54 protein-coding genes (1 of these 54 cut by a window edge) are annotated in these 55,200 nt (G+C 59.8%); 26 read left to right on the forward strand and 28 right to left on the reverse strand.

The window, feature by feature from the left end:
- Positions 1-308: 308 nt before the first annotated feature.
- On the reverse strand, positions 309-893 hold the full coding sequence (gene trmH / locus NW814_RS01835; protein ID WP_414404988.1) for a tRNA (guanosine(18)-2'-O)-methyltransferase TrmH: 585 nt from the start codon (positions 891-893) through the stop codon (positions 309-311).
- A gap of 110 nt (positions 894-1,003) precedes the next feature.
- On the opposite strand from trmH, the gene NW814_RS01840 reads away from it, so the two are divergent.
- Positions 1,004-2,011: an o-succinylbenzoate synthase gene (locus NW814_RS01840; protein ID WP_414404989.1), complete on the forward strand. Its 1,008-nt coding sequence runs from the start codon at positions 1,004-1,006 to the stop codon at positions 2,009-2,011.
- On the opposite strand, the gene prfB is transcribed toward NW814_RS01840, so the two are convergent.
- From prfB to NW814_RS01855, 3 genes are all read right to left on the reverse strand, one after another.
- Positions 2,008-3,136 (reverse strand): peptide chain release factor 2 gene (prfB, locus tag NW814_RS01845; protein WP_414404990.1). Its coding sequence is split into 2 segments (ribosomal slippage): positions 2,008-3,063 and positions 3,065-3,136, totalling 1,128 coding nucleotides; the frame shifts between segments, so codons are not numbered across the junction. The genes NW814_RS01840 and prfB overlap by 4 nt on opposite strands.
- 97 nt (positions 3,137-3,233) lie before the next feature.
- Positions 3,234-4,355, reverse strand: a complete 1,122-nt coding sequence (locus tag NW814_RS01850; RefSeq protein ID WP_414404991.1) for a methyl-accepting chemotaxis protein — start codon at positions 4,353-4,355, stop codon at positions 3,234-3,236.
- A 257-nt stretch (positions 4,356-4,612) separates the two neighbouring features.
- The gene (locus NW814_RS01855) at positions 4,613-5,839 is read right to left on the reverse strand and encodes an HD domain-containing phosphohydrolase (protein WP_414404992.1); all 1,227 of its coding nucleotides are present in this window, start codon (positions 5,837-5,839) and stop codon (positions 4,613-4,615) included.
- A gap of 156 nt (positions 5,840-5,995) precedes the next feature.
- Here NW814_RS01855 and pth point away from each other — a divergent pair, with 156 nt between their 5' ends.
- Positions 5,996-6,685, forward strand: a complete 690-nt coding sequence (gene pth / locus NW814_RS01860) for an aminoacyl-tRNA hydrolase (protein WP_414404993.1) — start codon at positions 5,996-5,998, stop codon at positions 6,683-6,685.
- Positions 6,686-6,960: 275 nt separating this feature from the next.
- Here the strand turns inward: pth and NW814_RS01865 are convergent, their stop codons facing one another.
- Positions 6,961-7,923 (reverse strand): hypothetical protein, encoded by a 963-nt coding sequence (locus NW814_RS01865; protein ID WP_414404994.1) that lies wholly within the window; start codon positions 7,921-7,923, stop codon positions 6,961-6,963.
- A gap of 403 nt (positions 7,924-8,326) precedes the next feature.
- On the opposite strand from NW814_RS01865, the gene NW814_RS01870 reads away from it, so the two are divergent.
- Positions 8,327-9,508, forward strand: coding sequence for an RNA-guided endonuclease InsQ/TnpB family protein (locus NW814_RS01870; protein ID WP_414404995.1), 1,182 nt, complete (start codon positions 8,327-8,329; stop codon positions 9,506-9,508).
- Here NW814_RS01870 and NW814_RS01875 read toward each other — a convergent pair.
- The 7 genes from NW814_RS01875 to NW814_RS01905 form a co-directional block, all read right to left on the reverse strand.
- Positions 9,479-10,150: a hypothetical protein gene (locus NW814_RS01875; protein WP_414404996.1), complete on the reverse strand. Its 672-nt coding sequence runs from the start codon at positions 10,148-10,150 to the stop codon at positions 9,479-9,481. The genes NW814_RS01870 and NW814_RS01875 overlap by 30 nt on opposite strands.
- A gap of 3 nt (positions 10,151-10,153) precedes the next feature.
- Positions 10,154-11,023 carry a (2Fe-2S) ferredoxin domain-containing protein gene (locus tag NW814_RS01880; RefSeq protein ID WP_414396189.1) on the reverse strand — a complete coding sequence of 290 codons (870 nt, stop codon included), beginning with the start codon at positions 11,021-11,023 and terminating at the stop codon, positions 10,154-10,156.
- 9 nt (positions 11,024-11,032) lie between these two features.
- Positions 11,033-11,419 (reverse strand): DUF1636 domain-containing protein, encoded by a 387-nt coding sequence (locus NW814_RS01885; RefSeq protein ID WP_099812174.1) that lies wholly within the window; start codon positions 11,417-11,419, stop codon positions 11,033-11,035.
- Between the two features lie 69 nt (positions 11,420-11,488).
- Positions 11,489-13,435 carry a TonB-dependent receptor plug domain-containing protein gene (locus NW814_RS01890; protein WP_414404997.1) on the reverse strand — a complete coding sequence of 649 codons (1,947 nt, stop codon included), beginning with the start codon at positions 13,433-13,435 and terminating at the stop codon, positions 11,489-11,491.
- Positions 13,436-13,601: 166 nt separating this feature from the next.
- Positions 13,602-14,192, reverse strand: a complete 591-nt coding sequence (locus NW814_RS01895) for a formylmethanofuran dehydrogenase subunit E family protein (RefSeq protein ID WP_414404998.1) — start codon at positions 14,190-14,192, stop codon at positions 13,602-13,604.
- A gap of 70 nt (positions 14,193-14,262) precedes the next feature.
- A complete protein-coding gene (gene leuS / locus NW814_RS01900; protein WP_414404999.1) occupies positions 14,263-16,860 on the reverse strand; it encodes a leucine--tRNA ligase in 2,598 nt (865 codons plus the stop codon).
- Positions 16,861-16,952: 92 nt separating this feature from the next.
- Positions 16,953-17,843, reverse strand: a complete 891-nt coding sequence (locus NW814_RS01905; protein WP_414396182.1) for a ferredoxin--NADP(+) reductase — start codon at positions 17,841-17,843, stop codon at positions 16,953-16,955.
- A gap of 270 nt (positions 17,844-18,113) precedes the next feature.
- On the opposite strand from NW814_RS01905, the gene NW814_RS01910 reads away from it, so the two are divergent.
- The 6 genes from NW814_RS01910 to NW814_RS01935 all read left to right on the forward strand — a co-directional run bounded on the left by NW814_RS01910 (position 18,114) and on the right by NW814_RS01935 (position 22,819).
- A complete protein-coding gene (locus NW814_RS01910) occupies positions 18,114-19,121 on the forward strand; it encodes a phosphoribulokinase (RefSeq protein WP_414396180.1) in 1,008 nt (335 codons plus the stop codon).
- Positions 19,122-19,161: 40 nt separating this feature from the next.
- On the forward strand, positions 19,162-19,893 hold the full coding sequence (gene pgl / locus NW814_RS01915) for a 6-phosphogluconolactonase (RefSeq protein ID WP_414405000.1): 732 nt from the start codon (positions 19,162-19,164) through the stop codon (positions 19,891-19,893).
- A 91-nt stretch (positions 19,894-19,984) separates the two neighbouring features.
- Positions 19,985-20,176 carry a hypothetical protein gene (locus NW814_RS01920; protein WP_414405001.1) on the forward strand — a complete coding sequence of 64 codons (192 nt, stop codon included), beginning with the start codon at positions 19,985-19,987 and terminating at the stop codon, positions 20,174-20,176.
- Between the two features lie 171 nt (positions 20,177-20,347).
- Positions 20,348-21,502 carry a homocysteine biosynthesis protein gene (locus NW814_RS01925; RefSeq protein ID WP_414405002.1) on the forward strand — a complete coding sequence of 385 codons (1,155 nt, stop codon included), beginning with the start codon at positions 20,348-20,350 and terminating at the stop codon, positions 21,500-21,502.
- Between the two features lie 79 nt (positions 21,503-21,581).
- Positions 21,582-22,115, forward strand: a complete 534-nt coding sequence (locus NW814_RS01930) for a thermonuclease family protein (RefSeq protein ID WP_414405003.1) — start codon at positions 21,582-21,584, stop codon at positions 22,113-22,115.
- A gap of 50 nt (positions 22,116-22,165) precedes the next feature.
- Positions 22,166-22,819, forward strand: a complete 654-nt coding sequence (locus NW814_RS01935) for a cofactor assembly of complex C subunit B (RefSeq protein WP_414405004.1) — start codon at positions 22,166-22,168, stop codon at positions 22,817-22,819.
- Between the two features lie 31 nt (positions 22,820-22,850).
- Here NW814_RS01935 and bchI read toward each other — a convergent pair whose 3' ends face one another.
- Positions 22,851-23,909, reverse strand: coding sequence for a magnesium chelatase ATPase subunit I (gene bchI / locus NW814_RS01940; RefSeq protein WP_414405005.1), 1,059 nt, complete (start codon positions 23,907-23,909; stop codon positions 22,851-22,853).
- A 272-nt stretch (positions 23,910-24,181) separates the two neighbouring features.
- Between bchI and NW814_RS01945 the strand changes: the two genes are divergently transcribed.
- Both NW814_RS01945 and NW814_RS01950 read left to right on the forward strand, forming a co-directional pair.
- Positions 24,182-24,574: a DUF4168 domain-containing protein gene (locus NW814_RS01945; RefSeq protein ID WP_414405006.1), complete on the forward strand. Its 393-nt coding sequence runs from the start codon at positions 24,182-24,184 to the stop codon at positions 24,572-24,574.
- A gap of 112 nt (positions 24,575-24,686) precedes the next feature.
- The gene (locus tag NW814_RS01950) at positions 24,687-25,226 is read left to right on the forward strand and encodes a DUF3611 family protein (RefSeq protein ID WP_414405007.1); all 540 of its coding nucleotides are present in this window, start codon (positions 24,687-24,689) and stop codon (positions 25,224-25,226) included.
- 111 nt (positions 25,227-25,337) lie between these two features.
- Here NW814_RS01950 and NW814_RS01955 read toward each other — a convergent pair whose 3' ends face one another.
- Both NW814_RS01955 and psaK read right to left on the reverse strand, forming a co-directional pair.
- On the reverse strand, positions 25,338-25,475 hold the full coding sequence (locus NW814_RS01955) for a photosystem II reaction center protein K (protein WP_414396163.1): 138 nt from the start codon (positions 25,473-25,475) through the stop codon (positions 25,338-25,340).
- A 572-nt stretch (positions 25,476-26,047) separates the two neighbouring features.
- The gene (gene psaK, locus NW814_RS01960; protein WP_414396161.1) at positions 26,048-26,293 is read right to left on the reverse strand and encodes a photosystem I reaction center subunit PsaK; all 246 of its coding nucleotides are present in this window, start codon (positions 26,291-26,293) and stop codon (positions 26,048-26,050) included.
- A gap of 315 nt (positions 26,294-26,608) precedes the next feature.
- Between psaK and NW814_RS01965 the strand changes: the two genes are divergently transcribed.
- On the forward strand, positions 26,609-27,586 hold the full coding sequence (locus tag NW814_RS01965) for a fatty acid desaturase (RefSeq protein ID WP_414405008.1): 978 nt from the start codon (positions 26,609-26,611) through the stop codon (positions 27,584-27,586).
- Between the two features lie 159 nt (positions 27,587-27,745).
- Here the strand turns inward: NW814_RS01965 and NW814_RS01970 are convergent, their stop codons facing one another.
- Positions 27,746-28,438: a J domain-containing protein gene (locus NW814_RS01970; RefSeq protein ID WP_414405009.1), complete on the reverse strand. Its 693-nt coding sequence runs from the start codon at positions 28,436-28,438 to the stop codon at positions 27,746-27,748.
- Positions 28,439-28,510: 72 nt separating this feature from the next.
- Here NW814_RS01970 and NW814_RS01975 point away from each other — a divergent pair, with 72 nt between their 5' ends.
- A complete protein-coding gene (locus NW814_RS01975; RefSeq protein ID WP_414405010.1) occupies positions 28,511-28,813 on the forward strand; it encodes a DUF3082 domain-containing protein in 303 nt (100 codons plus the stop codon).
- On the opposite strand, the gene NW814_RS01980 is transcribed toward NW814_RS01975, so the two are convergent.
- Both NW814_RS01980 and NW814_RS01985 read right to left on the reverse strand, forming a co-directional pair.
- On the reverse strand, positions 28,709-30,790 hold the full coding sequence (locus NW814_RS01980; RefSeq protein ID WP_414405011.1) for a transglycosylase SLT domain-containing protein: 2,082 nt from the start codon (positions 30,788-30,790) through the stop codon (positions 28,709-28,711). The genes NW814_RS01975 and NW814_RS01980 overlap by 105 nt on opposite strands.
- Positions 30,791-30,983: 193 nt before the next feature.
- Entirely contained in the window at positions 30,984-32,915 is a 1,932-nt protein-coding gene (locus tag NW814_RS01985; protein WP_414405012.1) for a S9 family peptidase, read from the reverse strand.
- A gap of 137 nt (positions 32,916-33,052) precedes the next feature.
- Here NW814_RS01985 and mnmH point away from each other — a divergent pair, with 137 nt between their 5' ends.
- The 5 genes from mnmH to NW814_RS02010 all read left to right on the forward strand — a co-directional run bounded on the left by mnmH (position 33,053) and on the right by NW814_RS02010 (position 38,125).
- Positions 33,053-34,168, forward strand: coding sequence for a tRNA 2-selenouridine(34) synthase MnmH (gene mnmH, locus NW814_RS01990; protein ID WP_414405013.1), 1,116 nt, complete (start codon positions 33,053-33,055; stop codon positions 34,166-34,168).
- Positions 34,169-34,271: 103 nt separating this feature from the next.
- Positions 34,272-35,549 carry an MFS transporter gene (locus tag NW814_RS01995; protein WP_414405014.1) on the forward strand — a complete coding sequence of 426 codons (1,278 nt, stop codon included), beginning with the start codon at positions 34,272-34,274 and terminating at the stop codon, positions 35,547-35,549.
- A 29-nt stretch (positions 35,550-35,578) separates the two neighbouring features.
- Entirely contained in the window at positions 35,579-36,415 is an 837-nt protein-coding gene (locus NW814_RS02000) for a SpoIID/LytB domain-containing protein (protein ID WP_414405015.1), read from the forward strand.
- An 89-nt stretch (positions 36,416-36,504) separates the two neighbouring features.
- The gene (gene chlG / locus NW814_RS02005) at positions 36,505-37,548 is read left to right on the forward strand and encodes a chlorophyll synthase ChlG (protein ID WP_414405016.1); all 1,044 of its coding nucleotides are present in this window, start codon (positions 36,505-36,507) and stop codon (positions 37,546-37,548) included.
- A 136-nt stretch (positions 37,549-37,684) separates the two neighbouring features.
- On the forward strand, positions 37,685-38,125 hold the full coding sequence (locus tag NW814_RS02010; protein WP_414396141.1) for a hypothetical protein: 441 nt from the start codon (positions 37,685-37,687) through the stop codon (positions 38,123-38,125).
- On the opposite strand, the gene NW814_RS02015 is transcribed toward NW814_RS02010, so the two are convergent.
- From NW814_RS02015 to NW814_RS02030, 4 genes are read right to left on the reverse strand one after another with little or no spacing between them, the layout of a single operon-like run.
- Positions 38,118-39,497: an MFS transporter gene (locus tag NW814_RS02015; protein WP_414405017.1), complete on the reverse strand. Its 1,380-nt coding sequence runs from the start codon at positions 39,495-39,497 to the stop codon at positions 38,118-38,120. The genes NW814_RS02010 and NW814_RS02015 overlap by 8 nt on opposite strands.
- A gap of 49 nt (positions 39,498-39,546) precedes the next feature.
- A complete protein-coding gene (locus NW814_RS02020) occupies positions 39,547-40,308 on the reverse strand; it encodes a Uma2 family endonuclease (RefSeq protein ID WP_414405018.1) in 762 nt (253 codons plus the stop codon).
- A gap of 39 nt (positions 40,309-40,347) precedes the next feature.
- Entirely contained in the window at positions 40,348-41,751 is a 1,404-nt protein-coding gene (locus NW814_RS02025; RefSeq protein WP_414405019.1) for an aspartate ammonia-lyase, read from the reverse strand.
- Positions 41,752-41,760: 9 nt separating this feature from the next.
- A complete protein-coding gene (locus tag NW814_RS02030; protein WP_414396133.1) occupies positions 41,761-42,000 on the reverse strand; it encodes a hypothetical protein in 240 nt (79 codons plus the stop codon).
- A gap of 274 nt (positions 42,001-42,274) precedes the next feature.
- Between NW814_RS02030 and infC the strand changes: the two genes are divergently transcribed.
- The 4 genes from infC (at position 42,275) to raf1 (ending at position 46,483) form a co-directional block, all read left to right on the forward strand.
- Positions 42,275-42,844 carry a translation initiation factor IF-3 gene (gene infC / locus NW814_RS02035; protein ID WP_414405020.1) on the forward strand — a complete coding sequence of 190 codons (570 nt, stop codon included), beginning with the start codon at positions 42,275-42,277 and terminating at the stop codon, positions 42,842-42,844.
- A 15-nt stretch (positions 42,845-42,859) separates the two neighbouring features.
- Positions 42,860-43,324, forward strand: coding sequence for a thioredoxin-dependent thiol peroxidase (bcp, locus tag NW814_RS02040; protein ID WP_414405021.1), 465 nt, complete (start codon positions 42,860-42,862; stop codon positions 43,322-43,324).
- Between the two features lie 75 nt (positions 43,325-43,399).
- Positions 43,400-45,277 carry a serine/threonine-protein kinase gene (locus NW814_RS02045; protein ID WP_414405022.1) on the forward strand — a complete coding sequence of 626 codons (1,878 nt, stop codon included), beginning with the start codon at positions 43,400-43,402 and terminating at the stop codon, positions 45,275-45,277.
- Positions 45,278-45,403: 126 nt separating this feature from the next.
- Positions 45,404-46,483: a RuBisCO accumulation factor 1 gene (gene raf1 / locus NW814_RS02050; RefSeq protein ID WP_414405023.1), complete on the forward strand. Its 1,080-nt coding sequence runs from the start codon at positions 45,404-45,406 to the stop codon at positions 46,481-46,483.
- Between the two features lie 38 nt (positions 46,484-46,521).
- Here raf1 and sppA read toward each other — a convergent pair whose 3' ends face one another.
- The 5 genes from sppA to NW814_RS02075 form a co-directional block, all read right to left on the reverse strand.
- Complete coding sequence (gene sppA / locus NW814_RS02055) at positions 46,522-47,328, reverse strand: signal peptide peptidase SppA (RefSeq protein WP_414405024.1); 807 nt, start codon at positions 47,326-47,328, stop codon at positions 46,522-46,524.
- A 75-nt stretch (positions 47,329-47,403) separates the two neighbouring features.
- On the reverse strand, positions 47,404-48,108 hold the full coding sequence (fabG, locus tag NW814_RS02060) for a 3-oxoacyl-ACP reductase FabG (RefSeq protein WP_414396123.1): 705 nt from the start codon (positions 48,106-48,108) through the stop codon (positions 47,404-47,406).
- A 31-nt stretch (positions 48,109-48,139) separates the two neighbouring features.
- Positions 48,140-48,985, reverse strand: coding sequence for a 16S rRNA (adenine(1518)-N(6)/adenine(1519)-N(6))-dimethyltransferase RsmA (gene rsmA, locus NW814_RS02065; RefSeq protein WP_414405025.1), 846 nt, complete (start codon positions 48,983-48,985; stop codon positions 48,140-48,142).
- A gap of 22 nt (positions 48,986-49,007) precedes the next feature.
- Positions 49,008-50,699, reverse strand: coding sequence for a sensor histidine kinase (locus tag NW814_RS02070; protein ID WP_414405026.1), 1,692 nt, complete (start codon positions 50,697-50,699; stop codon positions 49,008-49,010).
- A 30-nt stretch (positions 50,700-50,729) separates the two neighbouring features.
- Positions 50,730-51,836 carry a PIN/TRAM domain-containing protein gene (locus NW814_RS02075; RefSeq protein WP_414405027.1) on the reverse strand — a complete coding sequence of 369 codons (1,107 nt, stop codon included), beginning with the start codon at positions 51,834-51,836 and terminating at the stop codon, positions 50,730-50,732.
- A 205-nt stretch (positions 51,837-52,041) separates the two neighbouring features.
- Here NW814_RS02075 and NW814_RS02080 point away from each other — a divergent pair, with 205 nt between their 5' ends.
- The 3 genes from NW814_RS02080 (at position 52,042) to nth (ending at position 54,137) form a co-directional block, all read left to right on the forward strand.
- Complete coding sequence (locus NW814_RS02080; RefSeq protein WP_414396728.1) at positions 52,042-52,284, forward strand: NifU family protein; 243 nt, start codon at positions 52,042-52,044, stop codon at positions 52,282-52,284.
- Positions 52,285-52,361: 77 nt separating this feature from the next.
- A complete protein-coding gene (rseP, locus tag NW814_RS02085) occupies positions 52,362-53,462 on the forward strand; it encodes an RIP metalloprotease RseP (protein WP_414405028.1) in 1,101 nt (366 codons plus the stop codon).
- A 6-nt stretch (positions 53,463-53,468) separates the two neighbouring features.
- Positions 53,469-54,137 (forward strand): endonuclease III, encoded by a 669-nt coding sequence (gene nth, locus NW814_RS02090; protein WP_414405029.1) that lies wholly within the window; start codon positions 53,469-53,471, stop codon positions 54,135-54,137.
- A 77-nt stretch (positions 54,138-54,214) separates the two neighbouring features.
- Here nth and sixA read toward each other — a convergent pair whose 3' ends face one another.
- Entirely contained in the window at positions 54,215-54,760 is a 546-nt protein-coding gene (sixA, locus tag NW814_RS02095; RefSeq protein ID WP_414396736.1) for a phosphohistidine phosphatase SixA, read from the reverse strand.
- A 125-nt stretch (positions 54,761-54,885) separates the two neighbouring features.
- On the opposite strand from sixA, the gene trxA reads away from it, so the two are divergent.
- A protein-coding gene (trxA, locus tag NW814_RS02100; protein ID WP_414396739.1) for a thioredoxin crosses the window boundary here: on the forward strand, positions 54,886-55,200 show its 5' portion. The gene runs 27 nt beyond the window's last position; 315 of the gene's 342 nt are visible here — the first part of the coding sequence; its start codon is at positions 54,886-54,888; its stop codon lies beyond the right edge, outside the window.

The raw sequence follows: 55,200 nt of genomic DNA on the forward strand, positions 1-55,200 counted from the left end.
TTGTAGGAGCCGCCGTAGTGGCCTACATCTTCTCCCAAAACAAACACGTTGGGATCCCGGGCCATTTCTTCGTCAAGGGCGGCACGCAAGGCGCTGTAGAGGAAAGTCTCCGGCATAGGGGGCAACTGCTGCTCACTAGTCTCTACATTAAACCACCCCTTTGCCGCTGGTTGCCTGTCTGCGGGAGAACTCCGTCTATGCACCCAAACGGCAGCAACCCTTTTGCAAGCGCCCTTTGCGACTAGCTGGGGGCAAAGTAGCCTTGCCTTCCTTGTCCTGCTGGGCTTTGCGGAGGGATCCTTGGAAATTTACTTCATAAGCCAGTCCTCCAAAATCTGCTGGTAAAGTTCGGGATCCAGGCGGGGTGCGTCGTAAAGCCCTGCTTCGAGCCTTTGTCTTTGAGCCTCAAAGAGAATCACGGCTGCTGCCACCGAGACATTTAGGCTCTGCACCATGCCCAGCATGGGGATGTGGATGAGCGCGTCAGCCAGGGCCAAGGCCTGCTCAGAAACCCCCCACTTCTCCGCTCCCAAGACGATGGCGGTGGGCTTGGTGTAGTCCACCTGCCGGTAGCTGCGGGCCCCCTCCTTCAGGGCAGTGGCATAGATTTGGAAGCCTTCTTCCCGGAGGTGCTGGAAGGCCTCTTCCGTGGTGGGGTGAACCTTGAGGTAGACCCACTTGTGGCTGCCGCTGCTGGTCTCGTTGAAAGTGGGTACACCCTCCGTGGGGTTCACGGCGTGAACTCTGAGCACCCCCACAGCATCGCAGGTGCGCAGGATGGCGGAAAGATTGTGGGGTTTGTGGACGTTCTCTAGAAGCACCGTGAGATCCGGCTGCCTCCGCCTTAAAACCTCCTCCAAGCGCCTTCGCCTCTCTGGAGTGCGCTCCTTCATGGGTGCCTCCCGGAGAAACCTTCGCTTTAGCCGCTAAATCGGACTAGCACCTACCCCAGCTCTGCTGCCTGTAAGATGGCTCTCGGTTAGGATCCCCAGAGATTGGAAAATTGCTGGCCCGCCTTGAAGTTTGCTGCTATCGGCAACCTTTCCGGCAGCCCCTGCGCACCCGCTACGGTCTCTGGTCTACCCGCGAAGGGATCCTAATCCGCCTGACAGACCTGGAGACAGGGCAGCAGGGCTACGGGGAGGTAGCCCCCATTCCTTGGCTGGGCAGTGAGACCCTCGAGGAGGCCCTGGCCTTTTGTCGGCAGTTGCCGGCTGAGCTCTCGGAGGCGCAGATCAAGGAGATCCCGGCAGCGCTGCCTGCTACCCGCTTTGGGCTGGAATGCGCCTGGCTGGCCTGTCGGGATCCTGGCTGGCTAGATAGGGATCTCTCCGGTCTTTCCTTTTGTGGGCTTTTGGGGAAGGATACCCCCTCCGGCTCCTACCCAGTTTACAAGGGCAAGGTGGGAATGGATCCCTTCGCAGCGGAGCGGAAGAAGCTAGAAAGCTGGCTGGAGCGGTTGCCTGCGGGATCCCGGCTGCGGCTAGATGCCAACGGCGGCTTGACTCTAGCAGAGGCGCGGCAGTGGCTGGCTCTCTGCGACCGGATCAATCGGGAGTGGCCGGGCAAGATCGAGTTCTTCGAGCAGCCTTTGCCGCCAGAGCAGTACGCTGACTTAGTCCAACTTAGCCGCGAGTTTCAAACCCCCATTGCCCTGGATGAGTCGGTGGTCGGCCTGGAGCAGTTGCAAGCTGTCCACCGCTCGGGCTGGCAAGGGATCCTGGTGGTCAAACCCTCTTTGATGGGATCGGGTCTTGCCCTTAGAGACTACCTCAGCCAACACCCGGGGTTGGATCTCGCGTTCTCCTCAGCCCTAGAAACCCCTATCGGCGCTTGGCATGGGCTAGCTTGGGCGGGATCCCTGCAAGCAAAAACCGCCTGCCCCAGGGCCGTGGGATGGGGGGTGGGGGAGCTTTTCCAGGAGGGGGATCCCCTGGACCTGCTCAAGCTCTCGCCCCACGAGCGGGCCGCTTGGATGCAAGCGGTGTGGGAGCGCCACAGCCAGCCCTAGACTGCGGCGGCTTGCTTGGCGTGTTCCTGCCGTAGGTAGGCCTGGATGAAGTGCATCAGCTCCTCCGGCTCGCCGTTCATAAACGCCTCGACGTTGGTGGTTTCGGCGTTGGTGCGGTGGTCTTTGATTAACTTGTAGGGATCGAAGGTGTAGGTGCGAATCCGACCCCCAAAGCCCTGGGTCACGATCTCGCCGCGGATCTCAGCCAACTTTTGCCGGCGCTTTTCCTCCTCGATTTCGAGGAGCTTTGCCTTGAGGATCTGGATGGCCCGCTCCTTGTTTTGCAGTTGGGAACGCTCCTCGCTGCAGCGCACGGCAATGCCGGTGGGCTTGTGGATAACCCGCACCGCCGTTTCCACCTTGTTGACGTTTTGGCCTCCTGCCCCTCCCGAACGGCAGGTCTCGAACTCCAGATCCTCCATCCGCAGCTCAAACTCGTTCTCTTCCTCGAGGATGGGCATGACCTCAACGCCGGCAAAGCTAGTCTGGCGCTTGCCGTTGGCGTTGAAGGGGCTGATGCGCTCCATGCGGTGGTTGCCCTTCTCCGCGGAAAGATACCCGTAGGCATAGGGCCCCTCAATCAACAGCGTGGCTGACTTGATGCCCGCCTCTGCCCCTTCCGAGTAGTCCGAAAGGGTAACCTTGTAGCCCTGGTTCTCTGCCCAGCGGGTGTACATCCTCAGCAGCATCGCCGCCCAGTCCTGGGCATCGGTTCCTCCGGCTCCAGCAGTGATGGTGAGGACGGCGCCGTTTTTGTCGTAGGGCCCTGAAAGCAGTTGCTGCAGCTCCCATTGGCTCAACTCTCGCTCCACCGCGGCTAGAGATCCCGCTGTCTCGGCCAAGAGCTCCGAATCGGCTTCTTCTTGCAGGAGCTCCAGGGCAGTGGCGACCTCTTCCAGGCGGGCTTTCCAGCGGTGGACCTGCTCCCAGGAGGCCTTGAGGCTGTTGAGCTGCTTTAGGTGGCTCCTAGCTGCCTCCACATCGTTCCAAAATTGCGGCTGGGAGGCTTCCTGCTCCAGAATGGCGATCTGCTGTTCCAGGTAAGGCAGGTCAAAGGTAGTCCTGAGCAGTGCTCAGGCGCGCGGTGAGCGCTTCTAGGCTGCGTTTCAGCTCGGCCAGTTCCATAGGTTTACGAACACTGTCTCATACTTTTGGACCCCGTCCAGAATCTCATCTTAACTTCCCGACCTCCAGAAGGAGGTAGCTATCTATCGTATTCAGACTAAATCCGAGCTTGCTCCAACAAAGCTTGCAACTCCTCCAGGGCCACCTGGGCCGACTGGGCTTGCTGGTAGAGGGATTGCACCACCTCGGCGCTGGCCTGGGCCGATTGCAGGGTGGCTTGGCTTTGGCGTTGGATGCGATCTGCCAGGCCGCGGATGCGGTTGCTGGCCTCGGTAGTGCGCCCCGCCAACTTGCGGATCTCCTGGGCAATGGCGCCAAAACCCCCGCCCCCACCGCTGCGGTTGGCCTCTACAGCCGCGTTGAAGGAGAGCAGACGAATGTAGCCCGCCACCTCTACGATCACGTCGACGATGGTGTTGATTTCTTCGAGCTCGCGGGATAGCTCCTGATTGCTGTCGGCAATTTCCTGAAATAGGCGGCGCACCGCCTCTACCCCAGCAAAGGTGGCGGCAAAGGTGGATTCGCTCTTCTCCGAGAGCACCGAGCTGATCTGGATGAGGCGAGCGTTGAGGCGGGCCAGTTCTTCCGAGCGCTGCTGGGCCCGGCGCCGCTCTTGCTCCAAAGCAATGTTCTGTCTGAGGATCTCGGCTTTCTGCCGCTCCAGATCGCGGGCATACTGGAGGCTGCGGTTTTTCTCCTGCTCCAGCTCGGCCAGGATCCGTTTCATCTCCTCCTGCTGTTCTTCGAGCTTCCGCTGGGTGGCTAGATGTACCTGGGACTGAGCCACCAACAACACCGGCACATCCAAAAGGCGATAGTCTTGGGGGCCGACTTCTACCACCACCGGGTCGTAGATAGTCTCCTGGGGCCGCCGGAAAGCCTGGCTGGCCGCCTCAATGACATCGCAGTCGCCGGGCAAAAGGAGAAAACCCTGGCCCTGGAACTCTGCTAGGGAGCTGATGGGCCGCTTCGAAAACACCTCCAGGCCATAGGGTTTGCTCAGCATCCACTCCAAAATGGCACGCCGAGTCAGCATCCCCCGCAGCTGCGACTGCTCGTCCAACACGACTACCCCTGAAAGGGTGGGGTCGTCTTCCAGGCGGCGCACCACGTTCTCGCAGGGGGTGGACTCACCTACCTGAAAGTCCACTAGCGCCAGATCGCGCAGCTTGGTGTGGATCGACAGGGGGGGAGTGGGCGGATTCGTCAGGGTAGTCATCCTAGGGATCCTCAGCACAGGCTCGGTAGAGACAAGTGGTCAATAGTGTGCTATGTATAGAGGAAAACAGGGACCTACCTCTCCTCGGCTTTTCAAAGGCCCAGCAAAAGGAGGGTCTAGTTACCTTTAGTTTGACTTGGGATCTGGTTTCCTGACTACAGCTCTGTCCGGGGTTATACGGAAGGAGACTCTTTTTTGTGGTTTTTACGGACGGGCAAGGGAGCTGTCCCAACCCCAGGGGCTGAAGCGATCTGAGCTTAGCGAGGCTCTTGGTAGCGGTGGTAGATCTCTAGAATTTCACTGCGGCCACGGTTAAAAGCTGCCACCACTTGGGGATCGAAGTGGCTACCGCTTTGGCTTTCCACGAAGCGAAAGATATCTGACAGATCCCAAGCTTCTTTGTAGGGGCGGCGGCTAGCTAAAGCGTCGAACACGTCGGCTAAGGCCACAATCCGCCCTTCTAGCGGGATCTCTTCTCCCCTAAGGCCCCGCGGGTAGCCGCTGCCATCAAACTTCTCGTGGTGGGTGAGGGCAATGATGGCGCTTTTTTTCATCAGCTCCGAGTCCGATTTACTGAGGATCTCGTAGCCAATCTCGGGGTGGCGGTTCATAATCAGGCGCTCTTCGGGGGTGAGGGGGCCTGGCTTCCGCAAGATGGCATCCGGGATCCCGATTTTGCCCACATCGTGCAGGGGGCTGGCATAGAAGATCAGCTCTTGTTCATGGCTGGAGAGGCCCAACTGTTTGGCAATGCTGCGGGAGTAGTGGCTCATCCGCTTGAGGTGAAAAGAGGTGTCCTGATCCCGGTATTCGGCAGCCTGGGCTAGACAGAAAATCGTTTCCAGGTGAGCGGCTTTCAGCTCTTCCCGCAAGCGCACATTTTGATAGGCAACCGCCGCCTGGGAAGCCAGGGCTTCTGCCACCCGGACTTCCAGCTCAGAAAACGGCTGACTCCAGTCAGCCACCTGGTTGGGCGCTAGGTTGGCAGGGCGATCCGGCCTGAGACGGTTCAAGAGTTGCAGGGCGCCAAGGATATTTCCTGAGGGATCCCGCATCGGCACCGTGAGCAAAGAGCGGGTGCGGTAGCCGGTCTGCTGATCGACTTGGGAGTTAAAGGCATAGGGCAAGCCCGCTGGCAAGCGATAGACGTCCGGCAGATTCAAGCTCTCCCCCGTGAGCACCACATAGCCCACAATGCTGGAAGGAGCAAGGGGCAGGCGCAGATCCTGCAGCTCCTCGTTGCGGTTGACCACGAAAAAGCGCAACTCTTCTCCCTCCCGGATGAACAGGCTAGCGCCATCACAGCAGGTCAGCTCGCGGGCTTGGGCGACAATCAGTTCCAGCAGGCGCCTTAAATCCGTTTCCGAAGAAAGGGCGATCCCCACTTGGATCAGCCGCTGACTCAGGCGCAAGGCAGCAGCAGCCTCAAATTCGGCTTCGCCAAGAGCAAGAGAGAGATCGAAGGCGGAAGGCCCATGGGACATAACCTGATCCTCCAGTGGGTTACGAGTGTTCCCAAGGAAGCGGGATTGGAGCGCTAGCAGGGATCCTGCCCCTGCTCCAAGTTGGGAGGCTGGGGGTCGCCAATCCAAAGTAACTCTGCTACCCTACCTTGTTTACCTATGGCAGCGAGAGACGCTGTGACCCAGGTCAAGACCCAGCAGCTAGATGAGGTTGCCCTCCAGCTCATCGTTGGCCTAGGCAATCCTGGCCCGCAGTATGCCAACACCCGCCACAACTGCGGCTTTATGGTGGTGGATCGGTTGGCAGAGCGCTGGGGGATCCCATTAGCTCTGGAAAAGCAGTTCCAAGGCAGCTACGGAGAAGGTTTTGCCCTAGGGGGCAAGCGGCGCCTGCTCAAGCCGGCGACTTATATGAATCGCTCTGGCGAGGCAGTGCGGGCAGTCCTGGATTGGTACAAGTTGGATCCCAGGTCGGTGCTGGTGGTCTACGATGATGCAGACTTGCCTCTGGGTCGCCTGCGACTGCGGGGATCTGGCTCCGCCGGCGGGCATAACGGCATGAAGTCTGTCATTCAGCACCTGGGCAGCGAAGCCTTCCCTCGCTTGCGCCTGGGCGTGGGCAGGCCCAAGGGCAACCAAGACATGGTTGGGCATGTTTTGGGAAGGTTTGAACCTACTGAGCAGGCAGTGCTGGAGCGGGTTCTAAGGGCAGCAGTGGAGGCAGTGGAGTGTTGCTTGCAAGAAGGATTGAGGGCGGCGATGAACCGCTTCAACCCTCTGGATCTCTCTGAGCCGCTATCCGAGCGAGATCGGCAAGATCCGGCAGCTTCTCTCGACCCAGCCAAGACTGGGCCTGGGGAAGGCTGAGGCCGGGATCTTGGGCGCTATCCGAGTGAGCAAAGCCGCCTCATCGAGGACTACGTTCGGCCAGCCGCGGCAATTTCTCAGAACCGTCTGACTGCGTCAGGAGGTCGGCTTCCCCAGAGCCACTGGCAGGAGAGGGCAAGGAACCCTCTAGGATGCTCCCCGCAGGGGCACCCCCAGGTCCAAAAAAGTCAGCAACTCCCCTCCCTCAAGTGGAGCGAAGCCGTTCTCCTCCTCAGCCGAACTTTTTACCCTCTCTAGTTGCAAGCTAAGCGGGGCTACGGCTGTTGCAAGAGGTCTTGCCGCACCGCCTCCACATACTGCAGCAGTTTTGGGGATCCCGTGCCCGCAGACCGCCACAGACTCAAGGCGCTGTCCAGATCCGCAGCAGCGCCAGCCTTGTCTTCTCCCTGGTAGGCGCGCGCCATGCCCCGGTGGTAGTACCCTTCAGCCCGCTGCGGCTGCAGCTCAATCGCCCGGTTGAAATCGGCAACGGCCAGTTGGAAATTGCAGATGCTCGCCCACATCAGGCCGCGATGAAGGTAGGCATCGAAGAGATCGGCGATGTTCTGATTTTGTTTGGCTAGTTCAATGGCCAGGTTAGCTACATCAAATGCCGATTCCAAATGCCCTTGCTCGGCCCAAATGCGGGAGCGCAACAAGTGGAGTTGGGGGTTGCGATAGGCAATGCGATCCAAGGGAGACAAGGTTGCCAAAGCCTGCTCCAGCTCTCCAAAATGCTCGCGCTGAATCCTGGCCTTGAGCAAATAAGCCTCAGGCAAATAGGGATCCAAAGCAATGGCAATGTCCAGATCCCGCAGAGCCCTGAGCACTAGATGGTCGGCAGCTGGCTGCTCTGGCTCGCCCACCTGCGAATACTCCCAGAGGTACTGGGCCCGCTGGAGATAGAGCCGCGCATTTCCTGGCTCCTGCTCGATGAATTGCCCTAGCTGCAGGAGCAGTTGATGAGCCTGGGAGCGCTGCTCAAGCTCTCGTGCCCGGGCTTGCCATTGAGCTTGCCGCCGAAGCAAAGGTTCAGGACCTGGCTTGTCTTCAAATCGCGGCAACTGAGCTTCCTGCAAGAGGGGCACAGAGAGACCTTCCGTGGTCTGCCCCTTGCGCAGCGAGGCCAGCCAGCCACATTCGCCGTTCAAACACAGCCAAGACAGCAAGCCCACCAGGGCCGATCCGGAAAGCAAAAGACTGGGCCTAAGCATGGATCCCACCCCACGAAACAGCATGGAAAGAGAAGTTGCCTCTAGGCTAGTTCGCCATCGCAGCGGTGTCCAGATTTCTTGGCTACACAGTCGTGCTCCAAAGCCCGAAGGTCTTAGAGGATTTTGCCGCTAGCCAGCTCCACTAAGAGGCGGTTCTTCGCCCGGCCCTCGTCGGCAGCCTGCTCCGACAGCCATAGGGCGGCGTCCTTCGAGAGCTTGAGAACGATAGGGCTGCACGGAAAAACACTCTCAATTGGTCTGAGGCGCCAGCGGCATTGAGAGAAGTCTCACAGCTTCCTGAGGTTGAGCTTGGAACATTTGGGTTAGTGCGGAAAACCTAAGTGACCAATAAAACTGGGTTTCAAGCCCCGACCTTGGGAGCGGCTTTTTGTATAATGCTTTAGATAGCAGAAAGACAATTTTTTGCATGTACTTTGTCCGCAAGCTCAAGCTGGGAGTCTCGGAACAACTACAACTTTTGAGCAGGGCGGCAGGCGAGCTGTACTCCCAGACACTCGTCAGTTTTTGGCGCGTCGTCCGCAAGAAAGGGCTGTGGTTGAAGCCTGCCACGCTCATGCGTTGGTTTCCCAGTGATCCTGAAAACAGACTTCACGCCCACAGTGCGGATGCTGTTGTCCAAAGTTTCTTTGCCTCCCTAAAGTCGTGGCGAGAACGCCGCAAAACTGATCCCAATGCTCGTCCACCTCGACGCCGACGGTACTATTACAAAATCCAATGGAAAGCTTCAGCCATCAAAGTCGTAAATGGAAAGTTGCGGTTGTCCAACGGAAAAGGCAACGAGCCTTTGGTCATTCCTTGGGCTTGGGATACGCCTGTCTGGGTAGAAATTGGCTGGGACGGCAGGCAATACGAGCTAAGGGCTTGCTACAAATTGAGTGATGCGCGCCCCAAAGAAGAGAGGAAAGAAAGCGGTGTTGCCGGTGTGGATCTGGGTGAGATTCACCTTGCCGTTGCCCATGATGGGGAGAACACCTACATCGCCAATGGCAGGCTGCTGCGTTCCAAGCGCCGCTACCAGAACAAGCTGAAATCTACTCTGTCAAGGCTGCTTGCCAGAAAGAGGCGTGGCTCAAGGCGTTACAGGAGAGTTTTAGCTTCTGGGCGAAAGCAGCTGGCGAGGTTAAATCACCAAATTCGAGATATTTTGCACAAGCAAACTACAAGGCTTGTCTCGACGCTGTATGCAAGGGGCGTCCAGACCGTTGTAATTGGGGACATTCGGAATATCAGGGTGTCTGCTGATTACGGCACAAGGTTGAACCAAAAGCTCCACCAGATGTTGCATGGCCAAACTCGGCACCACATCACCTACAAGGCTGAACGACTGGGAATGAAAGTTGTGCTGCTGGATGAGCGGTACAGCTCTCAAACCTGTCCTGCTTGCAACAAGAGGAACAAGCCGAGAGGCCGTGTGTATAGGTGTGGGTGTGGGTTTGAGTTTCATCGCGACGGGGTGGGAGCACTCAACCTTCGCAGAACGTATCTGGGCTCTGGCCTAGTAGTTGGGGTTATGGCATCCCCCACAGGGTTGAGGTTTCAGCCTCATGCTCTGTGTAGCTCAGCCGGTAGGAGCCATCCTGCTGTCTGAGAAAGAATCCCTGCCTTTTATAGCAGGGAGAATGTCAAGTGCCCTGTCCCACACCAAAAGAGTATGAATCCCAAGCCAAAAGCTCGTCCACAGCCAGTTATCCACCCAGATCTTGCCGAGAATAGGTAGGGTCAAACCCTCTGTCCCTCCCAAAACTAGGCCGGCTGCCAAGATCAGCCCTTCAAAAGCAAGAAAACCCAGGATGAGCATGGCTGGAATCCAGAGATAATTCCACAGCCATCGTCCAGCTCGGGGAGGGTGGGGCTGGAAGAAGAGAGGGCGGTAGCTGGCTAGCAGGGCCACCCCCACCGTGCCGATCCCCAAGACCACCCCCCAGGCAAAAGAGTCAAGCGTGCGGGGATAGTTGTGCCAGACATAGCCAAAGATTTGGTTGGCTAGCCAAATCATCGAGGCGCTAACCATTGCCCTTTGGCGAGTTAACGTAGTGCCCGCAATGATGCCAACGGTTACAAAAGGAAGTGTACAGGTATAGGCAATGTTGCTGAGGCAGCCAATGGTGGTAAATAGGCTGGGCCAAAATCGGCCACAGGCCAAGTCTTGGGCAGCTCGTAGCCAAATGGCAACCGGGATCCAGGGGCGAGGTTTGGGGATGGACTGCACAAGGGATTGCAGACTGACCATAGGCTAATCTCCGGGAAAAAGGTGAGCTTTCAGGGGGCAGTTCTTTAGCAGATGCTCCTGGACAATTTGCCGCGCTACTGGAGGTGTAACCCGCTTGTACCAAGTGCGGTCGCCAGAGTAGAAAACCACAGGGCCTTCCTGACAGACTTCTAGACATCCGGAAGTAATGACCCGAATATCTAAATTCGCTTCCTGCAGGGCAGATTGCAGGGCTTCCACAACCGGTTGATAGTTGCGGGAAGGATAACAGCGGCTGGAGCGGCAAACCGCCAAGTAGGGCCGCTTGAGAGGGTTATCCTCGTAAGGGATCCGCTCTTTTCCCTCGACATAAATGGCTCGCAGGCGTTCATAGAGGGAGAGCTTTTGGTAGTTGGCTTTGCTTTCGGGCAGGTAGTCTTCTCCTGGCCCCAAAAAGGGACTGGGCAAGAAGATCTGCAGCAGAGATTCCTCTGCCCCGTTCCAAAATTGAATTCCCCATTGTCGAGGCTGGCGCTGCGGATTGAGGCGGCGATAGAGGGCGGCGCGGCTCACCAATCTTTTGCGGCGCAGTTCTAGGGGGGTTCGGCCATAGGGGCCGCCTCGGTGCTCCTCTAGACACAGATGCAAATGCCAAGTTTCGGTAGCCACGGTCAAGTAGCCGTCGTAGAGCACACAGAGAGCAGGGGGACTGGTAAAGGCCGCTTCCAGCACTCCTCCCTCGGCCACACAGCCCACTTGGATCTCAGCCCAGTGCTCCTGGAAGAGCTCATAGAGCAGCGGCCCAAGACAGTCGATGTGAGCCGGGATCCCTTCGTAGAGAGTTATCCAGCCAGTGGGGGAAATCTCCTGCCAACTTTGGTTTAAGGGCGTAATCCAGGGACTGAAAGCGGCCATAGGCTGCTCCTATTGGACTGGTGGAATGCGGGCAATCACCCCCTTTTTAAGAGGGCGCTCTGCCCAGGGCAGGACGCCATCGGGCTTTGTCAAATACAGCTCCGCTGTCTGCAAGATTGGCTCCACGTCTTGGGGATCGAGATCTCCAAACACGTAGGTCATCTTTCCAGGGGCTGCCAGGGCAATCACGCAGGCATGGCTGCAGCCGCTCATACAGGCAACCGGCTTAAGCTGCAATTGAGGATTGAGCACCTGCGATTGCAAGGCGGCTAGAAGCATTTCTCCTTTGCTAGTCCCTTCTTTTTGGCCGTTGACCCAGCGAGATCCGCAGGTGGTACAAACCCAAAGGTAATGTTTGGCCTCAGCTTGAGTCGAGATTCTGGTTGAGATCGTCATACAGTTGCTTCCAAACTAGAAGCACCCCACAAATGGTTAGCCAGAATTCAAAAACAACCTGAGATGTTGCTAAAGTTGCCCCCGCAAGTTCACCCTCAACGTGCGACCAACGCCGGGATAGCCGGGGAAAACTTCATACTGCTTATCCAGCAGGTTGTCGATCCCCATCTCTAGGCTTAGGTCCTCAGTCAACGGGATCCCTCCTCGCCAAGCTGCGGTGGTGTAGCCTGGTAGGGATTCCGTGTTGGTGTTGTTGGTAAAAAAGCTCCCAATGTGATGGACTAAAATTGAGCTGTACCAGCCTTGCTCGTGACGGTAGGTCAGGCCTAAGTTCAGGCTATCGGCTCCCACAAAGGCTAGCTGCTTGCCAACTGTAGCTGGGTCAAGGGCGGCGCGAATGATGGGATCATTGAGGGTGTAGTTGGCAAAAAGCATCCAGTTTTCCCCCAGCCGCACATCTAAGGCTGCCTCCAGGCCGGTATATTCAACCAGCCCAATATTTTCATAGGTTCCTCGGCGCGGCCCAAGGCTGACAAAGGTGATGCCATCGCGGATGCGGTTGTGGGCCAAAGTCAAGCGCAGCAGGCCAAAATCTCCCAAGGCTTGATCTAAGCCAATGTCAAAGCTTTCCCCTCGCTCTGGGCGGAGATTGGGGTTGCCATCCACTTCAAAAAAGCCGCGCAGCCGGAAGAACAATTCCGAGATCAAGGGAGTGCGAAAGCTGCCGGCATAGCTGGCCCTCAAGGTGGTGCCTTCCGCCAAAGCCCAGCGGATCCCCAGAGCAGGCGAGGTAGCCGAGCCGCTGGCCAAACTGCTGAAGTCCTGGCGGATGCCTAAGTCGAGGTGGAAACGGGGATCTGGGCCGTAATCCAGGCGGGCAAACAGGGCTCCCTGGTTAACCGTATCGTCGTAGTTGGTATTGGTAGAACCCCTGGCAAGCGAAAAAGTTGTATTGCGGGCTGAGATAGAGCGATAATCTGCCCCCAGGACTCCTTCTAGGTTTTCGCCGGCTTTCCAAGCATACTGGAGCTGGGATCCCCAGCTATCGCGCAGGATGAGGTCGCGGGAGCCCTGGCTTTGCGGGGCGCTGAAGCGGTAGTTGAGATCGTCCAAAAAGAGCCGAGCTTGCAGGGAGCCTGTCTCCTGAGTCCACAGCCACCTGAGATCCAGCAGCAGGTCGTTGGTGGTTTGCTCGGCATCGGGAGAAGGAAAGTCTACGCTGCCGGGCACGCGGAAGGTTTTGTTGAGGTAGAGGGCGTTTGCCGTTAGGACTTGGTCTTCGGCCAATTGCCAGGTGAGCTTGGCCTGCAAGTTGTGGTACTCCACCGCCGAGTTTTCCCGCCTGCCCGACTTGCCCAGCCGTCGGATGGTAAAGGGAAAGTCGTTGTTGCTCTGCAGGCGACGGTAGCTGAGCACCCAGCCCAGCTCCTGCCCTTGGCCGCGGCTTTGGATCCCTTGCTCATTGAGGCCATAGCTGCCGACCGCCGCTTCCACCACCGTCTCCGTTTCTGGCTGGGGCTCCACCGTGACGATGTTGATGACGCCGCCAACAGCGTCTGAGCCGTACAGGGTAGAGCCGCCGCCGGGGGAGACTTCAATTCGCTCGACGACATCGGTGGTGATTTGGGAGAGGTCAAACCCCCCGAAAAAACCCAGATCGTTGAGGGGGCGGCCATCCAACAGCACCAGCACCTGGGCCGTTCGCGCCCCTCGCATGAACTGAGAGCTGAGGGCTCCCAACTGGGTGCCGGCTGTGCCATCGCTGAGGATGCCGGGCAGATAGCGCAGGGCTTCCTGCACGGTTCTTGCCCCTTGCTCGCGCATCTGCTGGCGGGTGATGACATAGACGGGGCGGGAAGACTCTCGCAAGAGGTCGGGACGGCGAAACGGGGTGGTGACGGGTTGATTCAAAATCTCGGCGCTGAGGCCGGTATCCAAGACTGCTTGCGCCCAGACTGGGATCCCCAAAACCCAGCTTCCCAGCCCAAGGCTGAGGCCTAGAACTGTCTTTTTCATGTCAGCTCTTTGTTCCATGCGACCCGAAAGGGCTCTAAGCCCTGAGCTGAAGCCGCAGGCGGGCATCCTGCCATCACAGTTGCGGCACAGCGCCGGATTTGAAAGCCGTGCTAGGCATCATATCTCTCCCGCCCCGGAGTTCCCATCCTGCTGGGGGGGATCGGCGCTAGGGTCTAATCGTGAGACGGAAAAGAGCCTCGTCGGCCATTTGAAGAACTTCTTGCCCCGCTGCCATAAGCCGTTCTGGGGGCAGCTCTCGGTACTTAGCAATAAACCCAGGCAAGACTTGAAACTCCACCCGCTTGCCAGTTTCTCGATGGATGACAACACTGCGCATTTTGTCCAGGGAGTCCACCTCCACCAGCTTTAAGTTCAGCTTGCCCAAGCTGGCTCCAGTGGCGGCGTGCAACCCATCCACGATGCAGGCAAAGGGAATCTGGAGCGGCGACTCGTGAATGACTTCCACCACAAAGCGACTTGGGGAGGTGGGGGGGAGGGGACTTGCCAAGCCCAGCTCCTTGAGAGCCCGCATCCCCATGCGATAACCCACCACCGCCCAGGGGCCAGCACCCCCGTGGATTTCGGTAACTCGCTGGGTGGCAGCCTCAAGGGCAGCCGGAGGATTGGCAGAGCTGCTGCTGGGGTGGGCCAGGGCAGGGATCCCGACCGCTAGCTGAATGGCCATCCACAGCAGAGGAAGCTGCTGCGGCTTGAGAACCCATCGCTTGCGCATAGGCAGACAAGAACTAAACCCCAAGGCAGTATCCTAAGCCCTGCTCCTGGGTCTTGCCTATGCAGGGGGGGAGGTTACCTGAGCAAACGGAGAGCTAGACAACCACGTTGACCAGCTTCTTCGGCACCACGACGACCTTCTTCGGCGTCGCCCCTTGGAGATACTTCTGGGCCGCTTCCGACTGCAGAGCTAGCCGCTCCTGCTCCTCCGGCGTGACATCGGCAGGGGCTTCAAAGGAGCCGCGCAGCTTGCCGTTGACCTGCACCACAATCGTGACCGTATCGGCCACCAGCGCCGCCGGGTCGTAGCTGGGCCAAGACTGGCGATGCACCGAGTCGGTACCGCCTAGGGCCTGCCACAGCTCTTCGGCAATGTGGGGGGCAAAGGGCGCCAGGAGCAAGACCAGGGTGCGGATCCCTTCTGCATAAACTGGCGAGTCCGGGATCCCCGCCTCGGCTAGGGCATTGCTCAGCTTCATCAGCTCGGCAATGGCAGTGTTGAACTGGTACTCCTCCAGATCCTCACTGACTTCCTTGATGGCCGTGTGGACGGCGCGGCGCAGATCCCTTTCCGCCTTGGTCAGGGATCCCGCCTCGACCTTGGCCTGCAAGGACGCCGTCCCGCCACCGCGACTGACAAAGTCGTACACCTGTCGCCAGACGCGGTTGAGAAAGCGAAACTGCCCTTCCACGTCGGCATCGTCCCATTCCAAGTCCTTTTCCGGCGGCGCCTTGAAGAGGATGAACATGCGGGCCGTGTCTGCCCCGTAGTTGGCCAGCACCTCTTCCGGATCCACGCCGTTGCCCTTGGATTTGGACATCGTAGCGTAGATAACTTGCAGAGGCTCGCCGGTTTCGGGATCCCGCGGATCGTTGGGATCCTTAACCAGCGCTGTAGGGATCCAGCGATCCTTGCCGGACTTGTTGGGGTTGTAGTAGGTGCGCGCCTGCACCATCCCCTGGGTGAGCAGACGGGAGAAGGGCTCATCGAAATTCAGCAACCCCAGATCCCGCAGCACTTTGGTGAAAAAGCGGGCGTAGAGCAGGTGCAAGATAGCGTGCTCGATGCCACCCACGTACTGATCCACCGGCAGCCAGGCGTTGACCAGATCCTTGCGGAAGATCTCGCGGTCGTTGCGGGGATCGCTAAAGCGCAGGAAATACCAGGACGAGCAGATGAAGGTGTCCATGGTGTCCGTTTCCCGGCGGGCCTCTGCGCCACAGGTGGGGCATTTCACCTTCACCCACTCCTCCAGTTGGGCTAATGGGGATCCGCCTCGCCCCGTCAGCTCTACATCTTCTGGCAAGAGCACTGGCAGATCTTCTTCCGGCACCGGCACAATGCCGCAATGGGGGCAGTGGATGACCGGGATGGGGCAGCCCCAGTAGCGCTGCCGCGAGATGAGCCAGTCGCGCAGGCGGTAGTTGACCTGCCGTTCCCCTAGCCCCTGCTCCTCCAGCCAGGCGATGGCCCTTTCCACACTTTGCCCTGGGCCCTTGCCCACCGGGATTCCGTTCAAGGGGCCGGAGTTTATCAACACCCCCTCCCCTGTCCAGGCCGCCTGCAGATCTTCAGCAGTCTCCACCCCACCCTGAGGCGGCTGCACCACCAGCTTGATGGGCAGGCCAAACTTGCGGGCAAACTCAAAGTCCCGCTGGTCGTGGGCAGGCACGGCCATGATGGCCCCTGTGCCATAGCCCATCAACACGTAGTCGGCAATCCAGATGGGGATGCGCTCTTGGTTGACGGGGTTGATGGCGTAGGAGCCCGTCCAGACGCCCGTCTTTTCCCGATCCTCAGCGCTGCGCTCGATCTCGCTGCGGGCAGCGGCCTCGGCCTGGTAGGCTTTGACAGCAGCCTGCTGCTCGGGGGTGGTGAGCTTCTCCACCAAAGGATGCTCCGGCGCCAGCACCATAAAGGTGGCTCCCCAGAGGGTATCAGGCCGGGTGGTAAACACCGGCAGCTCTTCCCCTGTTTCGGTTTTGAAGAGAACTCTAGCCCCTACCGACTGGCCAATCCAGTTCTCCTGCATGGTGCGCACCCGCTCTGGCCAGCCGGAGAGCTTCTCCAGGTCAGCCAGCAGTTGGTCGGCATAGGCCGTGATCTTGAGAAACCACTGCTTGAGGAGGCGCTTTTCCACCAGAGCTCCCGATCTCCAGGAGCGCCCTTCCGCATCTACCTGCTCGTTGGCCAAGACGGTCTGGTCCACCGGATCCCAGTTCACTGGCGCTTCCTTCTGGTAGGCCAGGCCTGCCTTGAAAAACTGCAGGAACAGCCACTGCGTCCATTTGTAGTAGTCGGGGGCGCAGGTGGTAATCTCCCGCTCCCAGTCGTAGGAAAGCCCCAGCCGCTGCAGTTGATCCCGCATCTGGGCAATGTTCTGGTAGGTCCACTTGGCCGGCGGGATCCCCCGGTCAATGGCGGCGTTCTCTGCCGGCAAGCCAAAAGCGTCCCACCCCATGGGGTGCAGCACCGCATACCCCTGCATCCGCTTGTGGCGGGCAATGACATCCGTGATGGTGTAATTGCGCACATGCCCCATGTGCAGGCTGCCGCTGGGGTAGGGGAACATCGACAGGGCGTAGAACTTGCGGCTTTCTGCTGTTAGCTCTGGCGTGCGATCCAACCCAATTTCACGCCAGTGGGCCTGCCATTTCCTTTCAATGGCCTGGGGATTGTAGCGCGCGTCCACAGCTTAGGACTCCTGGAAAACCTTTTGCTCTGGGGAGCCTAGATACCAGCATTTTGGCATGCTTTGGCCGCTCCAGAAACCTCCAGGACCCCCTAGTAGGTTTCCTCGTTCCAGCGGCTAGCTTTCTTGAGCTCCTTCTGGAAGCTGCTCCAGTCTTGGCCTGCTTGTTGGGCTACGGCAGCCATGACGCTGTTGATGCCATCCTCCATCCCCTTGAGACCACAGATGTAGACGTAGGTGTTAGGTTTTTGCAGCATCTCCCACAGCTCGGCGCCGTACTCGGCCATGCGGTTTTGCACATACATCTTTTTGCCATCGGGGGTTTGCTGCTCGCGGCTGATGGCGTAGTCGACGCGAAAGCGGTCCCCATGCTCAGCTTTCCAGGCTTCCAGGTCGCCCCGATACAGCAGGCTGGAAGTGGTGGGTACCCCAAAAAACAGCCAGATCCTGCCTTGGTAGTTGGGATCCTCCTCGAGCAAATGCTTGATGAAGGCCCGAAAAGGAGCAATGCCCGTGCCAGTGGCAATCAAGATCAGGTTGGCGTTTGGATCCTCCGGCAGGAGGAACGTCTTCCCAGCCGGCCCCGTGATCATCACCTCATCCCCAGCTCGGAGATCGGTGAGGAAGCCCGAGCAGACTCCCACTCCCGGCTGGCCGGTTTCCTTATCCACGTATTCGGCCCGCTTCACGCTCAAGGAAACCGTGCGTCCCTCGCCATCGTCGCCGTAGCGGGTGGAGGCTATCGAGTAGAGTCGGGGCTTGTGGGGCTTGCCTTGGGCATCGACGCCAGGAGGAATAATGCCAACGCTCTGGCCCTCCAGGTAGCGGAAGTTGGGATCGGGCAGGCTAAGCACAATGTGCTTGGTTAGGCCAGGTGCCCCTTCCTCGACAAGGGAGTAGGTCTCCAAACATTGGCCAACTAGAGGGGCATTGGGGCGGTAGAGATTGACCACAACTTCTCGTTTTTGGGCGCTGGCAACCATGACTGGGATCTGCTCCTGGCAGTGGTAGCTACAGCAAACACCTTAGCAGGCTGCCTTTGCGGAAGGGAACTTGCCCTGTCAACTGGCGGCGTCTCCCTTGCCCATCCAGAAAAACGCCTGCACTGCCCAGGAAATGGTTTGTCTTCTGCCAGCGCCAGCTTTTCCAGCCTCAGGCTCGCTTGCGGTGGAGCGTCTTGTGGTAATATGCAAAGCCATAAAGTTTTAGAAGCCTCCTTGCAGTTTTGCCCCGCCTATCCCCAAGGAGTTCCCATGGCAAGCAGTCCCGAACGCATTGTGATGATTGGTGTTGCTGGAGATTCTGGCTGTGGCAAGTCCACGTTTTTGCGGCGGCTGAGTGACTTGTTTGGCCGGGATCTCATCACCACCATTTGTCTGGATGACTACCACTCCTTGGATCGCCAACAGCGCAAGGAAAAGGGCATTACGGCGCTGGATCCCCGCGCTAACAACTTCGACCTCATGTACGAGCAGGCCAAGGCCCTCAAAAATGGCCAGAGCGTGATGAAGCCCATCTACAACCACGAGACGGGGACCATCGACCCCCCTGAGCGGGTGGATCCCAGCCCCATCATCGTCTTGGAGGGCCTTCACCCCATGTACGACGAGCGGGTGCGGGAGTTGCTGGACTTTAAGATCTATCTGGATCTGGCGCCGGAAATTAAGGTTGCCTGGAAGGTTAAGCGGGACATGGCAGAGCGGGGCCACACCTATGAGGATGTGCTGCGCTCCATCGAGGCCCGCCGCCCGGATTTCGAGGCCTACGTCGATGTGCAGAAGCGCTATGCCGATGTGGTGATTGAGGTGCTGCCCACTAAGCTTCTGCCAGAGCTGGATCCAGAGCACAAGGTGTTGCGGGTGCGCCTGATCCAGCGCGAGGGGGTGAAGTACTTTGACCACGTCTATTTGTTTGACGAAGGCTCCACCATTGACTGGATCCCGTGCGGCAAGAAGCTAACCTGCTCCTATCCCGGCATTCGCCTACACTACGGCCCCTCCACCTATTTCGACCATCCGGTCTCGGTGTTGGAAATTGACGGCAGCTTCGACAAGCTGGAGGAGGTCATCTACATCGAGAACCACCTGAGCAATCTGTCGACCCGCTATTACGGCGAGCTGACAGAGCTTCTGCGCAAGCACCCCGAATATCCGGGATCCCGCAACGGCTCCGGGCTCATCCAGGTCATTGTGGGCCTAAAGCTGCGATCCCTCTACGAGAAAATCCAGGCGGAAACCAAGAAGATGGCGGTCGCTTCTTAGGGGGATCCCTTTGGCCCGGCTAAGGCAGTAGAAGGCACCGATGCAAGGGTTCCAGTTGGAAATCTGGCCGGAGGGGGCAGCTCTTTTCCGCCGGGCGGTGGAGATCTGGCAGGAGCAGGCTGCGGCGGCCATTCGTCAACGGGGTCGCTTTACGGTAGCTTTGGCAGGAGGAAACACCCCGCGAAAGTTGTATGCCGCTTTAACCCAGACGCCAGGGATCCCTTGGCAGCAAACCTGGTTGTTCTGGGGGGATGAGCGCTACGTTCCCCCGGATCACCCCGAGAGCAACTACGGCATGGTACGGCGGATCCTGCTAGAGACGGTCGGGGTTCCTGCCTCGCAGGTCTTTCCCATGCCTACCCAGGCAGGGGATCCCTTGCGAGATGCAGCGGAATACGAGGCGACCCTGCGGCGGATTTTCGGCAACGAATGTCCTGCCTTTGATCTCATCTGGCTGGGAGTGGGGGAGGACGGCCATACGGCTTCCTTGTTCCCCGGCACAGCCGCCCTGCAGGTGCAACACCGCTGGGTAACCGTGGGGCAGAAAGGAGAGGAGCCGCGCCTGACCCTGACCTATCCTGTCCTAAACCAAGCGGCCCAGGTGGTGTTTTTGGTTGCCGGAGCTAGCAAAGCCGAGATTGTCAAAAAGGCGCTGACGACGGAGGCCCACCTGCCCTGTCAGAGCGTCAACCCTAGAGGGCGGCTGCTGTGGCTGCTGGATGCGGCAGCGGCGGCAGAGTTGCCCCTGCCGGCAGTGGGCTTGCTTGGCTAGGCCCTGGCTGAGGATGGCCATTTGACTTGGACACGGCTGTCTCCTCCTCCTTCTGAATTTCATAGGGGTAGTTGAGTTAGAGCGCTGCCCCATGTCCATTCGCCTAATTGTCGAATCAGTTCTCCAGAGTGCCTGCCTCACCCGCGAACAAGAATCCCAAATCTGCTATCTCCTCCAAGAACGGTTCTACGACGAATTGGATCTGGAGGCCCTTGACCGGCTAACCCTGGCTTTGCTGGAAGGGCAAGTCCACCTGGAGGGAGAGGAAAGCCGCGCTGCCTAGCCAGATCCTCAAGAAGCCCGATAGTTTGGCGGCCCGCCTGGCCTACCCTGCCCAGGGACGCCCTACCGCCACCGCTAGCAGCTTGCCTCCCTGAGGCCTTCTTGCCCATCTAAGCTATTGATAGCCATTCGAGAGCGCTGCCCCAAAGGAACGCGGACTGCCTGCAGTTATATGGAAAGAACTCTAGACGAAATTAACCGGCGGATTCTCCAAGGCCGGGTGCGGGTGTGGACGGCTCAGGAGGCCAAGGCCAAGCTAGCTACCCTTAGCCTTGAGGAGGCCTTCGAGCAGGTGGACGTGGTAACCACCGGTACCTTTGAGCCGATGGAGTCCTCGGGAGCGATCCTCAACCTAGGGCACACGGATCCCCCAATCAAGATTCGCCAGGCCTGGTTAAATGGTGTGCCCGCCTATGCCGGCTTTGGGGCTGTCGATCTCTACATCGGGGCAGCCCAGCCCAGTGAGCAAGCTGATCAGCCCTATGGAGGGGGCCATGTCATCGCCGATCTGGTTGCCGGCAAGCGGGTGCACCTGCGGGCCATTGGCCAAGTAACCGACTGCTATCCCCGCGCCGACTACGAGACCTTGCTGACGCGGGATCAGCTTAACCAGTTCTACCTGTTCAACCCCCGCAACGCCTACCAAAACTTCATTGTCGGCGTCAATGGCGGCGATCGGCCGCTGTACACCTATTTGGGCCTGTTGGAGCCCAACTTGGGCAACGCCATCTATTCCAATCCCGGCGAGCTATGCCCCCTGCTCAATGATCCTCTCCTGCGCCGGGTGGGGATTGGCAGCCGCATCTTTCTGGGGGGCGGCATCGGCTATATAGCTTGGGAAGGTACCCAACACTTTCCGCTGCAAAAGCGGCTGCCCAACCAAACTCCCATTGGCCCCGCAGCCACCCTGGCCTTGATTGGCGATGCCAAACAGATGCAAGCCGAATGGGTGCGAGGCTGCTACTTCCGCAACTACGGCCCCAGCTTGATGTTAGGGGTTGGGATCCCCATCCCCATCCTTTCCCCCAGCGATTTGGAGCCCATTGCCATCCGGGACAAAGATTTGGTGGCGCCCGTGATTGACTTTTCTATCCCCCGGCGGGTGCGGCCCACCTTTGGCCTGGTGAGCTATGCCCAGCTCAAATCCGGCTACATTGTCCTCAATGGCCGCAAGGTGCGCACTGCCCCCCTAGTCAGCCTGCGCCGCTCGATGCAAGTTGCCGAGATCCTCAAACAGTGGATTGCCAGCGGTCAGTTTACCCTTACCCAGCCAGTGGCTCCCCTACCGCTAGATCGGGAGTTCCTCACCCAAAATCCCTATTCATGAGAGAACCTTGGCTGGCAAGGGGTTGCCTAGCTGAGAGTTGCCGCTACCATTACGCCTTAGGTGTCCCTGGGGGAAGAGCATGTTCCGGCGTATGGCTTTTGGCTGGGCGGTGTTGGGATGGCTCCTAGCCCTGCCTGTTCTTCCCGGCCACGGGTTTGGGGAGCGGCGGGTTGTGCCTGACACCCCCTTCTACTTCGATAACCACTACTTTGATCGCTACCCCGAGGCAGTGGTGGTGGGCGTGGTCAATGGCGACACGCTGGTGGCGCAGATTGAAGGGGAACAGAAATTGCGCTTGATCCGGCTGGCCGGGATCCAGGGCCTTAGCCCCCAGGAGGATCCTTTTTATCAGCAGGCGCTTGAGCTAATGCGTGAGCGCATCCTCCGCCGCACGGTCAAGCTGGAAGGGGATAAGCTGCTGCGCAACGTCGATGCCACTGGCTTGGTGGAAGCCTATGTCTGGCTGGAGGGCCAGCAGATGAACGCCATGCTGGTGCGCAACGGCTTGGCTCGCATCGCCCCCTACACCCACAACATCAAGTACGACAGCTACTTCCGCGGCCTGGAAAAAAGAGCTCGCCAAAAGCGCCTCGGCATCTGGAGCCGCCTCTAAGACCTTGGGTAGCTCTAGACTGGACTTAGCGCTAGACGTCTCTTCCTGCTTTGAGGGTCAAGCGAGATCCCAACCGCTGGCTGCGGCGACTGCCTTTAGTGGCAGGCGTTTTGGGCAGCATTCTCCTAGTCATCAACCGGCTGGCCTTTACGCCAGAACTGCTGGCCAGTCAATCCCGCTCTGACGCCTTGGGGATCTTTCTCAGCGCCGTCTTAATCCTAACTGGCCTTTTGTGGCAGCAGGTTCAGCCCCGCCCTCCCCAGGCCGCTACCCTGCAGGGGAGTCCAGGTTGCGATTGGCATCCCGACCTGTCTGAACGCGAAAAACTGGAGCTGGCCTGGGCCTCCCACACTCTCCTTAGCACTACCGCCGCCCGCACCGTGGTGATCTGGGTGGAGGGACGCACTCTGCTGCAGCGAGGGATCCTAGCTAGCCCTGGCCAGTTGCCCTCCCTACAGCCCCAAGGCACTCTGCAGCAGGTGTTGAAGACGGGGCAGCCGGTTTACCTAGGGGATCTGCGATTTTTCCCCGCCCGCGCCGAGTTCGAGGGCCTGTTGCCGGCCGGATCCCAGGCGGTTCTCTGCCAGCCCATTGGCCAAAAGGGATGCCTTATCTTGGGCAGTGACAGGCCGCGCAGCTTCAGCCGCCAGGAGCAAGCCTGGATTGCTGCCATCGCCAACAAACTAGAAACCCTGTTTGCCTAACTCCCCCCTGGAAGAGGGATTGGGGGTAGAGCTAGGCAGCGCTCTCCAGGTTCACCTGAAACACCTCGCTAAAGGCCTTCTCGACCTTGTAGCCGGAGTCGATAGTTTCCAGGGGATCCTTGCGCAGGCGGTGGCGCAAGCACAAGCTAATCACCCGGCGAATGTCGGCAACAGTAACTTCCGTACGCCCTTCTAGAGCCGCTAGGGCCTTGGCCGCCCGGTTGGTGACGATATCTCCCCGCAGCCCGTCGACTTCCAAGGCCGCACACACGCCGGAGATCTTCAAGCGCAATTCGGGATCAATCCCCACCTGCGGCAATAGGTGTTGGGCTTTTTCAATGCGCTCCCGCAGGCGCTGCTGGGCATCGGCGTATTTGGCCAGGAAAGCCTGGGGATCGGCGTCGAACTGGCTGCGCTCTTCCACAATCTGCACTCGCAGGGCCGGATCCCGCACCGTTTCGATGCGGACAAACATGCCGAAGCGATCCAGAAGCTGGGGGCGCAGCTCCCCTTCCTCGGGGTTGCCGGATCCCACGAGCACAAAGCGGGCTGGGTGGCGAATGGAGATCCCCTCCCGCTCGACGGTGTTCCAGCCGGAGGCCGCCGCATCCAGCAGTACGTCCACCAGGTGGTCGTCCAGGAGGTTGACCTCGTCCACATAGAGGATGCCGCGGTTGGCCTTGGCTAGAAGCCCCGGCTCAAAGGCCTTCACCCCTTGAGAGAGAGCCCGCTCGATATCCAGGGTGCCGCAGACCCGGTCTTCGGTGGCCCCTAAGGGCAAGTCCACCATCGGCACCTGGATCCAGGTGGTTTCCAGGGTTTCTCCTGCCTGCAGGCGCTCCCACACCTGATCGCTCATCAGATCCCGCTGCCGCGGATGGCTGTTGAAGGGATCCCCTTTGACGACCTCAATTTGGGGAAGGAGATCGGCCAAGGCGCGGATGGTGGTGGATTTGCCCGTGCCCCGATCCCCCATGATCAGCACGCCGCCGATGCGGGGATCGATAACGTTGAGGAGCAGGGCCAGCTTCATTTCTTCCTGGCCAACAATGGCCGTGAAAGGGAAAACCGGGCGACGCTCCAAGTTCATAAAGCCACAACCAGCAATCCACCCTCATTATCCCCCTTCTGGGCTGTTCAAGGCACCAGCAGGAACCTTAGGGCCACTTTTTGGTCAAAAGAAGTAGGCGCCGGCGACAACTGGCGGTGGCTTGCCTGGGTAGCTTGAAGCGGGTTGCAGACAAAAGCTACACCTAGGAGAAGATCCCAGCGACACCGGCAACGCAGTGATTGGGTGGGGAGATAGTAGCGGTGTTTGGTCAAGCAGGTCGGAAAGGAGGAGCGGCACTCTCGCTGGCAAGCGTGGCCCAGAAAGGGCTGGTGGGCTTGATCTGGGTTTGTACCTGGATCCCGCTAGTGGGTGTTTCCCTGGCCGTAGCCCAAACCCCTGCCACTCCCCTAGCTCTAAGCGATGAACAGGTTACCAAGTATGCCCGCCTCGTCTTGGAGATGGAGCCCCACCGGCAGGAAGCCCAGCAGCGCTCTCAGGCTACCGAGGATCCGGCCACCAAGGATCAAATCCGGCGGGAGTTCATTCGCACCGCCACCGAGATCATCACCCGCCATGGCATGACCGTGCCGGAATATAACCGCATCACCTTGTGGATTCGCTCTGAAGAAGGAAAAGAGCTCAAACAACGCATCGAGGCGGAAATCCTGCGCCTGCAAAGCAGGGACTCCCATCGCAAGCCCTAGCCTTCTAGATGACCCCACAGCTTGAGGTAGAGGCTTCTGCGCCGCGCCTTTCGGTGACGGGGGGCAGAGGATGGGGATAGGCTGGAAGCGGATAGAGAGCGGGGGAAGAAGGATGAGCGGACCCATGTCGCAGCTAGGAGGGGCGACGGTTGAGCGCATGCGGTCTCGCTTGCGCTTGACGCGCCGCTTTGGGTTCTGGTTTCAGGGGGTTCTGGGGGCAACGGCCCTGCTGCTGTGGCTTGGTTTTTTAATTGGCCAGAATACCGTCTATCGAGATGACTCGCTGGGGGCTACTATCGCCTTCTGGTTTACTCTGCTGACTTTACTCACTCTAGCAGCCGGCCTCTTCCTCAACTGGCGCTACTTGCTGCACGCAGAGCGCCGCTCAGCTTCCGCTACTGCCTCAGGCCAATTCGATTTGCCCAAGCAATTGCAGTTGGTTACCTACGTCAGCCTCATTGGAGCGTTCCTGGCTTTGATTGGCATGGAAGCCCAAGTCGGCGAGCTATTGGCACGCATTTTCGCCCGCACCCAGGCCAACCAGGTAACAGGAGTACTGCTCTTGGCTGCCAATATCAACGTCACCTTCGCCCACTTTGTCTGCTTGGCAGGAGTGCTCTGGATTACCGGTGTCCTTGACCGCGATCTCTGACTCCTCTAGAAGAGCTACTAGCCTGGGGCAGGGCATTCTGCAAAGACAACTAACCCCTCCGCGAGTGCAAGAGGGGCGAGCCGGAGCTACCGATTCCAGCCGACTGGGACTTTACTTAAAGCCCACCGCCGCCTGCCAGACAAAGGCAAGCAGGAAAAACAGAACGGGGATGATCGGCAAAATATCGACCAGTGGGTCGAACAGTTCATAGCCTTCTGGCAAAGCAGCCAGGAGCATCGTTACAGGCATGACACCAAACCTCACCAGGAAGGAAGTGGGACTAGAGAAACGAGTTCGTTAGGGATTTTCCTATTGGCTCCAGATCTTGGCTGGGTCGCAGTTTTCCTGAACCGCTCTGAAAGACTTATTCAACCCCGGGCAAAAGCAGACTTTCGCTCGGCGTTGAGGCTTTCTTCCTGCTTCCACGACCCGTAGCTAGTAGTAGAGTTCACCTCTGCTACCCCGCCAGAGGGATCTCCACAGGCGTCACTTCCCCGCGAGCTGCAGGTAGTTGCTCCTTGCTCTTGATCGAGCACACAGGCTAGAGACGGAGCCAACTTTAGCCTAGGCAAAACGCCTACCCAAGAAGATGTACCTGCTAGCCTACTAGCTCAGCCCATCTACGTCAAGGCAGAAGGTTAGTTAGGTCCGGTGAATCAAGGACTAGAGGAGAACCCTGAGGGCAGGAGTGCTTTCAAGAAGCTGCGTCGCCACCTTACTGGCAGAGCCATAGCTAGGCTAGCACAAGGCGACTTGTCCTCGGTCGCGGCAGCAGTGCAGAGCGCTTGGCACGAAGGCCAGGGCTTGCGTTGCCATGCAACCTAGAGAACCCCCATGTTGGAGAGGCCCAAGATTACTCCTACCCCCAGCAGATGACCAAAGCTGGCAACTCCCAGGACTTCTGGCCAGGTCATCCCCAACACCGGTCCAGTTTCTGAAGCGACCCCCGAAGAGGACTTGAAGCTCAGGTATGCCAGTCCTGTGCAGAGCAGAATGATCACCGCGCTTAGGGGAGACCAGGGGCTGGTGTGAGCGGTTATAGCTAGCGGCGCAACAAGGAGCAGCATGGTTTTCCTCCTTGGCTTAGGTTAACCGCCCCCTAGATTACCCCTGTTTTGCAAGACTTAGAGGGATCCCCCCGCGATCTTCACATGAATTGCAATAGAGGCCGCAACAAAACCTCACAACAGTTCTTGCCGGGATCCCTGTCGGCGGCAGTTGGGGTTGGCGGGAAAATCAGGCCTGACGGGACAAGCTGAGCAGTTCTGTGCCGTATACTAACGAAAGTTAACAAAGTTTATCCCTGCCGCTTGCTGGGGTTTGGCGGGTTGCCTTAAACCATCCCCACCGTCTGCGCTGTGCACACTCGAGGATGGCTGCCGATGACTGCTGCTGTGACTCCGCAACCGGACTCCAGGCCTTTCACCTTACCTCGTGAGCTGCTGGGGCCGCCGCCAGAATTTTGGAATCCCACCCTATTGATGTTTCTAGGGTCCGTGGCGCTGTCAGCCGCCTGCTTTTGTGGGTATGCCTTTTGGCATTGGCCCCGCTGGTTGGTGTTCTGGCTAAACTTTGTCGCCCTCTATGTGCTGGGCACGGTAATCCACGATGCCTCCCATGGCTCAGCCCACCGCAACCGCTTTTTGAACGAGGCTATGGGGCATGGATCTGCTCTGTTGCAGGGCTTTGCCTACCCTGTCTTTAAGCGGGTGCATATGCAACACCATGCCCACGTCAACCATCCTGAAGACGATCCGGATCACTACGTCTCCACGGGGGGGCCGCTGTGGCTTATTGCGCCGCGCTTTTTCTACCACGAGGTGTTTTTCTTCAAGCGGCAGCTCTGGCGCAAAGGCCGCTGGGACCTGCTGGAGTGGGCTTTGAGTCGGCTAGTCGTGGTCTTGACCTTTGCCTTGGCCTTCCACTTCGGCTACACCGACTACCTCCTGAACTACTGGCTGCCCCCTGCTTTTATCATGGGGCTTCTATTGGGCTTGTTTTTCGACTACCTGCCCCATCGCCCCTTTCAATCTCAGGAGCGGTGGTACAACGCCAGGGTCTACCCTAGCCGGCTAGCCAACATCCTCCTGTTGGGACAGAACTACCATCTCATCCACCACCTCTGGCCTTCGGTTCCCTGGTACAAGTATCAGGCGGCCTACTGGGTGGCTAAGCCAGAGCTGGACGCTCGCAACTGCCACCAAACCCTGGGCATTTGGCGAAAGGGTGAGTTTTGGAGCTTTCTCTACGACGCCCTAATTGGCCTGCACTGGCACAAGCCTGCCCCTGCGGCTGCCCAGGCCAAGTCACTAGGAGCGTCATCCTCTGCGGATCCTCAGCAGGGCGAAGAGGCCGATTGAGAGGGTCTTGCCCACGCCCGGATCCCTCAGTTGCTGCTGTTTGTCGAGGCAGCTAGCTTGCTGCAGGACGCCGGCCAAGCCGTTGTGGGCGCAGGTGCGCGGGTCCAGGGTCCGGCGGCACCGCTATCGCGAAGGCAAGCCAGCATGGGCTCGATCCCGCTAGAGGGAGATCTTGGCATAGGCCTGGCCAGCCTCTCGGCGCAGCTCTTGGGCCCGTCGAAACAGCTCTTGCCCGGTGTGCAGGTGGCGGTCGTCGAAGTTAAGCGGAAAATGGCTCAGCTCCTCCAGAGCATCTTCCAGGTGGTTGAGGGCGTAGTAGAGGCAGGAAGCCACTTTCCCCAAGCTGCTGGGGTTGGGAAGACGGCGAAAGATCTGCTGAGCTTGGGCCAATTTCTGCGCGCATTCCTCTAGGTATAGGCCAAAGGCCGCCAGCAACTCGGGATCGAAGGGATCGGCGGACAGAGCGTTTAGCTGGGGTTTTAGGGAAGCCAACAGAGATCCCAAGAGTCGGTTCAGGGGGGTGTAAACCTGCCGAATCCAGGCTTCGCGGAGGAGGGCTTCTTGGCTGACCGTCGGCGGCGGGGAGGCTATCGGCTGAGAGCGGCGCCAGGTCTGGCTGGCAAGCAGTTGCCGGTCGTATTCGCGGCGGGCTTGGGGATCCCGGAGCACGGCGTAAGCGGCGTTGATCTGGCGGATCCGCTCAGCAGCGGCCTGATCCTTTTTGGCTAGCAGACTATCGGGGTGGTAGTACTTGACCAAGCGGCGGTAGGCACGCTTGATCTCGGCTGCCGTCGCCTGCATGGAGACTCCCAAAACCTCGTAGTGGGAAACCGCTTCCAATCCGCTCCCCATCGTCTTCCGCTAGCAAACCTTCACATTCTACGCCGGAGCCTACAATAAAGGTGAGCTCTCCCATGTTGCCCCATGTCTTCCTCCTCTCCGGGATCCCCCCATCCCCTCAGCGCTCTCTTGGGGGCCACCTTTGCTGCCGGCCTAGGCTACGGTTTCCTGCAATTGCTGCTCTCAATGCTGGCCAAGCTGCCGCCTGTTGATCTAGACAGCGGATCCCTGGCACGGGGAGTCGGCATTTTGGTGCGCTACCTGTTGGTGGGCTCCGTTTCCCTAGTTGCCTTCATGTTTGTCATGGTAGGCTTGGGGCTGGCGGCCTACTCGGTGCAACTGCTGAGGGAGCGGCTGATCTCTTCCCGGCACCGGTCTAGCCTCTAGCTGGAGCGCGCTGGCCAGGGTGCGTCCTTCCCGCGTGTAGAGCTGCCAGTAGTTCCAGTAGTTGCCGAACACCGCCTTGACATAGCCGCGGGTTTCGGCAAAGGGGATCTGCTCCACAAACTCGTCGGGATCCTCAAAGCCAAATTGGCTCAGCCACTTGGCGACGTTGCCGGGGCCGCCGTTGTAGCTGGCCAGGGCCAGCAGGGTGTTGTCTTGATAGGCGCGGTGGGTGTAGTCGAAGTACCAGGATCCCAGGCGAAGGTTGTCGGCAGGGTTGGTGAGGCTGTACTGGGCTAGGCCAATTTTTTGGGCAATCCAGCGGCCGGTGGCAGGCATCACCTGCATCAAGCCCAGCGCTCCTGAGGCCGAGACGATCTCCGGCTCAAAACGGGATTCCTGGCGAATCAAGGCCGCCACCATCAGGGGATTGAGGCTAAACTGTTGCGCCCAGTGGGCCAGGCCAGGCTGGGCGTAGGGATCCCTTTCCCAGGTGTTTTCTGGGCTGGCGTAGTAGTGCAGCGGGTAGATGGCCTGCCAGAAATCCTGGCGCTGTCTCAGGGTCGGCAGCAGCGGGTCGGGCTCGGCGCTAAAGCGCAGGGCAGCCACCTGGTTGATGCCCCGCAGGTGCTCGCCGGCGTTGTTGCGCAAAATGCCGCTGGCAAAGCGCTCGGCCACGCTCATCTGGCCGGGATCCCGTTGCAGCAGAGCCATTTCCCCCTGCCAGCGCTCCCAGGCCAGTTGGCCAGCGCCAATGAGATGCAGGGTCTGGGTAGCCTCGGAAACCGCAGGCAGAGGTTGGCGAACCGGCTGGAAATCCACTTCAACCCTTTGGCGCCCGCTGGAGAAATCTCCTACTGGCCAGCCCAGTTGCGCCGCCGCCCGCCAGGCGTAGTAGGTGTGGGGAAACTGCCGCAGCACCTGCTGATAGGTTTGCCGCGCCGCAGCCACCTCCCCCAGCCGTTCCCGCCATTTGCCGGCCCAGTAGAGCAGTTGCGCCCCCATTTCCGTATCCCGCTGGGCCAAGCCAATCTGCTGGGCTAGAGCAATGGCTTGGCTGAGATTGCCCGTTTGCGCCTGGCGCCAAGCCACCGTCCAGGCGGCGGTGGCCGCGGCTTCGCTGACTGGGAAGCGCTCCCAAAGGGTCTGCCGCACCGCCTGGGCCGATTGCGGGCTGCCGTTGCGGTCATACAGTTGGCTGAGGCTGAGCAACGCTTCTGGAGCTTCTCTATCCGAGCCGGATCCCACCTGGCGAAGTAACTGGATTGCCGTCGGCAGGTCGCTCAGTTCCGCCAAACGGCGGCGGGTGAGAGAAGCCTCTGGCCCATCGGGAAACTGTGCCAGCAGCGCTTGGTAAGCCGCTTTGGCCTGGGGAAACTCCCGCGAGATCTGGTGGCTGCGCCCCTGGCGGTAGAGATTGCGAGAGGTGGTGGGGGCACGCCCGTAGGCGCGGGCGGCTTTGCCGTACTCCCGCTGCTCCCAATAGGCATCGGCCAGGATCTGCCAATCGGAGGCCGTGAGGGATCCCTCTTGGGCTTGCCGCCAGCGATCCAAGAGGGGGGTTAACCCAGGGGTTTGCGGGTGATGTTGGGCCAAATCCCGCAGCAGGTCATAGCGGTTGGGATCCTGCTCCAGCAAGTGCTTGAGGGCGCGGGCCGTCAGGCGGTGGGTGGGAAATTGCCGCCGCAACTGATCCACCTGGCCCATTCCCCAGAGGGCGTAGGCGGCCACCGGGCTGTGGGGATACTCCTGCAAGATCTTGGGCCACCAGATCTGGCGGGCTGTTTCTCGATCCCCCAGCTTTTCATAAGCCTGAGCCCTGAGCTTCCAGATCTCGTCGGTGAGAACTGGCAGCTTTTCTTCCAAGCCCTGCAGGTGCTCCAGGGCCGCTTGCGCTTGGCCGGCCTGCAGGGCTTTGTAGGCGCGCAAAAAGGCGGCGCCAGAAGTCGAGCTCAGGGGTGCTGGAGGCGCCGCCGCCATCTCGACAGGTTCTGCCCAGGAGGAGGCGTAAAAGCCCCACAGGACGCCGCCCAGTACTCCGCCTGCTGCTAAGGTCGCGGCAAGCCATCGCCTCCAGAGTTGCCGGTGGCTTGTTCTGCTCTGCATGCCTCCCTTCCCCAGCGTCCTTGACTAGGATACCCAATGGGGAGGCGCTGAGCCAGGACAAGTAACCTCAACGAGGAGGAGGCCAGTTGGCAATGGGAACCGGCTCGATAAGCTCCGCCAAGGGAAACCCTAGGATCTGGGCGTAGAAATAAAGCTCTGCCTCCAGGGCCCGTTTGAGGTTGGCTGCCTGGCGAAAGCCGTGCTGCTCACCGGCAAAAGGGACATAGGCCACCGGGATCCCCTTGGCCTGCAGGGCAGCCACCATCCTCTCTGCTTGGTTGGGAGGGACGATGGCGTCCTCCAGGCCTTGAAAGAAGATAACGGGGCAGTTGAGACCCTCCAGGTGGTGGATGGGAGAGCGCTCCCGGTAGAGATCCCGCCGCTCCGGGTAGGGGCCAATTAAGCTGTCCAAGTAGTGGGACTCAAACTTGTGGGTCTCCTGGGCTAGGGCCTCTAGATCGCTCACCCCGTAGTAGCTGGCGCCGGCCTTGAAGACGGTGTGAAACGTCAGGGCCGCCAGGGTGGTGTAGCCGCCGGCGCTGCCGCCGCGAATGAGCAGCCGCTCCCCGTCCACCTTGCCCTGGGCTGCCAAGAATTGGGCCCCAGCGATGCAATCTTCCACGTCCACAAGGCCCCAGCGGCCCTTGAGGGCCTCCCGGTAGGCCCGCCCATAGCCGCTGCTGCCGCGGTAGTTGACATCCAAAACGGCAATCCCGCGACTGGTCCAGTACTGGATCCCGAGATCGAGTACAGCTGCCGTTGCCCCTGTGGGCCCACCGTGGCTTTTGACCAAAAGAGGCGGCTTCTCGCCGGCAGGGGCCACGAAGTCGGGGTTCTTGGGAGGATAGAAGAGGCCGTAGGCCACTGCCCCGCCTGAGGTGGGAAAGGCGATGGGCTCGGGGATCGACAAATACTCTGGATCGACTGCCACATGGCTGGAGCGGGCCACCACCTCCAGCTGTCCAGACGGCAAATGCAAGCAGACTAGGGCAGGGGCTTCGCTAGGGGAGGCGGCCAGAAAGGCAGCTTTTTCGCCGCTAACTTGGAGGTTGTGCAGCTCGGTGTAGGACAAGGGGATCTCCTGAAGCTCTCCTGAACGGGGATCCAAAAGCGCCAGGTGGCAGAGCCCCTCTTGGCGATAGATGGCCAGGATCCGCCCGTCCTCACAAAAGCCGTAAGTGCTCAAGCCAAACACCCACTGGGGTTCTCCAAACTCGGCTTCCATAGGGCAGAGGGGAAGGGGGCCCTGGGGATCCCAGCGGTAGAGGTTCCACCAGCCGCTGCGGTCAGAAACCAAGTAAAGCTCCCCCTGCGGCGACCACTGGGGCTGGAAGATGGACTCAGCCGGGCCGCCAGCAAGTTTCTGGGGCTCTCCCAAACTGCCGTCGGGGGCAACCTCAGCCCGCCACAGCTCCGTGCCGTCCCAGGGCATCTGGGGGTGATCCCAGGTCAGCCACACCAGGGCTTGACCGTCTGGGCTGAGCCGCGGGCTGGCGTAGAAATCGTGGCCCCCGGCCAAAACCTGCTGGGCTCCGCTTTCAAGGTCAATGGCAACCAGCGTGTTTTCTGGCTCTCCCTGCCGGCTATGATCCTCGCGCACACAGAGAATGCGCCGGTGCCTCCTGTCCACCACCCCGTCGGCATAGCGGTAGGGGCCAGCTTCGGTGAGGGGCCGGATCTCCTCCCCTGGGGACAGGTAGTACAGCCGTTGATCGGCAAAGTTGCAGAAATACACCACTCCCTCAGAGACCCAGTAGGCGCCGCCGCCGTACTCGTGGACTCGCGTGCGCACGTTAAAAGGCTCCGGTGTCAGCTCCTCCACCTTTCCGTTAGCCAAGCGCCGCCTCAGGACGTTGCGCCCTTTTTCCTGGGGCCGGCCCTCGATCCAGTAGAGATCCTGCCCTTCCCAGACCGGTTGTCCCAGGCGCAGGGATCCGGCTACCACCAAATCCGCGCTAATCGGGGACCGCCAGGATCCATAGCCAGCCTGTTGCACCATCTCCCCCTCCCTGCCAGCGACACGCTAGACCAAGAGCTCTATTATGGCGGACGCAAGGGATCCCTGCAAAAGGAAGTATTCTACTGCTCCCGCAGGCAGAAATCTGTCAGGATCGAGCAAGAGAGAATCTCACACCTGTGGCTGCTCCCATTCACGTTACCGCCGAGCCCTGGCTGCACACCTACAGCGAGATTATCGACGTGCGCTCGCCAGCAGAGTATGCTGAAGACCATTGGCCAGGGGCCATTAACCTGCCTGTGCTCGACGATGCGGAACGGGCGGAGGTGGGCACGCTCTACAAGCAGGTGGATCCCTTCACAGCCCGCAAGCGGGGGGCCAGCCTGGTGGCCCAGAACATCGCCCGTCACCTGCAAACCCACTTTGCTGACAAGGACCGGGACTACCACCCCCTGATCTACTGCTGGCGGGGAGGACAGCGTTCGGCCAGCTTGGCCTTGGTGTTGTCCCAGGTGGGCTGGCAAGTAACCGTCTTGCAAGGCGGGTACAAAACCTACCGCGCCTGGGTGCGTCGGCAACTGCAGAGCTTGCCCCAGCAATTTACCTACCGAGTGCTCTGCGGGCCAACGGGGAGCGGCAAAACCTTGTTGCTCCACTATCTCCATCAGCAGGGGGCCCAAGTCCTGGATCTGGAAGAGCTGGCCTGCCATCGGGGATCCCTTCTGGGGGCCGAGTGGGGGAGGCCCCAGCCCAGCCAGAAGAGCTTTGAAAGCCAGTTGGTCCAGGTCTTCCTCAAGTGGGATCCCGCCAAGCCAGTTTGGGTGGAGGCAGAGAGTGCCAAAGTGGGCCAACTCCACCTGCCCCCTGCCCTTTGGCAAGCCCTCACCCAAGCCGACTGCATCGAGGTGCAGTTGCCCCTAGAAGAGCGCGTGAAGGGGTTGATTGCCCACTATCCCCACTGGATAGCCCATCCCCAGGCGCTCAAGGAGAAGTTGCTGCCCCTAAAAGCCCGCTATGGCCAAGCGCGTCTGCAGCGCTGGTTTGAGCTCATCGACGCCCAAGACTGGCCGCAGTTTGTCCAGGAGCTGCTGCTGCAGCACTACGACCCCACCTACCAGCACGGCCTGCAGCGGAACTTCAATCGTATTCGGGCTCGGCTTGAGCTGCCTGACCTCTCCGAGACCACCCTTAAGAAGGCTGCCACCTACCTCCTCGAGGGGCAGTTTGAGGTTGGCCTGACGGGGATCCCTGCACTTCAATCTCCCAGCCCGCCTCTAGCCTGGATATTAAGATAAGTAAATCAGCACCCAAAGAATTGTCTGGGCCTGAGCCTCAAGGGAGGCTTGCAGTTGGTGCAGAAGTCTCCAGGGTGCCCCTCTAGGTTTAGCAGGAGTGCATGTGAGGAAAGTTGGGCAGCTCCAGTCAGCGCAGCGACGCAACTTGGGCGTCCTGTTCGTAGCCGGCTTGCTCTTTTGGGCCAGTTTGTCCTCGCTGCTACCCACCCTGCCCCTCTATGTCCGGGATGCCGGCGGCACTAGCCAACAGGTGGGCTTGGTGATGGGATCCTTCTCCGTTGGGCTGCTAGCCTTTCGGCCTTGGTTGGGGCGCCTGGCAGATGGCTACAGCCGTCAGATTGTGCTTCTTATCGGCATGGGGGCAGCAGCAGTGGCTCCCTTGGGGTACTGGCTTTCGGACTGGATCCCATGGGTAGCGCTGGTGCGGGCCTTCCATGGAATTAGCATTGCTGCTTTTGCCACTGCCTACGTGGCTCTGGTTGCAGATCTTGCCCCCGAGGAAAGACGCGGCGAGATCCTAAGCTTCATGAGTTTGGTCAATCCTCTGGGTATTGCCATTGGTCCCGCTTTGGGGGGCTTCTTGCAGGAACTGGCTGGCTATGGGCCCCTATTTTTCTTCGCTGCTTTGCTGGGAGGGGTGGGCTTTCTCTGTACCTGCGCCGTCCAAGAGCAGCGGCGGGGACAAGGGGGATCCCTGGCCTGCAAGGGGGCCTTCTGGAGCCTTTTGCTTCACCCAAAGGTGTGCTCCCTCACGGGAGTGATGCTGCTGGTGGGGTTGGCCTTCGGCACCCAAACAACTTTTGTGTCTCTGTTAATGCAGGAGGCTGGAGTTCCCTTGAATCCAGGTCTTTTCTACATGGCAGTGGCCTTTGCCAGCTTTGGCGTGCGCCTGCTCGCGGGTCCCGCTTCCGATTGCTACGGGCGGGGGCCGTTTATCGCTCTCAGCTTGGCCACCTATGCGCTGGTTATGGGAGTGCTGCTTGTAGCCAACAGCGCTTGGGCCTTTCTGGCTGCTGGGATTGGGGTGGGATCGAGCTTTGGCACCCTGATCCCGCTCATCTCTGCCCTTGTAGCCGACCGCTCTGAGCCAGCAGAGCGCGGGCGCCTGTTTAGCCTGGTGATGTGTGGGTTTGACTTGGGCGTGGGCCTGGCAGGGCCCATTCTCGGCACCCTGGCGGTTGGGTCTAGCTATCGAATCCCGTTTGGCTACGCCGCTCTCCTGGCCTTTGCCTCCTGGGTCTGTTTTGTCTGCTTCTGCAACGGTAAGCTGGTCTCCTCCCTGCGCTTTGCTTTAGGTTGGGAGCCGGATCGCTACAGGTGGCAAGACAAGTCCCCTCAGCGGGATCCCGCTAACTTTCCCTCGCCTCTTGCCCTATCCTAAGCTGAGGTGGCTGGAGAAACCCTAGCTAGATGAAAGCACGGCGTTGGCTTGCCTTCCTCGGATCCCTGCTGCTGGGCCTCTGGGGGGGAGAGGTGGAAGGCGCTTGGGCGGTAACGGTGCGGGTTCAGTTGGCTGATACCACCACTCCTTTGGTGGTGGGGGTTTCTCTGCCTGCCCGGCTGACCAATGGTCGCGGAGAGGTGTTGGCAGATCTGCCGCCCCTACGGGGGTTTTGGGCCCGCCCCAGCCGCCGGGGGGTACACCTGCACGAGGCTGTGAGCCCAGTGCTGTTCATCGAGCCGCCGGAGGGGGGTCTTGTGGCAGTCAACGGCCGTTGGTATTCCGGCAAGGTGCTCTTGATGGGCTACAACCGCGTGCAAGCCATCAATTACGTTCACCTCGAGGACTATGTGGCCAGTGTAGTGGAAGCTGAAATGGGAGCCCGCTTCTTGCCGGAGGCCCTGAAGGCGCAGGCGGTAGCTGCTCGCACTTATGTCCTCTACCACCGCAATTCCCGGCGCTGGTTTGATGTGTTTAGCGACACCCGCTCCCAGGTGTACCGCGGCCTCTCGCAGCGCTCGGCAGCCGCCCTAGAGGCAACACGGGCTACCCGCGGCGTGGTCTTGGTGTATGGAGGAAAGTTTGTCAATGCCATGTACAGCGCCAGTGCCGGAAGCCGAACTGTGGGAGTGGACGGGATCCCTTACCTGCAGAGCCTGCCGGACTTTAGTCCCTACCCCAAGTTTGGCCATGGCATTGGCATGAGCCAGTGGGGTGCCCAGGAATTGGCCCGCCGGGGCTGGAGCTACCGCCAAATTTTGGCCTACTACTACCCAGGCGTTAGACTTGCCCGCTTGCCAGACTAAGACGTTCCTTGAGGTCTTTTGAGGGAAGGGGGGAAATGCTGCAGAATAGGGATGGCTATCCCCGCTTAAGTTTGCTTGCGCACCTCACTATGAACGAAACGACTTCCTACGATTCAGCCACAGCGGCCCCTGCTGGGGATCCTGCTGCTCCCAAAACTGCCGCGGGCTCTGAAAAGGGATCCCCTGGCCGCCGTCTCCGCCAATTGCTGGGCATGAAGGGGGCGGAGGTAGAGTCTCGCTCCATCTGGCAAGTCCACCTGCAACTGATGAAGCCGGTTACCTGGATCCCGTTGATGTGGGGCTTGATCCCGGGAGCGGCTTCCTCTGGCCACTTCACCTGGACTTGGGAGAACGTGGCGCTAGTCTTGGCGGGCATGGTCCTAGCCGGCCCTCTGATGGCAGGTTACACGCAAACTCTGAACGAGTACTATGACCGCGACATCGACGCCATCAACGAGCCCTACCGCCCCATCCCTTCCGGGGCCATTTCCCTGCGGCGGGTGGTCATCCAAATCTGGGTGCTGCTGATCCTGGGACTGGCGCTGGCCTATGCCCTCGACTGGTATACTGGCCACCCCTTCCCGGTGATTACCAGCATTGCCCTGGGGGGAGCCTTGCTGGCCTACATCTACTCGGCGCCGCCCCTGAAGCTGAAGCGCAACGGCTGGCTGGGCAACTACGCCCTGGGCGCTAGTTACATCGCCCTGCCCTGGTGGACGGGCCACGCTCTATTTGGCGAGCTGAACTGGACGGTCTGCATCCTAACCCTCCTCTACAGCTTGGCGGGCCTGGGGATTGCCGTGGTCAACGACTTCAAGAGCATGGAAGGAGATCGGCAGTTTGGCCTGGCCTCGCTGCCGGTGATGTTTGGCGCCATGGGGGCGGCCTGGATCGCGGCGCTGATGATCGACCTGTTTCAGCTTGGCATGGCCGCGTTTTTGCTGGGAGCTGGTCTAAAGCTCTACGCTGCGATTTTGGTGCTGCTCATTCTCCCCCAGATCACCTTCCAAGACATGTACCTGCTGCGGGATCCGCTGAAGAACGACGTGAAATACCAGGCCAGCGCTCAGCCTTTTTTGGTGTTGGGCATGCTGGTGGTGGGACTGGCGTTGGGCCGCTCAGGGCTATGGTAGTCAAGCTAAGGTGCCCATTCTGGCAACCGAGGTGACGGTTTCTGCCCTAGATTGCCCCCGCTGTCTGGGCCAAGATCAAGCCAGGGATCCCGCTGGGATGAACAGTGGGATGGCCTCGGGCCAAAGGAGGTGTTCGATGAAGCTGTTTCTTCCCCTCCAACTTAGCCTGAGCCTGGCTTTGCTCTTGGGGACTGGCGCTCCTGCCCAGGCGCAGCGGATTGTCATCGACGAGCGTGGGATTGTGGTTGAACCCAGCCCAGGTGGCCTGCTCATTCCCAACCAGCCGCTTTTTGCTCCGATCCCACCCGGGAGAGTTCCTTTTTCCATCGATGCAGAGGGCCAAGTGGTCTCTGCCCCTGGCTATCGCTGCAGTGCCGCTACCGCTGCCGACAACTCTCCCATCCTCTGCCGCTCCCAGTTCAACCCTAGCGAGGTGGTGGTGTACGAGCGGGATGGCCGCCCCAACACCCTCTTTGCCGACAACGTGATCCGGCCCACCGGCAGCGGCCTGCGGATTCTGCCCAACCCTGGGCCAGGGCAGTCCTCTGGCAGTGGCCTGCGCATTATCCTCAACTAAGAGGCGAGGAGCGGCCAGCCCGCCTTGCTTCCAGTTCCTGCAGGATCTGCCGATGGCGCTGCCGGGTAATGGGGTAAAGCCACACTAGACAAATGCCGCCAATCAAAGCCACTGCCGGCAGGGGGCCGATGGCGAGGCGGATGGCCAGCAAGGCTGATTCGGGCTGGGAAGGAAGAGGCTCTCCAGCTACCGAAGGGATAAAGCCAGCCCAATCTAGAACTTGCCCCAGGAAAAACAGCCCCAGCCCCAGGCCTACCTTTTGCAGGAACACCATCAAGGCATAGAAGATCCCTTCCCGCCGCTCCCCGGTTTGCAGCTCGTCCAGGTCAATGACATCTGGCAACATCGACCAGGGGCCAAGGTAGGCCGTGGCTGAAACCCCTGCTCCTGCCAACAACGCCAGCGCAATCATGAGCCGCTCCTGGCCGGGCTGTAGGAAGAACAGGCCTGCCTGCGCGATCAACCAGAACCCCGCCCCGATCAGGTACATGGCGCGCTTGCCTAGCCGGGCGCTCAGTCGCGTCCAGGCAAACAGGGTCAGCACGGCAACGCTCTGAACCGCCAGCACCACCAGGGAAATCCACACCTCGGGCAAGTCCATCCAGAAAACGATGAAGTAGGGGATGATGGTGGCCGTAAACTGAAATGCCAGCCAGGAACATAGGTAGATGCCGCTTACAAATAGATAGGGGCGGTTGCTGAGGGCCACCCCCAACTGCTGGAGCAAAGGCAGCGGATCCCGCCAGGACTGATGCCGTTCCCGCACCCCCCAAAAACAGAGCACTAGAGGCAGAGTGGAGATCACCCCAAAACAGCTCCCTGCCAGCAAATGCCCACTAGCTCGATCCGGCAGCAGGTTAACCAAGAGGGGAAAGGTGGCCACCGCAACCATGCTGCCCCCCACCGAGAAAGCAAAGCGGAATTGGTTAAGCTGGGTGCGCTCGTCGTAATCCTGGGTCAGCTCCGCCGTCAGGGAGGCATAGGGGATGTTGGCAGCCGAGTAGAAGGCGTTAAACAGCAGCGACACCGCCAGGTAGTAGGCAAACAGAAGCCCAGTTCGACCGGGAAAAGGGATCCACCACTGCGCTACAAAGGTTAGGCCAAAAGGGATGGCTGAAAACAGGAGCCAGGGGCGGCGGCGACCCCAACGGCTGCGAGTGCGGTCGCTGAGGAGGCCGATGATGGGATCGTTGATGGCATCCCAAAAGCGGGTGAGGGCGGAGATGCTGCCAGCCAAGCCTGCTGCCATGCCGACGGTGTTGGTGAGAAAGGGCAGCAGGAAAAAAATGAGGATACTGGCCGTCATGCCCGTGCCCAGATCCCCCACCCCGTAGGCCAGCTTTGTCTGCAGGCTGAGTTGTTGTCTGGTCATCATCCCCCCTGGAATGCCAGGATTCCAGTGTAGGGGGTATGGGGACCCTTTAAAGCTCAGGGTCTTCTCCCAACTCTCGGAGCCGCTGGGCCAGTCGTTCGGCTCGGGAGCGTTCTAGGTCTGCCCGCTGCCGCTCCATTTCTGCCCGTTCCCGTTCCCTTTCTGCTCTTTGCCGTTCCAACTCTGCCCGTTGCCGCTCTAACTCTGCTGCCGTGGGCAACAGTCGCCCTGCCCTATCGTACCAGCGCACCCAAAAGCGTTCTCGCCCCTCGTAAGATCCCCACCACCGACCGATACTCAAGTCCAAATCGGGCAACAGGATTGGGGGATGTTCCCCAGCGCCGGAACCGGGGAGCAGCTCATAGTGTCCACCCTGGAGCTGATAAACGTTCAACTCATTGGTCTCTAGCTCGAAGGTGACGTAGTAAGGGATCCGCAGCCGCCTTTCATAGAGCTGGAACTTGGCTTGCCCGGGTTTTTCTTCCCCCAGGTCGTTGCAAATGATCTCCAAGATGAGGACAGGCAAGATATTCCCTTCATCCCACACCACATAGCTTTCGCGGGCAGTGCCATCCCGCCAACGAGGAACCCCCAGCACTAGAAACAAATCTGGAACAACGACCTGCCGGGGTAGGGCGTAGTAAAGGCCCATATTGCAAGCCACAAAAAAGTCTTGCCGGTCTGACCAGTGCAGCAGCAGCGGTTCCCGCAGCAGGGGGTATTGGCGGCCTTGATCCTCGTTGTCCAAGGGAGTGTCGTCTGTGTCGGGCAGGTCGTGCTGGGTGGGCCAGCGATAAGGGGTAACGGTCATGGTCAGGCGGAAGCAGTACACCTCCACTCTAGCAATGGGTCAGGCCTGCATCTGGCTCATCGCCTCCAGATCCAGTACCTTGGCCACTTCTTCCGGGCTCATCAAGTTGCGCTCCAACAGGATCTGGCGGATGGGCTTCCCGGTTTCCAGGGAGATCTTGGCCACCTCTGCCGCCTGCAGGTAGCCAATGTAGGGATTGAGGGCAGTCACCAAAGCCAGGGTTCCCTCGGCATAGCTGCGACAGCGATCTGCCTGGGCCTTGATGCCGCGGACGCAGCGCTCAGTAAAGACGCGCAGGCTGTTGTTGAGGATCTGCAAGCTATGCAGGAGGTTATAGGCAATCAGCGGCATCATCACGTTGAGCTCAAATTGCCCTGCCTGAGCTGCCAAGGTGATGGCGGTGTCTAGCCCGATTACCTGAAAGCAGACCATGTTCAGCATCTCAGCTATCACCGGGTTGTACTTGCCAGGCATGATGGAGGAGCCAGGCTGCACGGGTGGCAGTTGGATCTCTTTGAGGCCAGTTTTGGGGCCAGAGTCCATCAGGCGTAGGTCGTTGGCCACTTTGATGCCGTCTTGGGCCAGGTTGCGCAGGGATCCCGACAGGTGCACAAAGGGAGCCATGCTCTGCATAGCCGCCATGGGATGGGGAGCCGGTGTGAGGGGCAACTGGGTGTACTCTGCCAGCCGCTGCACCACCTTCTGCCGGTACTGGGGGTGGGTGTTGAGGCCGGTGCCCACGGCGCTTCCCCCTAGCCCCAAGCTGCACAGGGCTTGGCTGGCCTCCTCGATCCACTGACGATGTTGGGCAAAGATGGCTGCGTAGGCGCCGAAGCTGTCTCCCAGGCGCACCGGCACGGCATCCTGCAAATGGGTGCGGCCCGCCTTGAGGATGTCGCGAAACTCCTGGGCCTTTTGCTCCAGCGCCGCCACCAGGTTGTCCAGCGTGCCCACAAGATCCCGCCGCACCCGCAGCAAGGCCGCTAGGCGAATGGCGGTGGGAATGACATCGTTGGTGGATTGGCCGTAGTTGACATGGTCGTTGGGGCTGACCCGCTCGTACTTGCCCTTGGGCTCCCCTAGGATCTCCAAAGCCCGGTTGGCCAGCACCTCGTTGACGTTCATGTGGTGGGAGGTGCCTGCCCCGGCCTGGTACACATCCACCACAAACTGATCCCGCAGGGATCCCTGCAGGATCTCATCGGCTGCTTGGACAATGGCCCTGGCCACCTCCACTGGAATGCAGCCCAGCTCGCCGTTGACCTCCGCCGCCGCCTTTTTAATCAGCACGCAGGCTTCCACGTACTCTGGCAGCGGCTTGAGGCCGCTGATGGGAAAATTCTCCAGGGCGCGGGCCGTTTGAATGCCGTAGTACACCGACTGGGGCAGTTGCCACTCCCCCATCGAGTCTCGTTCGCTGCGCACCTGTGAAGGCATGGCCATTTGGCTGGCTTAGCTGGCGGGGTTGGATCCCTTTTCCTGCAAAGCAGCCAACTGCTGGCTGAGGCGCTCGTTGTTTTCCGCCAAGACCAGCACCATGGCTGCACAGGCCAAGTGAACTGCCGCCCGAAACTCTGCCGAAGTCTTATACTGGGCCAACGCCTCGCTGTCGCCTTCGCGGGGGCTGAGGATCAGTTGGACGGACTTTTGAGCCAGCTCTTTCAGTTCTCGTTCCGTTAAACCCAGTTGCACCGCTTTTGCCCTCCCTGTAAACTAGAAGGCTAACTTTGCCCCACCCTCTTTGCCAGCAGGGCTGCCACCTGGCTATCCTACCGCAGTTGTTACCCCAATCCAGCAGTATTTTTCCCGTGGGCAAGCCCAAAGCTTCTAGAAAGAAACAGGAAATACCGGCTAGTATAAGTGCAGAAGCTTCTGCCCTTCTGGCCAATAACAGGGTTTTTTGCCCATTGGCCGGCAGCGGCGCAAAGTAAACTAAATTCTGTTGTTCGTTCAGAGAGAGGAGAACTTGTCCGTCGAACGTCCACTTGACCCCTCTTCCCCCAAGCAGCGCGCAGAGCTGCCCGCTATCAACGAGCGGATTCGCTTCCCCAAAATCCGTCTCATCGATACCGATGGCACCCAGCTGGGGATCATGAGTCCTCAGGAAGCGCTGCGCATAGCAGAGGAAAAGGATCTGGACTTGGTCTTGGTGAGTGACAAAGCGGATCCTCCTGTCTGCCGCATTATGGACTACGGCAAGTTCAAGTTTGAGAAAGAGAAAAAAGAACGGGAGGCCCGCAAAAAACAACACACTGCCGAGATCAAGGAAGTGAAGTTTCGTTACAACATCGGCGAGCACGACTACCACGTGCGCCTGCGGAGTGCCCAACAGTTCCTGGGGGAGGGAGACAAGGTGAAGGCTACGGTAATGTTCCGTGGCCGCGAGGCACAGCACGCCGAGCTGGGGGAAGAGTTACTGCACCGCTTGTTCAGAGACTTACAAGAGGTGGCGGAAATGCAGCAGCCTCCCCAGAAGGAGGGTCGGAACATCACGATGATCCTTGCTCCTAAACCTGCTCCTAAAAAATCAACCTAAGGAGGGATCTTGCCCATGCCCCTTGCTGTTGGGGATCCTGCCCCGGAGTTTACCCTGCCGGATGCCGAGGGTAGGCCGATTAGCCTCAGCCAACTGCGGGGCCAGCGGGTGGTGCTCTACTTCTACCCACGGGACAACACTCCCGGCTGCACCAAAGAAGCCTGCGGCTTTCGGGACACCTATGCCGACTATCGAGCCCACGGGATTCAGATCCTGGGGGTGAGCCCCGACGATGCCCGCTCCCACCAAAAGTTTGCCCAGAAGCTGCAACTGCCCTTTCCGCTGTTGGTGGATGAGGGGGCTAAGGTGGCCACTGCCTACGGGGTCTACGGCCCGAAAAAGTTCATGGGCAAAGTCTACAACGGCGTCCACCGCACCACCTTCGTTATCGACCCGGCGGGGAAGATCGAGGCCGTTATCACTAAGGTCAAGGTGGAAACCCACGCGGCAGAACTGCTCAAGCAGCTAACTGGCTCCTAGCCTTTGGAGCTCAGCAGAGTTTTTGCTGGTGGATCCCGCCCCAAGCAAGGAAAGCGATTCCCCTTGGGCTAGACTGTGTCCCGGCGCACCCGCACCACCAAGTCAATCCACGACAGCTACCAGATCCTAGGCTTGGCTGGACAAGGACAGTATGGGCGAGTCTTCTGCGCCCGGCCCCACCAAGGAGGGAAGCTGGTGGCTCTCAAGGAGCTGCCGCTGGAGCGCTTTCCCACCCCTAACCTATTGCGGGAGCTGCGCTATCTGTTGACGTTAAACCACCCCAACATCACCCGCTGTTACGCCCTGGAACATGCCCGCGAGGGGCGCTATCTGGTGTTGGAGTACTGCGAGGGAGGTACCCTGCGGGAGCTGATCAACCAGGTGGAGCAGGGGCTGTGGCTGCCCGTCAAGCTGGTTTTGGGCTTTGTGGATCAGATCCTGGCCGGCCTAGACCATGCCCATGGGCAGGGAGTCATTCACTGCGATGTAAAGCCCGAGAACATTTTGCTCAAGCCCACGCCCCAGGGCTGGCAACTGAAGTTGACCGATTTTGGCATTGCCCGCCAGCCGCAGCCAGTTCCTCGGGAGAGCGCTGCTACCGGCTCACCGGCCTACATGGCTCCCGAGCGGTTCTACGGTCAGTTTAGCCCTGCCTCGGATCTCTATGCGGTGGGAATCATCCTGCTGGAGCTGTTGACGGGCCGGCGGCCCTTTTCCGGATCTCCCCCCCAGTTGATGCACGCCCACCTCAACCAGCGGTTTGTCTGTCCGGAGGGGATCCCGGCGCCTTTGCAGGAGGTGCTAGAGGTGGCTTTGCGCAAGCTGCCCCTGCGGCGGTTCCGCACAGCAGCGCAGATGCGTTCGGCCCTGGCGGCGGTTGCCCAGAAGTGGCAAGAGCCAGCTGCCTGTTGGGTTGGCCCGCGCCTGCTGCGCCAGTCCCCCCCCGGGGTTCAGGTTTGGGACCTGCCAGCCAACGGCGGCTTGCAGAAGTTTTATGTCTGTGAGGATCCCAGCGGCTGCCGTTCCCCCCTGCTGCTGCGAGTTACCCCCCAGAGCTTAGAGTGGCTGGAACTCCAGACCCTTGCCCTGGGGGCGCCGCCGCTGGCCTGTTTTCCCTTGGCCGAGCCCCTGCAGGAGGTGGTGTTCCTGGGGACTTTTCCAGAAGCCCTGGCTGTTTCCAAAAGTAGCCTTCTGCACCTCAGTCCCACCCGCATCCGCACCCTCCTGAGTTTTGAGGAGAGGTGGCAAGCCACCTGGCTAGAGGAGCGCCAGGAGCTCATCTGGGCCACTGCCAAGGAAATTGGGGCAGTGCAATGGCTGCCAACTGGGCCAACTGCAGCTCAACCTTTTCCCGAGTTCCACTGCTACTTCCGCTGGCCTTGGCAGGTGCCAACGGGATCCCTGCCCCGTTTACTGGCCCTCTCGGAGCAGCTGGTGCTGCTGGTAGGGCGGGGACGGCAATGGGTGGACATGAGCGTGTTGCCCTATCCAGGAGTTGGGCAGACGGGAGTGCAGCCGCTTTGCTATCGCCTGCCGCTAGATCCCCGAGGGGAGGTGCTCAGCTTGGGAGAACGGCTGCTATTCGCCCCTAGCGAGGGCGAGAGACAGGGCGGCTGCCCCCACCTTGGCGTAGTCCAGCTCAACCCGCTGCGCCTGCGCCGCTGGTTTTTAAAAGGGTGGCCTGTCCAGATGGCCAAGGCCCCTTGGGGCGTGCTGCTGCTGTGTCAGGAGGGGGAGGGGTTCTTGTCCCTCTGGCTGTACAGCAAGGGGGGGGATCCCTTGGCCCAGGTGGCCGTGCCCGCCGCCTCCAGAGTGTTGCAGGTGGGAAAAAAGGGACGGGTCTGGCTGCAGGTGCCCAAGGCCGGGGAGCTGCAGCGCTTTGAGCTATGGCAATTGGATTTCAACCAGTTGCCAGGGGAGGGCCATGCTGCCCGAGTAATTCCCTTGGACTAACTTGGCCCAGGGAAAGTCCTTAAAATCGTACTCTAACCTGGCCTCGGCGTGGCCAGCTGCCGCCCTTTGGGATTCCAGTGGATCTTTGCCCTGCTTTCTGGTAGTGGTTGCGGAGGAAGCTTTGCCATGAGTCAGCATTTGCCTGAACCCTCCCCCAGCGGGTTGCTGGAGCAGCTGCGGCGCAGGGAGGGAGGGTGGTTGGACTGGGCCAAGGCCTGCCAAAGCTTACAGCACCAGAAAATGACCCCCCAGGCCATCTTTGAGGCCACGGGGCTTGAGCCTGCCCAACAAAACCAGATGGTTGTTGCCGCCCAAGTCTACGAGGGAATGGCCAAGGCAGGCGCCAGCGCGGCCCTCTTGGAGCACTTTGCCCAGCGAGGTAGCGACATCCTCTACGAGCTGCGCATCCTCTCCCCCAAGGATCGCATCCGGGTAGCGGAGCTGGTGGTCAGCCGCAACCTAGGTGCCGGGGAGGCCCACGAGATTGCTCGGGCTGTGAAAAGCTATGCCCAACTGCAGCAGCTTCCGGAAGGGTTTACGGATCACCCCGGCGATGCGGTGGCCTATCAAGCCTGGAAGACTGCCCAGCAAAGCCGCGATCTGCAGGAGCGGACACGGGCCATTGGCCGGGCTCTCCAGTATGTCCACAGCGAAACCGCCCGCCGCCAGATCGAGCAGCTCCTGACGACGCTGGCTCTCGGCTCCCGGCGCAAGCTCTTGCCCAGGCTGTCGGTATTTCGCCCGGAAGAGGAGTTGCCTCGCTTGTTGCCCGTGGCCGGATCCCTGCCGCTAGCCACCGCCACTTGGGAAGGGATCCCTCCTGCTGCACCGCAGGGGCCTTTTGGCTGGGTCAGCAGTGCCGCTGGACAGACGTGGATAGCCTTGCCCGCTTGGCCAGCCCTTCAGAGGGCCGCTGATCCCGTGGCCCTGCAGGTGGAAAATCGACTCCTAGGCTCCCTCTTGGACCAGCCGGTGGCCGCTGAGGAGGAGCGGGATCCCGTCCTGCTAGTGGTCGATCGCGCCGTTCGCACCTGGGAAGGGAGAGCGGGGGTTTTTCTAGTGGATCGGGAGGGATGGCTCTCCCTGGAGTGGATCGACGAGGACTTGCCCCCCTCTCCCCTCTTGGGTCAAGTGCTAATGGCCATACGTCCGCCTCGCATCTTCGATGAGGAGGTGGCCCAAGATCCCTGGCAGCTAGAGGAGTAAGCAGCGGCTCTTTTCACGCGGCCGCTAAGAGGGGCCCTTCAAGGGCCGGTGTAAAGCCACAGGGGCAAGCCAGAAGTACTGACCTCAAAGTGCAACCGTTCCAGGGCCTCTGCGACGGGCAGGAAGCGGGCCCACCCCCTACGCCGGGGCAGCAGATCATAGAACTTGGCCTCTGGTGGCAGCCCTGCGAGTTCAGCCGCCCAGAGGCGAGCATCTTCTTCCGTTCCCAAGCGATCAACTACTCCCAAGTGCAGCGCTTGCTCGCCACTGAAAATGCGGCCATCGGCAAAGGTTTTGACCACGTTCACGCTCAACCGTCGCGCCGCTGCAACGGTGTGCACGAACTGGCTGTAGGTGATGTCGATCAGCTCCTGGAGGATGTTGCGCTCTTCGGGAGTCAGCTCGCGATCGAAGGAGAGGATATCTTTGTAGGGGCCGGACTTAATTACCTTAAAGGAGATCCCAATTTTGTCTAGCAGCTTTTCAAGGTTGTTGCCGCGAATGATGACACCAATGCTGCCAGTGATGGTGCCAGGGTTGCTGACAATTTTTTCCGCTCCCATGGCAATGTAAACTCCCCCCGAGGCTGCGATGTTGCCAAAGCTAGCCACAATGGGGATACCTTTTCGATCCCGCAGGCGCACAAGGGCGCTGTAGATTTCCTGCGAGTCCGCCACCGTCCCGCCAGGACTGTCGATGCGCAGCACCAGGGCAGGGATCTGTTTTTCTTCCACCTCTTTCAAGGCTTTGAGAACCCGCTCCCGGGTTTTGCTATCGATAACTCCCGCCACCTCAATGCGGCCAATTTGCCGACGTAAACCACCCGAGAACCATTGCTTCAGCATAGTAAAGAACGGCACAAAAATAAGCCCATATCTCCTATCATGGAAGGTGCTTGGTGGCTGGGTCAACCAACTGGATTAGACATTGCCATACACCGGGATCGCTGCCCCTCTGAGATCGCGGGCTGCTTCCGAGACCAAAAAGGCAATCACCTGCCCAATCGACTCCGGCTTCACCCACAGCTCTGCCTGCTCAGATCCCATGGCGGCGCGATTGGCGGGGGTGTCAATAATGCTGGGCAGGATGACGTTGGCGGTGATGTCGGTGCCTCTGGTCTCGGCGGCAATGGTGCGGGTGAGGGCCACTACCCCGGCTTTGGAGGCACAGTAGGCCGCCAGCTGAGATCCCGGTTCTACTGCCCCTCGGGAGGCTATCGTTACGATTCGTCCATAACCCTGTTGCCACATCTTGCGCAGGCTGTGCTTGCAGGCCAAAAAAGTGGTGGTGAGATTGAGGTCGAAGTCGCGCCGCCAAGCTTCTAGGCTGTACTCGTGGGTGGGGCCCATGGCAAAGCCACCCACCAGGTGCACCAAGCCATCGACGCGGGGCAGATCGTCAATGAGCCGGGCCACAGCCGCTTCGTTCAGCAAGTCCACCTGCACAAAGCGCACCCGATCCAGACTATTGGCTGGCAGGCGCTGCCGCAAAGCAGCCAGCTCCTCTTCTTGGCGGTAGGTCAAGGTCAACGCTGCCCCTGTGTCCAGGAGCACAGGGGTTACTCCCAGCCCCAGCCCACCGGTACCTCCAGTAACAAGGATCTGTTTGCCCTGGTTGTTGAGCATAGGTTGTTCTGGGTGAGAACTCCCTCTCACCCTACCGCGGTTTTCCCTTGCCGGAAACGGCAGCCATCCTAGGCATCTGCTCCAGCAGTAGATTGCTCAGGGCCAGCCAATCGCCCAGATCCAGCTCTTCGGCGCGCGCCGTGGGGCTGAGGCGGAGTTGGGCCAGAGCGGCGGCCACGGTCTCGCGATCCACGAGCCCTCTTAGAGCGTTGACAAGTTGCTTGCGGCGGGCAGAGAAGCCCTGGCAAACCAGTTGGGAGAACCAGCGGGGATCGCGGGCGGGGGTGGGGGCAGGGCGGGGAGTGAGGCGAACCACTGCTGACTCCACTTGGGGAGGAGGCTGGAAGGCGCTGGGGGGCACGCGACAGATGAGCTCGCACTCAGCTAGGTAACGCACCCGCACACTCAAAGCGCTGTAGGCTTTGCTGCCAGGGCCGGCCTGCAGGCGCTCAGCCAGCTCTTTTTGCACCATCAAGACGATGCGCTCAAACTGCCTCACCGGCTGGGCTGGGGATCCCAGAACTTTCTCCAAAATGGGGCCAGTGAGGTTGTAGGGGATGTTGGCCACCAGCAGGCGGGGCTGAGGCGGGAGCGGCAGGCGCAGAAAATCTCCCTCCAATAGCTGAAAGCGGGACTCGTTGGCAAAGCGCTTGCGCAGCAACTGGCACAGATCCCGATCGATCTCCACTGCCACCACTTGGGCGCCTTGGGCCAACAGCCGCCGTGTTAACTGCCCCGTACCTGGGCCAATCTCCAGCACCCAGGGGGGATCCCTGCCCTCTTGGGGTGGTGGCAACTGGGCGGCCTCCACAATTGCTGCGTGGACAGCAGGATCTTTGAGCCAATGCTGGCCAAAGCGCTTGCGGGGATAGGGCATGGGTGGGCTGTCGGCTGGAGAATCAGGGTGAGACCGGCGTCTTCTCTTGGGGCAGATTGGGATCCCTCCCTGGGAGAGGCTGGCGGTAGAGCGGCACGGTAAAGGTAACGGTGGAGCCCAATCCCTCTCCCAAGCTGTAGAAATGGATCTCCCCCCCCATTGCCTGCACCAGGCGTTGGCTGATGGCCAAGCCTAGGCCGGTGCCCCCGTACTGGCGAGTGGTGGAGCCATCTACCTGGGTGAAGGCCTGGAACAGCTTTTGCTGCTTTTCCAACGACACGCCGATCCCGGTGTCGATAACGCGAATGCGGGCCATCCCTGGCTCGCCAGGCAGGAGGTCTGCTCGCACCGTTACCGAACCCTTGGGGGTAAACTTGATGGCATTGCCCACTAGGTTAAGCATCACCTGCAGCAGGCGTTGGTAGTCGCCATAGAGCAAAATGGGCTCCGCCCTGGGGGGCAGGTGAAAGCTGAGCTGCAATCCCTTTTGACTGGCCTGCAAACTGGTTTTGGCCTCCACATCCTTGAAGAGGTCTTGCAGGTCGCAGGGCTGGAACTGCAACTCCAGTTTGCCGGCTTCAATTTTGGCAATATCCAGCACGTCGTTGATTAAGGACAATAGGTGCAGGGCAGAGCGGTAGGCTTCCTGCAAAAAGTCCAGCTCCTCTTCCCGGCTTTCGGCCATTCCATCCAGTACCAGCCTAATGAAGCCGATGATGCTGTTTAAAGGGGTGCGCAGCTCGTGGGAGGTGTTGGCCAGAAATTGGCTTTTGAGTTGGTTGGCCGATTCTGCTTGGGCGCGGGCCAGCTCTAGCTCTTTGTTTTTCTGAAGCAAGGTTTGGTTAGCCAGTTGCAGACGGGTGGCCAGTTGGCGACTTTGTTCGAGCAACCTGGCGTGGGCAATGGCAGTACCCAAGTAGGTGGCAATAATCTGCAGCAGCTGGAAGTGGCCGGTCTGCCAGGCAGGAGCTGTCTTGGGGGGCAGCACTTCTAGCCAAAGCAAGCTGTTGGGATAGCTGCGGTAGGACATGGCCACGGCTAGGTGGCGTTCTGTTACCACTGGCTCTTCCTGTCTAAGGGCCTGGAGCAAATGGGGGTGATCTCCTAGCCGCAGCGTCTGGTCGAGCAGCGAGGGAGTTTCCGGATAGCGGCGGTACTCGGCGTTAACCGTCAGGAAATCCTGTCCCACCTCGTAGAGGGCAAGTAGACACCGATCCACCCCAAACAACTGCCCCAACTGTTCTACCGTCTGCTGGCACAGCTCGCGGATACCTGCCGAGTGGCCAATGCTGCGCAGAAGCTGAGCTGTAACCGCCTGGAGCGGCTCACCGTCACTGAAGGAATAGGGCGACCTAGGAGTCTTGCTTGTCCCTCCAGCCAAGTTGAAGGGCGTTGCCCCCAGCACCCTGCCCACCACCGCAACAGCTACCACCTCCCCCTCTGTATCCCGCACGGGGTTGAGGCAAAGGTGCAAATGCAGCTTGTAGCGAGGCGAGAGGACTTGGCATTCGTGCTGCAGGGGCTCCCCTGCCGCAAACACCTGGCTGAGCTTGGCTTGGTACTCCTCCCCGTTCACCAACTCCCATCCCTGCTGTCCGGCCACAATCTGCTGCGGGTAGATGCCGTAGCTCTCAGCGCCTTCCCAGTAAAAGCTTTGAAAGCGCTGCTGGCGATCCTGCGTGTAGAGGATGAGATCCGGTCGAAGCACACCCACCTGAAAAACCAAGCTCTTGGGATCCAGAACTTAGGTTTTTGCAGAGGAAGCTGAGGTAGTGGGGTTGGAGTCTCTGTCGGCAAGGCGGGCAAAGAGCATTCGCCCTGCCGAGGTCTGGATGGAGCCAGTAACCACGACCGAGCGAGTTTTGCCTACGGCCCGCTGTCCCTCTTCCACCACCACCATCGTGCCATCTTCCAGATAGCCTACCCCCTGGCCTGGCTCCTTGCCCTCACGAGTAATCTTGATGTCGAAGCTATCGCCAGCGATGTAGATAGGCCGCAAAGCCTCGGCCAGCTCGTTGACATTCAGCACCTTGATCCCTTGCAGCAGAGCTACCTTCTTTAGGTTGTAATCAGTAGTTACCAGCGTCCCGCCCACACTTTGGGCAAGGCGCACCAGCTTCTCGTCGACGGTGTTTAGGTCAGGGTAGTTGGCTTCGTGGATAACAAAGCAGTTGGGGTTGGCCTGGCGAAGGGCCTGCAGCGTATCCAGCCCCCTCCGACCCCGCTCCCGTTTTTGGGGATCGGCCTTGTCAGCGATGGCCTGTAGCTCGGCAATCACAAAGCGGGGAACCACTAGGGTCCCCTCCAGAAAGCCCTTCTCAATCAACTGAGCCACGCGTCCGTCAATGATGGAGCTGGTATCCAAAACCTTAGGGCTGGCTGCCACCACACTCCCTTCTGCTGCCGCCTGTAGGGCATAGTTAGGGTTGAATAGGCGCAATAGCGCCGGGCCGTGGGTATCGGCCAAGCTCACTCCCAAGTAGGCAAAGGAGAGGCTAAAGAAGACAGAGGCCAGGGGTTCCAGAAAATTGTTCAGCTCCTGGGGCAGGGGCAGTAAATAGACAGGAGCCATAGCCAAGTTGGCAATCACCAGCCCAATGACCAATCCTACCGAGCGGCTAATCAGCACATCCGGTGGCAGCGAGCGCACGTTGGCCTCGAAGCGGCGGTAGCCCCAGCGCACCAGGGATCCCAGCGCCAAACCTGCCAAGGCCCCAAAGCCGCCAGTAACCACGCGCGCCCCTTCGACGTTGGCTCCTTCAAGAGCGGCAGGGGGGAGCAGATCTAGGCCGTAGAACCCAAGGCCCGAGCCCGCTAAGATGAAGATTGCAATGAGTAAAACGTCCAACATGGCGCGGAAAGTGCCCCTGCTGGGAATGGCAAGCTGTCAGCAAGGGGCAAACCTGCCCCCTATTCTAGTCTCCGAGCTGAAGGCGGATCTCCTCCCCAAACTCTAGAAAAAGGAGGCTATGCTGAAAAAGGGCGATCCCTGGCCGGCTTAAGTGCTAGTCAAGCTTAACGCCACCAATCAAGGTCTGAGCAAGCTAGAAGGAACCATGGCCCAAACCCTAGAACTAACTGCCGAAAATGTGGAAAAAGTCCTCAACGAGCTGCGCCCCTATCTGCAAGCTGATGGCGGCAATGTAGAGCTGGTGGAGATCGATGGCCCAGTGGTGAAGCTGCGCCTGCAGGGGGCCTGTGGCGCCTGCCCCAGTTCTACCCTAACCCTGAAGATGGGCATTGAGCGCAAGTTGCGGGAGAGGATCCCCGACATCCTAGAAGTGGAGCAGGTGTTCTGAGGATCCCTGCCCCGAGGACTTTGGGCTGAATTCCCCTCTCTTGCGAGGGTAGCTGTCTCCTCTGTTGTTGCCAGCACATGCCGATTCTTCTCTCCATCGCCATCCTAGCCCTCCTCATTCTGGTGCACGAGGCGGGCCACTTCGCAGCAGCCAAACTGCAAGGGATCCACGTCAACCGCTTTTCGCTGGGGTTTGGCCCCGTGCTGTGGCGCTACCAGGGCAAGGAAACAGAGTATGCCATTCGCGCCCTGCCCTTGGGAGGCTACGTAGGGTTTCCTGACGATGACGAGCGCTCCCCCTACCCCCCCGATGACCCGAATCTCTTGAAAAACCGCCCCCTTGCGGATCGCCTGGTGGTGATGAGTGCCGGAGTGCTGGCCAACTTGGCCTTTGCCTACCTGGTGCTGGTGCTGATGTTTGCTCTGCTGGGGATCCCCTCGGTTACCCGCATCCAGCCCGGCATTCTCATTGCTCAGGTAATGCCAGGTAGCCCGGCAGAGCGGGCGGGCCTGCAGGCAGAAGATGTGGTGCTGCGGGCAGCTGACCACGACTACAGCGACCTTGCCGATGCCGCCTCGGCCTTGGCGGCCCTCAACGATTTTCAGACGCTCATCCGCAGTAGCGAAAACCAACCCGTTCCCCTGCAGGTGCGACGAAGGGAAAAAGAAGCGCTGCTGGAGATTACCGTAATCCCGGAGCGGCAAGGGGAGAAAGTAGCCATCGGGGTTAGCCTAGCGCCCAATCAGGAGGTGAACCTGCGCCCCGCCCAAAACCTGGGGGAGCTCCTGACGGAAGCTGGAAACGCCTACCAGCGCTTGGTGACGATGAATCTCACTGGCCTGCAGGAGCTGCTGCGGAACTTCCAAAACACCGCTACTCAGATATCCGGGCCGGTGGGGATCGTCAAGATTGGCGCAGACCTAGCGCGGGATGACGTTGCCAGCTTGTTGAATTTCACTGCCTTGATTAGCATCAACTTGGCCGTCCTTAACCTGTTGCCCCTCCCTGGCTTGGATGGAGGCCACATTGCCTTTTTGATCTTGGAAGCCATCCGTGGCAAGCGGCTGCCCAAGGAGGTCGAAGAGCGGGTGATGCAGACAGGCTTGGCGCTTCTCCTAGGGCTGGGAGTGTTCCTAATCTTCAAAGATACTCTTGCCATTGTCACCGGGTCGGGCTAGTTGCCAATGACCAGCAAGCGGGCTTTGCGCCAAAGAGCCTTGGAGATTTTGCTGCGCCTGAAGCGCCATTACCCCAACTCCAAGTGTACTCTCCACTACCAGACGCCGCTGCAACTGCTGGTGGCGACGATTTTGTCAGCCCAGTGCACTGACGAGCGGGTTAACCAGGTAACCCCAGAGCTGTTTCGCCGCTTCCCCGATGCCCAGGCTCTGGCCACAGCCCCGCGGGAGGAGATTGAGGCTCTAATTCGGCCCACCGGCTTCTACCGCAACAAGGCCAAACACATCCAAGAGGCCTGCCGCAAGATCTTGACAGACTTTGGCGGCCAGGTGCCGCGCACCATGCCGGAGTTGCTCACCCTGCCGGGAGTGGCCCGCAAGACGGCCAACGTGGTACTAGCCCATGCCTTTGGCATTAACGCTGGCGTAACGGTCGATACCCACGTCAAGCGCCTCAGCCGCCGCCTTGGCCTTACCGAGCACGAGGACCCCGTGCGCATTGAGCGGGATCTCATGCAGCTGCTGCCGCAGGTGGATTGGGAGAATTGGTCCCTTCGCCTTATCGAGCATGGCCGAGCCATCTGCACCGCCCGCCAGCCTCTCTGCCAGCAGTGCTTCCTAGCTGATCTCTGCCCCACTGCCTCCCTTCTAAAGCCGGAGGCAGCTGCCAATTGAAATCCGCAGGAGCTGGCCCTCTCTCCGGAGGGAGTCCTCAAGCCCCTGCTTTTTACCTCGGCATGAGCGCGGTCACGCTACCCCAGCATCACCTTGGGAGAGAGCAACAGCGTCAGGGATCCCTGGCCACAATCAATGCGCCCTTGAGCAAAGCGCACGCGAGCCAGGCCTGCTTTCTTGAGGGTAATGGCCTCGGGATGGGCTGGCTGTAGCCCAATGGCTGCCTGTACCCAGAGGCTCAGATCCGGCTGGTGGCCAACTACCGCCAGCGAGGTGAAGGGATCCCGCTCTGTCTGCCAGCGCACCAAGTCGGCAAAGCTGCCGCCGGGGGCCAGCGGCTCAAACACTTCCAGGGCTTCGGCCAAGTTCTCGTCCAAGAAGATCTCTGCCGTCTGCCGCGCTCTGACCAGAGGACTGGTGAGCAGGAAATCCCACTTCCAGCCCATGCTCCTGAGCTGGCGGGCAATTTTGCGACAGCGCTGGCGGCCTTTATCGGTTAGGGCGCGCAGGCTATCCTCCTTCCCTGGTTGGGGCTCTTCGGCTATGCCGTGGCGAACAAAATCCACGGTCACTGCCCTGCCTGTTACCTGACTGTTGTCGTCTGGTTCAAGCTCAAACACCATCGGCACCCGGCAACCTTTCACGTTCCTCCTAGGATACCTTGCCCTGCTCGGGAAAAGCCCAGTGGCGACCCTAGTTGTGATACAATAACTAAGATACTAGATGATGTTTTAGGAGTTCCCCAGGCATGTCTGCGGCAATAGATATTGCTGATGCTACCTTTGAAGCCGAGGTGCTGCGCAGTGAGATTCCAGTTTTGGTTGATTTTTGGGCACCCTGGTGCGGCCCATGCCGGCTGGTAGCTCCTGTGGTGCAGGAGATAGCAGAGCAGTATGCTGGTAAAATCAAGGTTGTAAAAATCAATACCGACGAAAATCCCCAAACTGCCAGTCAGTACGGCGTTCGGAGTATTCCTACCCTGATTCTCTTCAAAGGTGGCCAAAAGGTAGATGTGGTGGTTGGCGCCGTTCCCAAGGCAACGCTGACCACGATTTTGGAAAAG

Origin of the sequence: Synechococcus sp. R65.1 (assembly GCF_047461755.1) — a bacterium.
Classification (GTDB): domain Bacteria; phylum Cyanobacteriota; class Cyanobacteriia; order Thermostichales; family Thermostichaceae; genus Thermostichus.

What these genes read in the sequence shown, in the direction of transcription:
- NW814_RS02025 (WP_414405019.1), bottom strand. Translation starts at nt 41,751, where the DNA reads ATGGCCATGCCTTCACAGGTGCGCAGCGAACGAGACTCGATGGGGGAG.
- NW814_RS02075 (WP_414405027.1), bottom strand. Translation starts at nt 51,836, where the DNA reads ATGTTGGACGTTTTACTCATTGCAATCTTCATCTTAGCGGGCTCGGGC.
- NW814_RS01885 (WP_099812174.1), bottom strand. Translation starts at nt 11,419, where the DNA reads ATGACGATCTCAACCAGAATCTCGACTCAAGCTGAGGCCAAACATTAC.
- sixA (WP_414396736.1), bottom strand. Translation starts at nt 54,760, where the DNA reads ATGGTGTTTGAGCTTGAACCAGACGACAACAGTCAGGTAACAGGCAGG.
- NW814_RS01985 (WP_414405012.1), bottom strand. Translation starts at nt 32,915, where the DNA reads ATGGTGCAACAGGCTGGCTATGGATCCTGGCGGTCCCCGATTAGCGCG.
- NW814_RS01855 (WP_414404992.1), bottom strand. Translation starts at nt 5,839, where the DNA reads ATGTCCCATGGGCCTTCCGCCTTCGATCTCTCTCTTGCTCTTGGCGAA.
- NW814_RS01925 (WP_414405002.1), top strand. Translation starts at nt 20,348, where the DNA reads ATGGAAAGAACTCTAGACGAAATTAACCGGCGGATTCTCCAAGGCCGG.
- sppA (WP_414405024.1), bottom strand. Translation starts at nt 47,328, where the DNA reads ATGCTGAAGCAATGGTTCTCGGGTGGTTTACGTCGGCAAATTGGCCGC.
- trmH (WP_414404988.1), bottom strand. Translation starts at nt 893, where the DNA reads ATGAAGGAGCGCACTCCAGAGAGGCGAAGGCGCTTGGAGGAGGTTTTA.
- NW814_RS01905 (WP_414396182.1), bottom strand. Translation starts at nt 17,843, where the DNA reads ATGGTTGCCAGCGCCCAAAAACGAGAAGTTGTGGTCAATCTCTACCGC.
- bcp (WP_414405021.1), top strand. Translation starts at nt 42,860, where the DNA reads ATGCCCCTTGCTGTTGGGGATCCTGCCCCGGAGTTTACCCTGCCGGAT.
- nth (WP_414405029.1), top strand. Translation starts at nt 53,469, where the DNA reads ATGACCAGCAAGCGGGCTTTGCGCCAAAGAGCCTTGGAGATTTTGCTG.
- NW814_RS01870 (WP_414404995.1), top strand. Translation starts at nt 8,327, where the DNA reads ATGTACTTTGTCCGCAAGCTCAAGCTGGGAGTCTCGGAACAACTACAA.
- NW814_RS01970 (WP_414405009.1), bottom strand. Translation starts at nt 28,438, where the DNA reads ATGGGGAGCGGATTGGAAGCGGTTTCCCACTACGAGGTTTTGGGAGTC.
- raf1 (WP_414405023.1), top strand. Translation starts at nt 45,404, where the DNA reads ATGAGTCAGCATTTGCCTGAACCCTCCCCCAGCGGGTTGCTGGAGCAG.
- NW814_RS01875 (WP_414404996.1), bottom strand. Translation starts at nt 10,150, where the DNA reads ATGGTCAGTCTGCAATCCCTTGTGCAGTCCATCCCCAAACCTCGCCCC.
- NW814_RS01965 (WP_414405008.1), top strand. Translation starts at nt 26,609, where the DNA reads ATGACTGCTGCTGTGACTCCGCAACCGGACTCCAGGCCTTTCACCTTA.
- NW814_RS01920 (WP_414405001.1), top strand. Translation starts at nt 19,985, where the DNA reads ATGTCCATTCGCCTAATTGTCGAATCAGTTCTCCAGAGTGCCTGCCTC.
- bchI (WP_414405005.1), bottom strand. Translation starts at nt 23,909, where the DNA reads ATGAACTTGGAGCGTCGCCCGGTTTTCCCTTTCACGGCCATTGTTGGC.
- NW814_RS02015 (WP_414405017.1), bottom strand. Translation starts at nt 39,497, where the DNA reads ATGACCAGACAACAACTCAGCCTGCAGACAAAGCTGGCCTACGGGGTG.
- NW814_RS01950 (WP_414405007.1), top strand. Translation starts at nt 24,687, where the DNA reads ATGAGCGGACCCATGTCGCAGCTAGGAGGGGCGACGGTTGAGCGCATG.
- psaK (WP_414396161.1), bottom strand. Translation starts at nt 26,293, where the DNA reads ATGCTGCTCCTTGTTGCGCCGCTAGCTATAACCGCTCACACCAGCCCC.
- NW814_RS02020 (WP_414405018.1), bottom strand. Translation starts at nt 40,308, where the DNA reads ATGACCGTTACCCCTTATCGCTGGCCCACCCAGCACGACCTGCCCGAC.
- pgl (WP_414405000.1), top strand. Translation starts at nt 19,162, where the DNA reads ATGCAAGGGTTCCAGTTGGAAATCTGGCCGGAGGGGGCAGCTCTTTTC.
- NW814_RS01865 (WP_414404994.1), bottom strand. Translation starts at nt 7,923, where the DNA reads ATGCTGTTTCGTGGGGTGGGATCCATGCTTAGGCCCAGTCTTTTGCTT.
- NW814_RS02010 (WP_414396141.1), top strand. Translation starts at nt 37,685, where the DNA reads ATGAAGCTGTTTCTTCCCCTCCAACTTAGCCTGAGCCTGGCTTTGCTC.
- NW814_RS01975 (WP_414405010.1), top strand. Translation starts at nt 28,511, where the DNA reads ATGTCTTCCTCCTCTCCGGGATCCCCCCATCCCCTCAGCGCTCTCTTG.
- fabG (WP_414396123.1), bottom strand. Translation starts at nt 48,108, where the DNA reads ATGCTCAACAACCAGGGCAAACAGATCCTTGTTACTGGAGGTACCGGT.
- NW814_RS02080 (WP_414396728.1), top strand. Translation starts at nt 52,042, where the DNA reads ATGGCCCAAACCCTAGAACTAACTGCCGAAAATGTGGAAAAAGTCCTC.
- rsmA (WP_414405025.1), bottom strand. Translation starts at nt 48,985, where the DNA reads ATGCCCTATCCCCGCAAGCGCTTTGGCCAGCATTGGCTCAAAGATCCT.
- NW814_RS01930 (WP_414405003.1), top strand. Translation starts at nt 21,582, where the DNA reads ATGTTCCGGCGTATGGCTTTTGGCTGGGCGGTGTTGGGATGGCTCCTA.
- NW814_RS01910 (WP_414396180.1), top strand. Translation starts at nt 18,114, where the DNA reads ATGGCAAGCAGTCCCGAACGCATTGTGATGATTGGTGTTGCTGGAGAT.
- NW814_RS01890 (WP_414404997.1), bottom strand. Translation starts at nt 13,435, where the DNA reads ATGAAAAAGACAGTTCTAGGCCTCAGCCTTGGGCTGGGAAGCTGGGTT.
- rseP (WP_414405028.1), top strand. Translation starts at nt 52,362, where the DNA reads ATGCCGATTCTTCTCTCCATCGCCATCCTAGCCCTCCTCATTCTGGTG.
- chlG (WP_414405016.1), top strand. Translation starts at nt 36,505, where the DNA reads ATGAACGAAACGACTTCCTACGATTCAGCCACAGCGGCCCCTGCTGGG.
- NW814_RS01955 (WP_414396163.1), bottom strand. Translation starts at nt 25,475, where the DNA reads ATGCCTGTAACGATGCTCCTGGCTGCTTTGCCAGAAGGCTATGAACTG.
- NW814_RS01980 (WP_414405011.1), bottom strand. Translation starts at nt 30,790, where the DNA reads ATGGCGGCGGCGCCTCCAGCACCCCTGAGCTCGACTTCTGGCGCCGCC.
- NW814_RS01850 (WP_414404991.1), bottom strand. Translation starts at nt 4,355, where the DNA reads ATGACTACCCTGACGAATCCGCCCACTCCCCCCCTGTCGATCCACACC.
- NW814_RS02000 (WP_414405015.1), top strand. Translation starts at nt 35,579, where the DNA reads ATGAAAGCACGGCGTTGGCTTGCCTTCCTCGGATCCCTGCTGCTGGGC.
- NW814_RS01880 (WP_414396189.1), bottom strand. Translation starts at nt 11,023, where the DNA reads ATGGCCGCTTTCAGTCCCTGGATTACGCCCTTAAACCAAAGTTGGCAG.